This is a genomic window from Spongiibacter sp. UBA1325 (assembly GCF_002306875.1).
In the GTDB taxonomy this organism is placed as follows: Bacteria; Pseudomonadota; Gammaproteobacteria; order Pseudomonadales; family Spongiibacteraceae; genus Spongiibacter; species Spongiibacter marinus.
Genome location: NZ_DBTD01000004.1, coordinates 449,658 through 494,603, shown reverse-complemented (window position 1 = coordinate 494,603; position 44,946 = coordinate 449,658). Strand labels below are relative to the sequence as shown.

The window sequence follows — 44,946 nt, the reverse complement described above, 5'->3', positions numbered from 1 at the left end:
CTACTGCTGCCTCCCGTAGGAGTTTGGGCCGTGTCTCAGTCCCAATGTGGCTGATCATCCTCTCAGACCAGCTATAGATCGTCGCCTTGGTGAGCCATTACCTCACCAACAAGCTAATCTAACGCGGGCTCATCCAATAGCGCGAGGTCCGAAGATCCCCCGCTTTCCCCCGTAGGGCGTATGCAGTATTAGCTCGAGTTTCCCCGAGTTATCCTCCACTACTAGGTAGATTCCCACGCGTTACTCACCCGTCCGCCACTCTACTCACACCGAGGTGCTTTCGCGTTCGACTTGCATGTGTTAGGCCTGCCGCCAGCGTTCAATCTGAGCCATGATCAAACTCTTCAGTTCAATCTTTTACATCAGCCAGAGGCATGATGAGACGGTTACGCAAAACCTGCTTTACCATCTAAAATCTCGGCTCAGAGACGTGTTAATCGATTCTTCAAAATTTGAATTGTCGAGTTACTTATCTCTGAATATTTAATGTCGCAATATCCATCAACAAGCACCCACACGAATTACTTGATCTCATCTTTTTAAATAACTCAAAACCGCCAGGGCTTTGATATTCGCTTCAAGTTATCCCCGAAGCGAGGACGCGTATTATAAATACTTCGTCCTGTTTGGCAAGCGTTTTTTGAAAAGTTTTTAAAGCGTTTTCAAAAGCCGTTTTGCCGTCTCGCCTACCTCTTCAACCAGCACTTCCAACCTCAGCTGAAAGCCCGTCTCCGTAAGCGAGGGAGCGCATTATAGAGCCGCCCCTGGTAGAGTCAACCGCTTTTTGAAAAAGTTTTTAAACCGCTTCAAAAGCACCTTGAAACCACCCTCGCAAACCTCAGCAACACCACCTTCCAAACTTCCCGAAAGGCCCGTCTCCGTAAGCGAGGTGGCGCATTATAGAGACCCAAACCCCAGAGTCAACACACCGCAACAAACTAATTACAAAAAAATGACAATCGATCAAAACAGCAGCAATTAACGATCAAAACAACAGCAAGTTGATCAGCTCTTGAGCAGATTAGCGCGCGAGCTGGAAGCGCCGTAGACGCGGCAGGGCCAATACTACGATAAGCAGGCCATAAATCAGGGCCTCTAGATAGCTAGAGCGAACCTGCCAAACAACATGCAGCCACGCCAAGCCCATTACCGGATACATAAGCTGGTGAAGCTGACGCCAACGGCGCCCAAGGCGACGAACCGAATAGTTGTTAGAGGTGACTACCATTGGCAGCATTAGTAGCCAAGCTGCGAAGCCGGCGATGATGTAGGGGCGCTCGCTGAGCTCTTCCAAAACAATGGTCCAGTCCCATGCGAACAGGTAGGTGGCAACAACCAGTAAGTGAAGACTGGCATAAAAGCCGGCAAATAAGCCCAACATACGTCGAAACCGCAGCAACCGCGACCACCCCAACCAACTGCGTAGCGCGGAAACTGAAAAAACCACCAGCAGCGCACGAATCGCCCAGTCACCGGTCATCACTATTAACGCTTTAACCGGATCGGGCCCCAAGTCACCAAGGACGGCACCATAAACCACCGCAGCGAGCGGCAGCAGGCATAGCACGAACACCAGGGGCTTACCCCACCCCATCCCAAACGGTTGCCGGGCCTTTTCTGTCACATCAGCCATCAAGCCAACCTTCAGTAGTAGCGCCGCAGGTTCATACCTTTGTACAAACTGGCGACCTGCTCTTCGTAGCCATTGAACATCTGCGTGCGAATGCGGTTGGGAGACAACAAGCTGCTGGGCAGGCGTCGTTCATAGCGCTGACTCCAGCGCGGATGATCCACCTTGGGGTTCACATTGGCATAGAAGCCGTACTCGCGCGGCGCAATACCCTGCCAGCTGGTTTTGGGCTGACGCTCGGTAAAACGAATTTTTACGATCGACTTAATACTCTTAAACCCGTACTTCCACGGCACCACCAAGCGAATTGGCGCGCCGTTTTGATTTGGCAACTCTCTGCCATACATTCCCACACTCATTAATGTGAGGGGGTGCATGGCCTCATCCATCCGCAAGCCCTCAATATACGGCCAATCGATGGTTGAGAATGCAGAGCGCTGTCCGCGCATTTCAGATGGGCGATACAGGGTTTCAAACTGGATATATTTGGCTTTACTTGTTGGCTGCCACTGTTTGATTAAGTCACTGAGGGGAAAACCAAGCCAGGGAATGACCATTGACCATGCTTCTACACAGCGCAAGCGGTATACCCGTTCCTCTATGTCGACACTCTTTAAAATGTCTTCCAGTGCATACTTGCCCGGTTTATCAACCTCGCCCTCAACGTCGATTGACCACGGGTCGACTGTCAGTGCGCTGGCGTATTTCGCAGGGTCAGATTTATCGGTGCCGAACTCATAGAAATTGTTGTACCGGCTGGCATCTGAGAACGGCGTCTGTGCTTCACCTGTATAAAAAGGATTGTCCGCCCGCGCGTCCACCGGCGTGTGCGACAGCGGCGAAGGCGCAGAAAACGCCATCGGCGCCACGGCCATTGCCGCCATGGCTGCAGCCCCCTGCATAAACTCTCTGCGGCGGAGGTAGACCGCCTCCGGGGTAATTTCGCTGCTTGCAATATCATCGGACTTTTTTATCAGCATCGTCGCACTCCTCAACCATAACTAGTGATACGACGCAGCCACAGCGCCAGCGTTACACTTTTGGCGCTTTTACTCGTCGATAAATCGCTTGTACGGGCCCGGACAAGGCATAGAGCAAGACAATCCCCAGCAGTATCCGCGCGGGGTCGACCGAAACCAGGCCGAAGGCCAGCACAACCAATATCATCACTACAAAGGGAACGCGTCCGCGGAAATCGATGCCTTTGAAGCTGTTATAGCGGACGTTCATAATCATCAACATGCCAACGACGGCCATTAACACACCGACAACCGCCGCTAACTCAATGGGCAGCGCCACGCCGATCCAGCCCTCCTCGGCAGAAACCCAGACCACCCCCGCCATAACGGCCGCTGCAGCCGGACTTGCCAGGCCAGTGAAGTAGTTTTTGTCGGCGGTATCAATTTGGGTATTAAAACGCGCTAGCCGCAGCGCCGCACACGATACATAGACAAAGGCGACTGCCCAGCCGAACTTGCCGAGTTCCGATACGCCCCAGCTAAAAACAACCAGCGCCGGGGCAACACCGAAAGACACCATATCGGCAAGGCTGTCGTATTCCGCGCCAAACTTGCTCTGCGCATTCATCAAGCGCGCCACCCGGCCGTCGAGGCCATCGAAAACCATGGCCACGAATATTGCCATCGCAGCCGCTTCAAAGCGGCCATTCATTGCCGAAACAATGGCGAAGAAACCCGAAAACAGCGCCGCGGTTGTAAACAAATTCGGCAGCAAATAAATGCCACGCTTACGCACCGTTTTGCCGTCGACGGAGACTTCCTCTTCATGGTCGTCAATCAGCAGTAGCGCCTCTTTATCAAAGGCCGGCATCGACTTCTTTCCGGTTTGTTCGTCAGCCATAGTGTCCTTATCCGTTCAAACAGCAATTAAGCGTGCATGATAAATTAAATAGTGCTGCGGTACGATGACTGCGCACAGTCCCAAAATGCTTTTACCAGCGGGTCGGCCAGACGCTGTTGCCGCACCACCACGCCGATGTCCATACTCGGCAGCTCAGGCAATATTGTCACCACGCGCACCTTGTCGCGCAAAAAGGACGTATCGAGCACCAAGTCGGGCACGACACCAATTCCCAAACCCAAGCCCACCGTACTGACAATCGCCTCGTGACCACTCACTTGCGCGTAGACATTCGGCCGCAGGCGCTGGCGGCGAAACCACTGCTCGATCAGGCTTCGTGCGACGCCCCGCTCAGGAAGAATAAAAGGTAGTGTATTGAGCAGGGACGCGCTGAACTCCCCACCGTGGCCAGCAATTTGCTCACTGAGGGCGCAGGGAATATTCGGCACCAGCAACTGCAGTGAAGACCGGCTCAGCGGCAAGTAGTCGAGCCGACTGGGTAATTGCGGCGGGCGAACAGTAATTCCGAGGTCTTCGCCGCCATCAGCGATCCGGTCAACAGCATCAGCTTGGTCGCCGGTATGCAGTTTCAGGTCAATGCCGGGGTAGCGCTGACGAAACGTCTCCAAAATCGTACTGAGCACACTGTAGGCTGCGGTCACCGAACAGAACAGACTGATCTCCCCCTGCAGAGATTCTCCTTGTTGCCGCAGGCGCTGAGAAAGCGAGCGCCAACTCAACACCGCCTGCTCAGCGTAGCGCAAGAACTCTCTGCCGGCCGGTGTTAATCTGACACTGCGCCGATCCCGCTCAAACAAAGCCACGCCGGCTTCGTCCTCCAAGCGCTGTATCGCCCGGCTGACGGCTGAAACGCTGAGATGCATTGCCTCACTCGTTTTGCCAAAGTGCAGCGACTGGCTCAGGTGAATATAGATCTCCAGTTCTTTGGTTTTCACGGCGGCCTCAATCTCGAAAAATGCAACACAGTTTCCACTATATATCAATTTACGCAACAATAAAGACTTGCTAGAGTGCCTCCCACTAAAAACCCCCTTTACTACACGAGCACATAATCAGGAGCCTCACCATGGGTCAGAACTACTTCAACAGCTTGCCGCTGCGCCTGCAGCTCGAAGAGCTGGGTAAATGCCGTTTTATGGATCGCAGCGAGTTTGCAGATGGCTGCAACTACCTGAAAGGTAAGAAAATCGTGATTGTTGGCTGCGGCGCCCAGGGCTTGAACCAGGGCCTGAACCTGCGCGACTCTGGCCTGGACGTTGCTTACGCCCTGCGCGCAAGCGCGATCGAGGAAAAACGCCAAAGTTGGAAAAATGCAACCGAGAACGGTTTTACCGTCGGCACTTACGAAGAGTTGATCCCCACCGCTGACGTGGTGATGAACCTGACCCCAGATAAGCAGCACACCCCTGTGGTCAACGCGGTAATGCCGCTGATGAAAGAAGGCGCTTGCCTCGACTACGCGCACGGCTTCAACCTCGTTGAAGAAGGTATGCAGATCCGCAAAGACATCACCGTTGTTATGTGCTGCCCGAAATGCCCAGGCACCGAGGTTCGCGAAGAGTACAAGCGCGGCTTTGGTGTACCGACGCTCATCGCTGTTCACCGCGAAAACGACCCCAAAGGCGAAGGCATGGCCATTGCCAAAGCGCTGGCATCCGGTACTGGCGGCGACCGCGCTGGCGTATTGGAGTCCTCGCCAATTGCCGAAGTTAAGTCTGACCTGATGGGCGAGCAAACCATCTTGTGCGGCATGCTGCAAACCGGCGCGATCCTGTGCTTCGACAAAATGGTTGCAGAAGGCATTGAGCCCGGCTACGCCTCAAAGCTGATTCAGTACGGCTGGGAAACCGTTACCGAAGGCCTGAAACACGGCGGCATCACCAATATGATGGATCGCCTCAGCAACCCCGCCAAAATCAAAGCGTTCGATTTGGCCGATGAGCTGAAAGACATCATGCGTCCGCTTTACGAGAAGCACCAAGACGACATCATCAGCGGTCACTTCTCGAAAACCATGATGGAAGACTGGGCTAACGACGACAAAAACCTGCTGAACTGGCGCGCCGCTACCGCTGAAACCGCGTTTGAAAAGACGCCCTCTGGCGATATGGAAATCAGTGAGCAAGAGTTCTACGACAACGGCATTCTGCTTGTGGCAATGGTTAAAGCCGGTGTTGAGCTGGCCTTCGAGTGCATGGTTGCCGCCGGCATGAAGCCCGAGTCAGCCTACTACGAGTCGCTGCATGAAACACCGCTGATCGCTAACACTATCGCGCGTCGCAAACTGTATGAGATGAACGTGGTTATTTCTGATACCGCAGAATACGGCTGCTACCTGTTCGACCACGCTTGCCGCCCATTGCTGCAAGACTTTATGAGCAAGGTCTCTACCGATGTTATCGGCAAAGGCCTTAACGTCAAAGACGGCGGTGTTGATAACGCTGAGCTGATCGCGGTTAACGCAGAAATTCGCAACCACCCCGTTGAGGTCGTTGGTCAGAAATTGCGTAGCTACATGACGGCGATGAAGAAAATTGTCTAAACACTTTTAAGGCTTAGACAAAAGGGCGCCTACAGGCGCCCTTTTTTGTTGCATGCTTTGGTAATCGCGTTGATGTCAGCGCGGCGCATTCATCGCCGCTCTCTGATCGCTGGTGCCAACGGCGCTCCCCAAATCGAAATCGCCAACCATATTATTGAGCTCTTCCGCTTGAGCAGCCAGCTGCTCGGCAGCACTGGAAGATTCCTCAGAGTCCGCAGCGGCTGATTGCACAACCTTATCCATTGCCGCCATTGCCTTGGTGATTTCATCAATGCCCTTCGCCTGAATCTCACTGGAGCTGAATATTTCATTCACCAGCTCGGTCACCTGCCCAATGGCCGAAATAATGTCTGAAAAACCGCTATTGACCTCACTCGACAGCGCGCCGCCGTCCTCCGCAGATTCGGCGCTTTGCGCAATCAATGACTGCGTTTTATCTGCAGCGGTCTTCGCGCGAAGCGCCAGGTTCCTCACTTCTTCCGCAACCACTGCAAAACTGCGGCCTGCCTCTCCCGCCCGGGCAGCTTCAACCGCCGCATTTAGAGCCAGCAAGTTGGTTTGGAAAGCAATCTCGTTGATATCGCTGATAATATCCTGGGTATCTTGTGTCGCACTTTTAATTCGCGTCATCGCCGCCAGCATTTTCTCCATCGTCTCGCTGCCTCGCTCAGCAAGCCCCTGGGTCTGCGCCGCTCTGTCTTTGGCCAATCGCGTGCTATCCACATTCTTGCGCGTTTCCTCACTGAGGCTCTCCAAGGAGCGCCCGGTTTCCTCAAGGGAGGCCGCCTGCTGCGACGCGCCAATGGCCACCGAGTGACTACTCGACGCAATCAAACCTGCGGCAGACGACACCTGTTCCGACGCCACCGACACGTGGCTGAGCGAGCTTCGCAGCTGGGAAACCGCCGAATTCACATAGCCCTTCAGTTCACCAAAGCGCCCCTTAAAGTCGCTCTTCACCCTGCGCGTAAGCTGATTGCTCGCCACGGCTTGCATAACATCTGCCACCTCATTGATCGGCAGCGTAATGGCATCGAGCATAAAGTTAATACTCGACAACAACTCTAAGCTATCACCCTGAAAGCCATCTAACGTCGCTCGGTCATCAAGATAACCCTGACGGGCGGCCTCGATCAGCCGTGCAACCTCTGACATTGCCTGTTTGCGCTCGGTGATATCCGTGGCATATTTCACGACCTTGAAAACGCGCCCCCGCAGGTCTTTTATCGGCGTATAAGACGCTTGTATCCATATCTCACGGCCGCCCTTCGCCAAGCGCTTGAACTCACCAACACGAGCTTGACCCTGCGCCAGAGAACGCCAGAACTGCGCGTAATCTGCCGACTTGGCGTACTCGCCATCAACAAAAAGCCGATGATGCCGGCCTTTTATTTCCTCCAGCGAATACCCCATCGCCTGAAGAAAATTGTCATTTGCCGACAAGATCGTGCCATCGACTTCAAATTCAATAACTGCCTGACTCGCAGAAATACCCTCGATTTGCCCCTGATAATCGGCATTCACCCTCTTTTGTTGAGTGATGTCACTGGCATATTTCACTATTTTGAACACCTTGCCATCGACATCGCGAATTGGCGTATAGGACGCCTGAATCCAAACATCGTCACCGCGTTTATTGAGCCTGCAAAACTCGCCAAGTTTCGCCTGCCCCTCAGCCAAATCGAGCCAGAATTGCCTGTACTCCTGACCGGCTCGGAAAGCCGGGTCAACAAATATGCCGTGGTGCTTGCCAACCACCTCGTCAAGGCGATAGCCCATCACCGAAAGAAAGTTGTCATTGGCATCAATAATCGTTCCGTCGACATCAAAATGGATAACTGCCTGCACCGAATTAATTGCATCGATCTGACCTTTAAAATCCGCATGCAACATTTTCTGCTCAGTGATATCAGTGGCGTATTTCACCACCTTCACCACATCACCTTGAACATCTCTGATTGGCGTATAGGAGGCTTGAATCCACACGACTCGGCCACCCTTGGCAATGCGTCGATATTCACCTACCTGCGCGTCGCCGCGAGCCAAGGACTGCCAAAACAGTGCATAGTCGCTAGAATTCCGCGTTTCAGGCGAAACGAACATCGAGTGATGCTGGCCTTGTATCTCGTCAAGCTGGTAGCCCATCGTTTGCAGAAACAAGGAGTTGGCATCAAGGATAGTGCCACTGGGGTCAAACTGAATGACTGCCTGGCTGGCATTGATCGCCGTAATCTGCCCCAAATAGTCGAGGTCGAGCGCCTTCTGCCGGGTAATATCGCTCGCGACTTTAATAATGCGCGTAACGTGCCCCTCGTCATCAAGAACCGGGTTATACGAGGCCTGAATCCAGAATACTGAACCATGCTTGTCGTAGCGGCAAAACTCCCCGCTCTGCGACTGGCCGCCGCGAAGTGACTGCCAGAATGCACGGTATTCCTGCGAGGCAGCATAGTCGGCGCTGACAAATACCCGATGGTGCGAGCCCTTCAGCTCGTCGCTACTGTAACCGGATACGTCCAAGAAATTCTGGTTCGCTCTTAGAATATTGCCGTCGGGGTCAAACTCTATGACGGCCTGAGACTCTTCTATCGCCGCAAGGGTCTGAAGCAACTGATCTCGGCTGGGTGCTGAGGGGGCCATGACAATGCGTCCTGATTATTTATATTGGTGTTTCAGGGAAAGCAGTAGCAATACTTTCTTGACGAGTGTGGTTAAAAATCAAGCGACTGACTATACGTAAAGTCCGCTCGCAAGCCGCCAGCGGATAATTCGAAAATGGCCCCCAATCATCGCCGATATCTGCGATAATTCAGCGTTTTCAACGGCCTCTCAGCAATTATGCAAAACGCGCAAAATTACGATGTTATCGTCCTAGGCGGTGGCGCCTCGGGCCTGCTTTGCGCTTTCACAGCCGCCCAGCGCGGACGCCGTGTATTGGTGCTTGAACGCGCAAACAAGGTCGGCAAAAAAATCCTAATGTCCGGCGGCGGCCGCTGCAATTTCACCAATTACTTCGTCGATGCAAACAACTTCATTTCAGAGAATCGGCACTTCTGTAAGTCGGCCCTAAAACGCTACGGCGCCTGGGACTTTATCGGCATGGTCGAGCGTTATGGCATCGCCTATGAGGAGCGCAAACACAGCCAGCTTTTTTGCCTGAACTCTGCCAAAGATATCCTGAACATGCTTCTTGAGGAATGTTCGCAAGCGGGTGTTGAGATTCGCTGCAAGATCGAGCTGGAGGGCGTTCAAGCGCTAGAGGCGCGCGCGGGCTACCAATTGCACATCCGCCAGGATACCAGCGCTCTTTCTCTGCACTGCCAGTCACTTGTTGTGGCAACGGGCGGGCTTTCCATACCGACCCTAGGTGGCAGTGGCGTCGGTTATCAACTCGCCGAGCAATTTGGCCTTGGCGTGACGCCGCGCAGAGCGGGCCTGGTGCCCTTTATGTTTAGCGACCAGAGCAAAGCGCTGTGCGAACGCTTGGCAGGCTTGGCTGTTGATGTCTCAGCAACGTGTAATGGCCAGACCTTTCGCGAAAATTTACTGTTCACTCACCGCGGCCTAAGCGGACCGGTGATGCTACAAATCTCCAACTATTGGCACCCCGGTGACGCCCTTCACATCGACCTGCTGCCGGATATCAACGCCGAGCAATGGCTCATTGAAGCGAAGTCACAGCAGCCTAAATCGCTATTGCGCAGTGTCCTGGGGCAACGCTTGGCGAAAGGCTTGGTGCAGGAATTCCAGACCCTTTGGTGGCCAGAGAACGCCGATACCCCTATGGCCGGGCTCAGTGAGAAATTGCTACGCCGCATCGCCGCACAGCTGAATAACTGGGTCGTCAAACCCTCGGCAACCGAGGGCTACCGGACAGCAGAAGTCACCCTGGGTGGCGTGGATACCGATGGCATCAGTTCCAAAACCATGGAGGCGACGTCACAGCCTGGGTTGTACTTTGTCGGCGAAGTTCTCGATGTCACCGGCTGGCTGGGTGGTTTTAACTTTCAATGGGCCTGGTCTTCGGGTTATGTCGCAGGATTACACGTATAGGGTGTTCGAAGCACGGCGCAATACAGGATAGAATATCGCCCTCTTTACCCAACGCTTGAGGCCCAGCATGGCATCGCTGCAAGAACAGCTACTTAAGGCAGGCATCGCCGACGAAAAGAAAGCCAAAAAAATTAAGCAGGAGCAGCGCAAGGCCAAAAAAGCCAACAAGGGTAAGCCTCAGGTCGATGAGGGCAAGCTCGCCGCGCAACGTGCACTGGCAGAAAAGGCCGAGCGCGACCGCGAGATAAATCGCCAGCGCCAAGCCGAAGTGGAGAAAAAGGCGATTTATGCGCAGATTTTGCAGTTAGTCGACATCAATAAGGTCGATCGCAAACAGGGTGATATCGCCTACCAATTTACCGATGGTAAGAAGATCAAGCGTATTTACGTCACCAATGCTCTACAGGAGCAACTGGTAAAAGGCCTGCTTGCCATCGTCAAAGTCCGAGACAACTTTGAGCTCGTGCCTGCCGCCATCGCCGATAAAATCAAACAACGCGATGCCAGCGTGATCGTTCTGCACAATGACAAACCTGCGGACCAGCCCGAGGAAGACGATCCCTACGCCGATTACCAAATCCCTGACGACCTGATGTGGTAATGACAGACGCCACTCTAAGCACTCAGGACAATGCTCGACAGGTATTGCAATCGGTATTCGGCTATTCGGACTTTCGCAACCACCAAGCAGAGATTGTTGAGCAACTGATCGACGGCGGTGATGCGCTGGTGTTAATGCCCACAGGCGGCGGTAAGTCACTGTGTTTTCAAATCCCGGCATTGATCCGCAGCGGCACCGCTATCGTGATCTCGCCATTAATTGCGCTGATGCAGGACCAAGTTGATGCCCTGCAGCAAAATGGCATTCGCGCGGCCTGCCTGAACTCTGCACTAGACGGTATGGCCGTACGCGAAGTCGAGCAGCAGTTAACACGCGGCGAGCTCGACCTACTTTACATCGCCCCAGAGCGGTTGATGATGCCGCGAATGCAGCGTTTGCTTTCGCAAGTGCACATCGCCTTATTCGCCATCGATGAAGCCCACTGTGTATCCCAATGGGGGCACGACTTCCGCCCCGAGTACATCCAGCTTTCAATCCTTCATCAGCATTTCCCCGACGTGCCGCGCATCGCCTTAACTGCAACGGCCGACGAGCGCACCCAACAGGAAATTATTCAGCGTCTCGGCTTAGAGCAGGCACGCGTCTTCAACAATGGTTTTGACCGCCCGAATATCCGCTATCGCATCGCTGAAAATAACGGCAATGCCCGCGAACAATTGCTGCGCTTTATTCGCAATGAACACGACGGCGAAGCCGGCATTGTCTACTGTTTATCACGCAAGCGTGTCGACGACACCGCAAAGTGGCTCAGCGAGAAGGGGCTCAGGGCGCTGCCCTATCATGCGGGTCTCTCCAACGAGACTCGCCAACAAAACCAAAGCCGATTTTTACGCGAAGACGGCATAATTATCGTGGCCACCATCGCGTTTGGCATGGGTATCGACAAGCCCGATGTGAGGTTTGTTGCCCACCTTAACCTGCCAAAAAGCATCGAGGCCTATTACCAGGAAACCGGCCGCGCCGGGCGCGATGGCTTACCCTCTGACGCCTGGATGCTCTATGGCCTGCAGGATGTCATCACGCTGCGTCAAATGCAGGAAAGCTCCGACGCCGATGACAGCTACAAACGCATAGAGCGGCACAAATTAGATGCCATGCTTGGGCTTTGCGAACAGGAAAGCTGTCGGCGGCAGGCCCTGCTGCACTATTTTGGCGACAGGCTGGACAAGCCCTGCGGCAATTGCGACAACTGTCTATCGCCACCGGAAACATGGGATGCCACCGTCGCTGCGCAGAAGGCACTATCTTGCGCCTACCGAACCGGCCAGCGCTTTGGTGTCAATTATCTGGTAGACGTTTTGCAAGGTAAGGCCAATAGCCGCATTCAGCAATTCGGGCACGACAAACTCACGGTTTTCGGTATTGGCAAGGAACTGAATACCAGCCAATGGCGGGGCCTGTTTCGCCAGCTTATCGCCAGGCGCCTGCTGAGCGTAGACCTGGATGGCCATGGCAGCGTGCAGCTCAGCCAAAGTGCCAGACCGATTCTGCGCGGCGAGCAAACCTTAACCTTGCGCAAGTTGGCGAAGGTGAGCGCCGGTAAAACACGCTCGAGCAATTTCGCCAATACCGCCCACAGCCAACTGTGGGAGGCTCTGCGCGCTCACCGTAAACAACTGGCCGACGAGCAGGGCGTTCCCGCCTATGTGATCTTTCACGATGCGACACTGGCTGAAATGGCGGAGAGGCAGCCGCAAAACCGCGAGCAACTCGCACTTATCTCCGGGATTGGCGAGCGCAAGCTCGACGCCTACGGAGACAGTTTTCTCGAGGTTATTTACGAGAATATTGGCAGCCAACCTCAATCCGGTGACAGCAATGCAGAGACTGTGCTGCTGCTCTGCCAGGGTATGACCCCGCTGGAAATTGCCCACCGCAGAGAGCTCACCGTCGCGACCGTATACCGCCACCTGGCAAAGGCGATCCGCGAGGGCGAATTGGAGCTCGCTGACGTGGTCGCCCTCGACGAGGCCGAACTGCAGGAAATTCGCTTTGCCTTCGAACACAGCGAAGACAAGCGCCTTAAGCCGATCTACGAGGCTCTTGGCGGCGAATACGACTACGGTATTTTGGAGTGTGTACGCGCCGCCAGTTAAGCCAACTGCCAACAAGATCCAGCATTGCCTATACTGCGTACTACACAGTTTTGCAATTTGTATCACAGAGAGGATCTAACCTTGGTTTCCTGGCTTAGCCAACACACCCTTCCCCGCCGGCTCCTCTCCATTTTGCTTATTACGACTTTCGCCGCGCTGATGCTCGCCACCGCCGTTATTTGGGTGCCGCTCTTTTGGCTACTTGGATGGGGCTTTCCCGCAAGCCGGTCGGGCCTGCGTTGCCTTACATTTATCAGCCTGTTCCTCTTCTGCGAGGTCGCGGGCATTCTCGCCAGCACTTGGCTGTGGTTGCGCTACGCCATAACCGCTAACACCCAGTCCGAGGGCTACTTACGCGCCAACAGCGCGCTGCAATACTGGTGGGCAGACACCTTGCGACGCGGCGCAGAACGCCTGTTTCGCCTGCGTTTTGAAATCACCGGCCAAGAGGCCCTGGAAGGTAACGCCGCGATACTGCTGCCACGGCACACAAGTATTGGCGACACGGTATTGCCCATGTCTTTTTATGCCATACCGAAGGCTTTTCGCGTGCGCTATGTTTTAAAACGCGAGCTGCTCATGGACCCCTGCCTGGATATCGTGGGTAACCGCCTACCCAACGTGTTCCTAAACCGCGTAGCCGAGGACATGGGGCCAGAACTCAGCGCTCTGAGCACCCTGGCCGCCACCGCCTCCGAGCAAGAGACGCTGATTATTTATATGGAAGGAACGCGGTTTTCGACAGCCAAGCGTCAGCGGCTGCTTGAGTCTTTTCAAAAAAAGAACGACCAGAAAGCCCTGCGAAATGCCGAGCGGTGGACCCATCTCTTGCCTATTCGGCCTGCCGGCGCACTGGCACTGATGGCCGGCGCCCCGGACAAAGACCTCGTGTTTTTTGCGCATAGTGGCTTCGAGAAGTCATCCAGCTTCGCCAGTTTGTTCAACGGCGGCTGGATGGATACCACCGTTAAACTCAAGTTTTGGCGCATACCCGCAAGTAGCATTCCTGCCGACGACGCCGGCCGACGCGAGCTACTGATAAACCAATGGCATAGAATGCAAGATGAAGTCGATGCTATGCACCGCGGTGTGGGCTAGCCTGCTCGGCAGCAATATTTTCGATAAGCCCCATCACTAAACGCACCGCGGCGCGCACCACGGTCCCTTTTGCAATGGCATAGTCGCTGCGCAGCCAGTGGGTTGCCGCCTGCCGCATGGCGCCAACCAGCGACATACCCAGCATCAGTGCCTCCTCATCGTCGAGCTGCCACTGAGGGTAGACGTAACGTGCCAGCTCCAGAATCAAGTCTGAAAAAGACATTATGTAACCGTGGTACAACTGCTCAACTTCTGGACTGATTCCCTCTAACTCCACCATACATACGCGCGCGACGCGGGGATCTTCCAGCGCGGTGAAGTAGGCGTCCAGCATTCGCTCAACAAGCTGCCTTACCGACATGCCAGGCGGCGCATCCATCACACTGTCGTAAATGCGCTGGCGTATCTGCCCCATATGAAGCTCGTACACTTCGGTTAATAGCGCCTGTAAATTGTCAAAACTTTCGTAAAAGTAGCGATCGGTTAATTTTGCCTGGCGGCACAATTTACGCACCGTCGCAGCACGAAAACCCTCTGTGCCAAAGATTTCTAATCCTGCCTCAAGGAATTGCTGCCGCCGAGCAGCCCGCCTCTCCTCCGCCTTTACACCGCCGTATACCCGGCCACTGGTCGCATTTTCAGCGACGGTTTTCACACTGTCATTTGCCATGACAGTAATTTGACATCACGCGTCGTCAAAAGTAAAGTGAAGACACTTGTCATCAGATATAGCCAAATGGGCTGCTCACAGATAGGAAAAACAACGATGAGTGAACAACAGCAGGCAAGCCGCCATCAGGTTGTGATTATTGGCAGTGGCTTCGGGGGGCAGTGCGCGGCAATAAACCTGAAGAAAAATGGTATCGATGACTACGTCATCCTCGAACGACGCGACTTTATGGGCGGCACCTGGTGCCAGAATACCTACCCCGGCGCCGCGGTAGATGTGCAATCAGCGCTCTACTCCATCGCATCAGAGCCCTATGACTGGTCACAAATGTTTGCCGACGGTGACGAGCTACAACGCTATACCAATCACGTCATCGATAAACACCGTCTCAGAGAGAAAACACGCACTGGCTGCAATGTCAGCAGTATTCGCTGGCAGGAAGCGTCGCAACAGTGGCAGGTGAGTTGTGAGGACGGCCGCCGCTTTCTCGCGCAATTTATCATTAATGCCTCTGGCCCGCTAAGCACCCCGGTTATTCCGGCTTTCAAAGGTCGCGAGCGCTTCCAGGGGCACAGCTTCCACACTAATAATTGGGATCACAATTACGACTACCGCGGTAAAAAGGTGGCGATTATTGGCAGTGGCGCCAGTGCAGCACAAGTGATTCCCACTATCGCAGAAGACGTTGCGCAATTGCATGTCTTTCAACGCAGTCCCCACTGGGTGATTCCACGCCCAGACTATCGATTCAAACCTTGGCAACGCGCGATTCTGCGGCGCCGCTGGGCGTACAAGCTACTTCGCCAAGCCGTTTATTGGGCACTGGAGAGCCGCGTTATTGGCTTTAAATACTCCGAAGCCATGCTGAATATTCTCGCCAAACGCCGCGCCCTCAAGCACATTAACAAACAGATTGCCGACCCTGAGCTGCGCGCTAAAGTAACGCCGGACTACACCATCGGCTGCAAACGTATCATCTTGTCAGATACCCTCTACCCCGCCTACTGCCGCGATAACGTCACGCTTCACAGCAGCGAAGACGGCATTGCCGAGATCACCGAGCGCGGCATTCGCACGCAGCAGGGCCAAGACCTGGATCTGGACTTGATCGTCTATTCCACCGGCTACGATGCCACTGACGGTGTTATCTCATACTCCGTTGAAGGCCGCGGCGGCCAAACCTTGCAATCGGCATGGGCGGAGTTCCCACGGGCGTACCTGGGCACCAGTATGCCCGGCTTCCCGAATTTATTTGTGGTGACAGGGCCGAATACCGGCATCGGCCACACCTCGGCCATCGTGATCATCGAGGCGCAGATGGACTACATCATGAACAGCATTCGCGCGGTTCAACGCAGCAATAGTAAGACTATTGAGGTCAATCGCGACGCAGAGAAACGCTACACCGAGCACATCCACAGCGAAATGGAGCGCACCGTGTGGAAGTCCGGCGGCTGCAACAGCTGGTATCAGAGCAAAAGTGGCCATGTCATCGCCATGTTCCCGGGCTTCAGTTTCACCTATCGACGCTGGACACGGAATTTCCGCCCCAACGACCACCAACTTTCCTAGGCAAAATAATGAAAAACCTGATTAACAAAGTTGTTGTAATCACGGGGGCCGGCTCGGGTATGGGCCGCGCCTACGCCCATGCTTTCTCCGCTCAAGGTTGCAAACTCGCGCTGTGCGACCTCGACAGCGACGGCCTGACGGAGACCGTGGCGCAGCTAGACACCAACTCGGCAGATGTCTTTCATCAGAGCGTAGACGTCAGCGACCATGCCGCCATGACGGATTTTGCCGACGCGGTGAAACGTCAATTGGGGCCGGCACATATTGTTATCAATAACGCCGGCATCGAAGGTAGCGCCAAACCAACTTGGGCAACAGACCTTAGTGACTATCGCCGCGTAATGGATGTGAACTACTTCGGCGTTATCCACGGCTGCCAGGCCTTTCTCCCCCACCTACAGGCCAATAATGAAGGTGCCATTGTCAATATTTCCAGCATCTTCGGTTTGGTGGGCACACCGAATCACAGTGACTACTGCGGCAGTAAATTTGCGGTGCGCGGCTATACCGAAGCACTGATGGCCGAACTGCATACCAGCCCCATTCAAGTCCACCTCGTGCACCCGGGCGGCATCGACACAAATATTGCGCGCCAGGATCGCAGCCGCGCTTTCTCCGACCACTTCCTCAGTACCAAACCGGAGGCAATTGCCGCCAAACTCATCACCTGTATTCGCCGCAACCAGCCGCGCCTGGTGTACGGCAACGGGTCGGGCAAAACCTGGTTGGGCGCGCGCTTCGTCCCACTTAAGTGGCTAAGCAGTATCATATGGCGCGAAATGCGCCCGGTCATCGACCTAAGCGAATACCCCAAACAACCTTAACCCGCCATAATAATTCCAACACAATAAAGGAACGCGCTCGTGAAAAAGTTTCTGCTGATTGCATTTGTCACCCTGATTGCCGGTGGACTGTGGAGTTATCACAGCTACCCCGCTTTAGGGCACCTCCTGTACACCGCCAGCATGGCAGGCGAGGCATCGATCTATGGCTTCAAAGAGCGCCGTGTCGATATCGGCGAATTGGAGATGAGCTTGTATCAAGGCGGCAACCCAGAGCAGCCCACATTGCTGATGCTGCATGGCTACAGCGCCGACAAAAATGTCTGGCTACGCTTTGCCAAACACTTCGTCGACGACTACCACATTATTATCCCGGATATGGCCGGTCACGGTGACACCGCATTTGTCAGTGGCGGCGACTACAGTATCACCGCGCAATCCCGGCGCCTCCAAGGCCTGTTGGATGCGCTGAACATCGACCAGGTGCATATCATCGGCAACTCCATGGGTGGTTTCATCAGCGCCGACTTTTCACTCAGCTACCCAGAGCGGGTATTAACGACCGGGCTCGTAGACCCGGCGGGAGTGAATTCGCCTGAGCCCAGCACAATGCAAAAATTACTCGCCGAAGGGCGCAACCCCTTCCTCGTTGAAAAACGCGATCAGTTCCGTGAGTTCTACGCGATGACGATGACCAAGCCGCCGTGGATGCCCGGCGTCGTGCTGGATGCAATGGCTGAAGACTACCAACAGCGTCGCACTGAACTCGCTGAAATCTTCAATGACTTTCACAGTACCGCCTTGCTAGAACCACGATTGGCAAGTCTGCGCTCGCCTGCTTTATTACTGTGGGGCAGTGAAGACCAACTTATCCATGTGAGTAGTGTCGACACCTGGCGCACGGCGATTCCTACGCTGGAAATCACCGTGTGGGAAGGCATCGGCCATATGCCCATGCTGGAAATTCCCGCAGAGAGTGCCGCGCGCTACCAACAGTTTTTGAGCAAATACTCGGAGTCAGCCCAATGAAAAACCTAGCCGGTAAGGTCGTCGCGCTTACAGGTGCTGGCTCGGGAATAGGCCGGGCCCTCGCCCTGCAACTGGCGGGAAAGAAATGCCACTTGGCGCTGGCCGATATCGATGAAAGCGGGCTCGAGGAAACGGTCCGCCTTATTCCCGCCAGCGACCTAAAAGTCACTCAGCAAGTGCTGGATGTCAGCGATAAAGCAGCGGTATTCAACTGGGCCGACACGGTGCAGCGCGATCACGGTCAAGTGAATATCGTCATCAACAATGCGGGCGTAGCATTGTCAGGCACCGTAGCGGGCTTAAGCCTGGAAGAATACGAGTGGATTATGGACATTAATTTCTGGGGAACGGTCTACGGCAGCAAGGCCTTCCTCCCCCTGCTGGAGCAGTCCGGAAGCGGGCATATCGTCAATATATCAAGCGTGTTTGGCTTAACCGCACAACCACTAATGAGCGGCTACAACGCCAGTAAGTACGCGGTGCGGGGCTTTACCGAGTCACTGCGGCAGGACCTGGAGCTGACGGATTCCAGCGTTAGCGCCACCTGCGTTCACCCCGGTGGGATTAAAACCAACATCGCAAAGCGCTCAAAGGTGAACGCCAGCGTGGCCGCGGCCACCGGCAACAGCGCCAATGACGCCGTAAATCAGTTTGAAAAGCTATTCTTCAATACGCCAGAGAGTGCCGCAAAAGTGATTATCAAAGGCGTGGAGAAAAATCGCCGCCGCGTACTGATCGGCCCGGACGCCCGGGTTTTTGACTTTTTAGCGCGCGCCTTCCCGGCGGGCTATCAACGCCTGTTCACCTTTGCGGTGAAATCACGCCGCCAAGCTCATTGATGACGGCGCGGAGGTTGGCAGTGCCCCTGCCAGCCTCCAAACAGCGCGCTGCCTCAGTTACCGAAGAGTTTATTAAAAGCCTTATCTAACGCCTTATCGACAACGTTATCAGTTTGTTTGTCGACTTCCTCTTCCGTTCTATCCTTTGCTCGTTCTTGCTGGCGTTCAGCCTTTTGTTGAAAGATGCTGCCAAAACTAAAGCCGGCACTGCCCTGCGCGTTCTGCTCATCACTTTCCACTTCAGCACCTGCTGAAATCGCAGCACCAAAGTTGCCCAAGTTAGGCATCTGCATCGGCTCCGCAGGCAACGCAAAACGCCCCTTATCGATTTTCTTGCCCGATAACGCGACAACTTTCATGTCATTGCCGACACGAAGATACCCGTAGCCGCGCTTTCGCAACTGCTCGAACATCTCATCGGCTTGATCAGAATTTGATCCACTGGCTTTAATCATGCTGCGCATGAAGCCCATCATGGCATCGCGCATTTCCCTGGCGGCGGCATCCTTTGATAGCACCATTTCCACCTGATGCCGGCCCTCTTCATCAGTGTAATCGGCGATCCACACCTCACCTTTCACACCTGCCACCGTTTCTTTTCGGCCGGTATTTCGCAAGCTGTGAACGCCCGTCGCGCTCGGGCCTACATCGGGCATCATTCCCCCGAACATTTTCATCGCCGCGGAGGCGTCAATAACGGTCTCCTCGCCCTCGGCACCACTGACAACATAGAGCGTGCCGTTTCTGTGTAACATGTAGCCATCGCGGTCTGTCTGCATACGCAGGTACTCTTCACCGCGAAACTCCAGAGTATTTCGCTCCCCATCTGATTCGATAGTTGCCGTACCGGCGGTCACATTCGCGCCCACCACAACGAATGACATAGCGAGACAATAGCGGAGGGTTTTATTGATTGGTGTGTTCATTGTTATCGTCCTTGAGAGTGCGTTCCATATCCTTTGGCAGCGCAGGGAGACAGCGCTGGCTCACGATGTAGAATGTATCAGGAGAAGGAGCGATTCACTAGCGCCAACCTCCCCCTGCTGTGAACCTTAGTCAGACAGGTAGTATTCTACCGTCGACACAACCCGCAAACGCTTTATATGCGGATTGTTGCGATCGCGGTCGCTGATCGAGAACTGGCCTTGGCTCGCGAGTTTGATTTTGCCCAGAACGCTCTGTGAGTCTGCAGCAAACTTTAGCGCAACTTCTCTGGCTTTCGTCGTGGCTTCCTCGATCATCACCGGTTTGACTTCATTCAAGCGCGTAAACAGATACTCGGTCTGCGACTGGTAATCACCGCCCGTTAACACAATCCCCTGCTTACCTAGCTGCGAAACCTGGCCCATCAGCTCACGGACGGCGTCCACCTTCGTGGAATATACCGTTACCGACTGGCTCGCGGTGTAGCGAAACTCCGCGCGTCCGCCGCCACCGTATTGTTGTGCCGATTTATCGATAATGACGGGTGCCGCCCGCGTGATCTCCTGCGCGTTAATGCCATTTTCAAGCAGAAAGCGGCTAACCGCTGCCGCATTCGCTTCAAGCTGATCATAGAGCGCGCCGAGCTGATTGCTGGCCAAGGTATATTGAATGGGCCAGATGACAATATCAGCTTTATACTCACGTTCAGACAAGCCTTTCACACGCACGCTGCGCTCATACTGTTTAAAGTCATGAACGGCACCGGCAAGCAACACCCCCAACGAGGCCAGACCGATTATCAGGCTGACGCCCAGCATGGCGGCACTACTTCGGGAAAAGAGATTCATCGTATTGTCCTCGTTAGGGGCGGCATAGTGATAGCTAACAGACCCTCATCGCTGAAATAAATTCCAGTCGTACTAGCGATGAAGCTCGCCCGCCCGCTCGGGCTGATAAATCACTTCTTCTATTCGCACCTGCAATACACCACCAGAGGGCTTTGGCCACTCGATAGTATCGCCCTGAGAAAGCCCCAGCAAAGCGCTTCCTACCGGCGCCAAAATCGAGATTTTATCACCCTGACCATCAGCATCCCGCGGGTATACTAAGGTCATACAAAACTCGCGGTCAGTCGAAACTTCTTTAAAGCGCACCGTCGAGTTCATACTCACTACTGAGGGCGGCATGTCGCTTGGCGAAACAATTTCTGCGCGCCCCAGCTCGACCTCCAACTCCTCACAGCCCGGCGCATTGGCCGCCGCCGGCGAGTCCAGCAAAGCCTCAAGACGCTCCGCGTCCAAGGATGAAATAGTAATATTTGGCCTGATATCCATGATGTCTCTCTTTGTTACGTCCAGCCTTTCCACCTATGCGACATAGCGAACACCCTCGCGCGGCGAGCGTGTCTGTGGAGGAAATTGAAATGAGGTTAAAACAGCCAGCCGAGGGGATCCGGGTATGGCTCGCGTGCGTCCAGAGCTTTGAGCCCTTTGATACAGCGCACTACCAGCCATATTAGACAAAAAAATAAAATAAGCCAGCCCACCAGCACCAAGGACAATACCGTGCCCAGCGTGACGTAAAGCGCGCCAATCCAAAATGTGCGTATTTGAAATTGATAGTGACTTCGCAACCAGGGGGCGCTGTCATCTCGATTGATGTAAGCAATTACAACCGCAACGATGGCGGTGATACCAAATACCAGACTGACCAGATACAGCACATAGACGACCTTGGCCATATTTTCCGCCGACGATGAAGGCATCGCAGCTTGCGTCATCTCATCCTCTCCTTGTTGATCGATGCGCTTAACACAATCGCTATCTGCTGACCTTAGATCACGATTAAGGGCGTATCAACGCCCCAGTGTCAAAACCCGCTTGCTCAGCCTTGAGCAAAAAGGACTGCCAAACGTCCTCACTAACCACAGGCTCCCTCGCCAGCAACCACAAATAGTTGTGGTCTGGCCCAGAAACGAAGGCGTGCTGGTAATTCTCGTCCAAGCCAAACACGACATAAGACGCATAAAAAGGGCCAAAAAATGACACTTTCAAATGTGCAACCGACGCATCCCCAACGAAATAGGCGCGACCTTCTGCCTCTTTCCACTCGCCAGCCTCCGCGTCAAAGCCTCGGTTAATCACGCGTACCCCGCCATCGTCTCGGCGTTCGTACTGCGCGGTAACCTTGCTTAAACCGCGCTCAAAGCGATGATCCAGCCGAGCGATTTCATGCCACTGCCCGAGATAGCGATCGAGTACAAAGTTAGTCACCGGCGGCGCCCCGGCAGGATATGAGGTACAGCCGCACAGAAAACAGATCAGTAGACACAATGACACGCTACGCATGGCTGGTACTCCTCAATTATCCAGTGATCACCCAAACAAAAAACGGGAGCCAAAGCTCCCGTCACAACGCCTAATCTGGGAACAGCTTACCAGTAAAAGCTAAAGAATAAATACAGCGCCAAGAATACCGACAGCCAACTTACCATGGTGCCCGTAGACAAGTTGCGCGACATCACTCCGCCCGGTCCGTGGCTCTGAGCCACTTTTTCAATAACGGCATGAACGGCCTTCATAGCCACAGCTCGCACTGCCGAATCGAGTCGCCACATCCACGCCAACAGCTTCTTCACGACGGCCGGCAACAGACGTCTGTATACCCAGTCGAAATCCAAGTTCGTTGAGCGAATCTCTTCCGGGTACCAGCCTTTGCGAATTAACACGCAAAACGCCAGCGCGGCAAACATCAGTAGCTGCAACTGCGTGATGATGTGATAGCTGGTATAGGGCTTGTAATCCACCGGGAAAGGCAGAATTGCATATAAGGGTTCGGGCCAAACACCAATAGCAATACACAGGAAGGCCGTTACCCCCATTGCCAGCAGCATGTTCCAGGGTGCTTCTTTCACCCGGTGCCCGGCGTCGTGATAAAAGAAGGAGAAGAACGGAACCTTTATACCCGAGTGATCCAATACCCCGGCTGAGGCAAACAGCAGCACCGTCCAGACCAACCACTGGTGCTCGGCAGCTGCCGCGGTAAGAATCATTGACTTGGTAACAAAGCCAGAGAAGAGCGGGAACGCTGAAATTGACATACCACCAATAATACAAAACAGCGTGGTCCACGGCATGGATTTATACAAGCCGCCCAGCTCACTGGCCTTAACCGTACCAACTCTCAACAGCACAGCCCCCATCGACATAAACAACAATGCCTTGTAAAGGATGTGCGCAAAGGCGTGGGCCGCGGCGCCATTCAACGCCAGCTCGGTGCCCAAACCAACGCCAACAACCATAAAGCCAAGCTGGTTATTCAGGCTGTAGGAGAGTACCCGCCGCAGATCGTTTTCAATTACTGCGAAGAAGATCGGGAACGCCGTCATCACCGCGCCAATGGTGATTAATATATCCTCGCCGGCAAAGCCCCGCGCCAGAGCGTAAACCGCCAACTTGGTGGTGAACGCCGACAGGACCACGGTCCCCGTTGCGGTAGCCTCTGGATAGGCGTCTTGCAACCAATTGTGCAAAAGTGGAAACGCACATTTGATGCCGAAGGCCAGGAAAATAATCCAGCCACCGGGGCTGTCTAAGCCGAGGTGATCAAAGGTCAACGAGCCTGTCGCTTGATAGTGAACAATCGCGCCGGCCATTAATAACAAGCCGGAAATCACCTGAATAACCAAGTAGCGCAGGCCCACGGTATACGCGCGTGCCGTGCGGTTTGCCCAGATCAACAGCACAGAGGAAATGGCTGTTAACTCCCAGTACAAGAACAAGGTCAGCAAGTCGCCCGCCAACACGGCGCCAATCGCAGCACCGGCATATACCAGCGCTGCAGATTGCTGCATGCGATCTTTCACATGCCAGGCATACAGCCCCGCCAGTATCGCAGCAATATGAAAGATCACCGCCCATACGAAACTGAGGCCGTCCACGCGCAGCGTTGTCAGTGTTAGACCGTATAAGGAAACAATCCCCTGCTCACCATTGGGCAACTGGCAAAGCATTAGCAAGCCCAATGCCGGGGTTACCACCGCTATGGGGCCCAGCAATTTCTTGGGAAGGCGAATCGCCAGCAGCCCTGCCAACATCATCAACAGGGCGGGATTCATCAGCCAATCATTCGCCATAATAATCCTCGCTACGTTTCAACACACGACGCAGCGCCTTTGCAGAGAAAACGATCGTGCAATACGCCAAAAATCCGAAGCCCGCGTAAAAGCCGAAAGATCCATCAAAGCCAAAATAAGGGTGCTTTTCGTAAAAAAATTCAGCGACGAGTAAGACGCCACAAATCAGATAGACCAGGTAGACCAACTTGTCGACATTGGCTGGCTGCTCCAGCCATGCCTTTTTTTCCGATGTCTTCATGTCAGGCTAATTCCTTGCAGAAACTGCATAATGGGCCCTGCGGTAAAAAACAGCACAATACAACTGAGCGCCGTTACGCACAGCGCCAATAGTGATGGCCACGGCGCTTCCCCACCATGGTGATCGCTTTCACGAGCAGGAGCAGCGCGCAGAAAGGCCCGCGCCGGTAATTCCAAAAGGTAAACAATATTCAACAGCGAACTCAGCGCTAACACTGCCAATACAAATAGCTGATCGCTATCAACAGCCCCCAGCATCAGCGTCCATTTGCTCCATGTGCCACCCGTGGGTGGCAAGCCAATAATCGACAAGGCCGCAATGGTGAAGGCCGCAAAGGTATAAGGCATTTTTTTACCTAAGCCGTCCAGCTCACTCACCAGCGTTTTATGCGCGGCAACATAAATTGCCCCTGCACAGAAAAACAGGGTGATTTTGCCCGCCGCATGCATGGCAATGTGCAAGGCACTTCCCAACACGCCATTGGCGCTGGCAAGGAAGGCGCCCAAGGTAATATAGCCAAGCTGACTGATGGTGGAATATGCTAATCGCGCCTTAATATTGTCCTGGCGCATGGCCACTAGCGACGCCAGCAGAATAGACGCACATGCCAGATAGATCAGCCACTGCGTGACCGGTAGCGACTGCACCGCATCAATACCAAAGATAAATACCACGACCTTCAACACGGTGAAGACCCCGGCCTTCACCACCGCCACGGCGTGAAGCAACGCTGAAACTGGCGTCGGCGCCACCATCGCACTCGGCAACCATCGGTGGAACGGCATCAATGCGGCCTTGCCGACACCAAAGGCAAATAGCAACAACAACACCGACAGCAAAACAACGGACGTCCCTTCCTCGAAAACGCCTCCCGCTGTGAAGCTCAGTGTGCCGCTTTGCATCCAGGTAATAATCATCGCCGGCAGGAAAAACGCGATGGACGTACTCAACAAAATGCCCAGATAGACACGGCCACCGTGCTTAGCTTTATCCGTGCCCGCATGGGTAACAAGTGGGTAGGTGCAAAGCGACAGTACTTCGTAGAATACAAATAACGTAAACAGGTTCTCGGCAAGGGCAACACCCATCACCGCGGCGATCGCCACAGCAAAGCAGGCATAGAATCGTGTTTGATTCTGTTCGTTATGGCCGCGCATATAACCGATGGCGTACACCACTGTCACAAACCACAGCGAGCTCGCTATTAGCGCAAACATCATCCCGAGGGGCTCGACATGGAAGGCGATCGTCAAGCCTGGCAATAGCTCCCACCACTGCGCGGCCAGCACGGTGCCCGCCTGCAACTGCTGAAAGAGGTTCACTGACAGCCAGGTCAACGCCGCGGCGGCAATGAGTGACACCGCTTCACGCAGGTTTTGCTTGTTGCCAAACAATAAAATACCCGGCACGGCCAATACAGGCGTAAGAATCGTTAGACTGATCAACAGTTCTGTGGTCATTGTCATTTGCCCCACCCCAACAGCGCTTGGGCCGCATCAGCCGTCACGGATACGGGTAGCGCCGTATCGATACCGAAATAAATATTGGCGACCACCAGTAACCAGAGCGGCAGCAATACACTGACGGGAGCTTCTGAAACCTGACTCGATGCCGGCGGGTCGCGGAAGTACATCACCTCCACAACGCGCCAAATGTACATAACGGCAAGTAAAGAGCCGACCAGTATCAGTACCGCAACCGGCCACATGCCCATTTCCAGTGTCGCGATAACCAAATACCACTTGCTAATAAACCCGACGGTCAGCGGCACGCCGATGAGGCTCAAACCACCGAGGACAAAAGCCATTGCAGTCAGCGGCATACGCTGAGACAAGCCAGCCAAGTCATCCAGGCGTGTGCTGCCCATACGCAGCGCCACGGCTGCCAGGCTCATAAACAACGCACCTTTCATCAGCGCGTGGTTAAATAAATGCAACAGGGTTGCCTGCAAGCCCGCCGCACTGCCGAGTCCCAAACCGATAATCATGTAACCGATCTGAGCGACACTTGAATAGGCGATCGCGCGCTTAATGTCGATCTGCAGGATTGCCACCAGCGACGCGCTGAACACCGCAATCAAGCCCAGGGCAATAAATAGTTGATGAAGGGGTATATCCATGGCGCCGAAGTCGGCACCAAATACCGTAAAGCTGAAGCGAATTAGCAAGTACACCGCAACTTTCGTCGCTGTCGCCGCGAGAAATGCGGTAACGGCCGACGGGGCATAGGCATACGCATTGGGCAACCACAGGTGCAGCGGAAACAGCGCCAACTTCAAACACACGCCAACAATCACAAAGGCATAGGCAGCGAAAACCGTGCGAGTGTCTGCAACAACAGGCAGGCGCTGGGCGAGGTCCTGCATATTGAGGGTGCCGGTCATCATGTACATGAGGCCAATACCAATCAGGATAAAGGTGGCGCCGATGGTGCCAACAATCAGGTATTGGTAACTGGCCCACAGCGCTTTGCGGTCGCGGCCTAGGGAGATTAACGTGTAGGTCGACAGCGACGACACTTCCAGGAAGACGAAAACATTGAATGCATCGCCTGTTGCGAGAATGCCGAGTAAGCCGGCGAGGCATAACAACCACGACACGTAGAAAAGTGTCTGTTTATTCGGCTCGACCTCTGCCGCCACGCTCTGACGGGTTCCCGCCAACACTACCGTGCTTAACGACGAGACGATCAGCAGTAAAAAGGCATTGAGCAGGTCTATGCAGTATTCGATCCCCCAGGGCGCTTCCCAGCCGCCGAGAAAATAGCTAATAGGCCCCTCTAACCAAACCTGTTGCAGCAACAGCATGCTAATGAGCATGGCGGCAGCACTGGTAGCAAAGCTAAACCCCCACGCCAGCGCCGGGCGACCAAGAATTAAGCACGACGGCGCCGCAAGAAGCGGTAAAATAACCTGCAGTATGGGAAGGTGACTCAACACTGATTCTGTTCCTGAATATCTTTTTCTTCCGCACTGCCGTATGCCTCGCGCAGGCGAATAATCAGCGCCAGCCCTAGTGCAGTGGTCGCAATGCCCACAACAATCGCAGTCAGAATTAATACGTGGGGCAGCGGGTTGGAGTAGACCGAAATCGCGTCATCCAAAATGGGAGCACTGCCGCCCGATACCTTGCCCGCGCTGATATACAAAATGAACACCGAGGTCTGGAAGATGTTCAAACCCACCAGCTTTTTGACCAGATTGCCCTGGGCGATCACGATATAAAAACCAATCATCATCAACACCATCACAACCCAGTAGTTGTAATGGGTAAGCAGCATGTCAGTCATCTTGATGCCCCCTGTCGACCAAGCGCCCGGCAAAGGAGAAGTAAATCAGCACCATTACCGCCGCAACGGTAATGCCAACGCCCAGTTCGATAACGATGATGCCGTAGTGTTGGCCGTGGAGTGGATCCTTGGCCAGCACATCGTAGTCAAGAAAGTTGCCACCGTTAACCATGGAGACCACACCGACGGCGCCATACAACAGCACACCGACCGCCGCCATCACCCTTACCCAGGCTTGATCAATCACCTGGCGAGCGGAATCCAGCCCGAACAACATGGTGTAAACAATTATCGCCGCGGCAAAGATCACCCCTGCCTGGAAGCCGCCACCGGGGCCATAGTCGCCGTGGAACTGAACGTACAGAGCGAAAAGCAGAATAGGCGCGATCAGCACCTTGCTGACGATACGCAGAATTTTATGTTGACTGGCCTTCAGTAAGTGACTGGAAAGCGGTTTGGTCGCCCTGTCGCCAACCATCAGCAATGACAGCACACCGACGCCGGCGGTAAAAATCACCGTGACCTCACCAAACGTATCGAAGCCGCGATAGGTCGCCAGCACCGACGTCACAATGTTGGGAATACCCACTTCTTGTCCCGATTGCTCGATGTAGCGCGGCGCAACATGCTGCTGTGCCGGCGCATCCGGCGCACCAAACGCGGGCATATCCATGGTAGCCACTAACAACAATGCACCAGTGATGCTCACCAACACCAGGGCAGACAGCGACCAGCGATGGGGAAGCTTTTCGTAACGTCCGACAATCGCCATGGTTGTAAACATAAGCAGCGGCGAAATTCCGGCACCCACGGCCGCCTCAGTAAACGCCACATCCACGGCATCCATTGTCACAAAGAAATTGGCGGACAGCAGTCCGTAGATCGACGACAACATCACCACAGACAGCAGGTCGCGATTCACCGCTATACCAATCGCGGTGGCAATCAGCATACTCAGCAAACTGATATCGATAAAAAGTTCTATGGCGAAATCCTCCGGGCCTCTATCACATTTACCGCTGCAGCGACTTTCCGGTTAACGGCTTTACGCCTGCCTTCCACGCCGCCTTGCCCAAAGCATGGCTGGATGTTGGGCCGGTAATCAGCAAAAACGCCAGTATCATCATCAATTTGAGAAGTACCAGGCTAAAGCCAGCGAGCAACATCAGCGCCAGCAGTATCAGGCATGCACCGAGGGTGTCAGTAATCCCGGCTGCATGCATACGGCTGTACACATCGGGAAAACGTAACACGCCAATACCGCCAGACAATAATAAGAAGCTGCCAGCGGCGAGCAGGACGGCGCTCAATAACTCATAGGTCTCCATCACGCGTCCTCCTCTTGGCTACTGCTATTTTCATCTTCCAGGTACTCAATAAGCCTGAGCATACCGATCACGCCAATAAAGTTAATCAGCGCGTATACCATCGCAATATCTAAAAATTCTGGCCGACCAAATAGAAAGCCAATCACCGCTATCAATAGGACGGTTTTGGTTCCGAACATATTCGCTGCAAGAATGCGATCAAATACGGTGGGGCCTACAAACGCTCGGGACAGCGCCAAGGCCATAACCAGTAGCAACGTCACTGTGGTAACTGTCAGCATCACTCTTCCAACCCGCAAACTCGTCGGCTCATCTCACCGCTTTTCAGCTCAGCCATGCCGTCACTACTGAGGGAGTGCACCAAAATATAATCGTCTTCAACCACCACAGAGAGCGTACCCGGCGTCAGGTTGATGGAGTTCGCGTAAATCACCCGGCCGATATCCGTCTTCTGAGGGGCCGGTACTCGCTCGAATTGCGGGCTGATTGACGACGGTCCCCGCCAGGCACGTATCACCACGTCGATATTGCTGGCGACGATTTTTTTGAACAACCAGAAGTAGTAAGCAGGAAGTTTTGTGGTGAGATGCAGCGGCTGTGACTCGTGATCGACAACATCCATACGATGAGTGATCCACAGCACGAGGGCGATGGACACAACCCCAAAGCTCAGTAACAGCGCATCATAATGGCCGGAATTCCCCAGCCAAATAGCGGCCAACACCAGAGTTACACTGGCAGTATGTCGCATAAGTCTCCTAACAGCACAGCGAGTCGTTGCCTTGCGAAAACCTGAGGTGCATCGCCCCACGAACTCCGACAACGGATTGTTATTTTATTGACCTAGATCATACCAAAAGCGCGAAAAATCGTCGTTTTTGGTCGCCAAGGCCCTTGGATTGTAAAAAAGGTTCTCTCACAGAGTCCAGAAAAATCGGTTCTAATTGCCCACCGTCCACTCAAGCCTCGGTCGCCGTCAGGTTTTTCGACGCCGTTTTCACTTCCTCGCGCCGCTGCTGTGACCTCACTGAAGGCTGCCCCTGCAGCGCATAGTGATTTAATCCCGGCATATGAACCTGGCGAATATAGTGCTGCCAATCAATCACTCCGGCATCCACGGGAAACAACTCCTGATCGACAGCGCCCATCGACTTCGATAATGAGAGCAACTTGTCGCCGTGAAAGCAGTAATTGGGCTGAGCATAGAAAGAGAATATTTTGGAGAGCTCGACGGCGGTGTCGATATTTCGCCGCGCCCTGAGCTTGCCGCGCCGCCCGAGTCGACGCAGTATCGCGCCAACGATCGTCAGCGCCACCTGAACGCACATTGCGACGCTACTGAACACGCGCTTATCCACCGCCGTAAATCGCCGGCGGGGCGGCGCGTTAAACAGCTTGTCGTAGTCACCGTGATGACTGCTGGCCTCTGCCACCAAGTGGTCAATAAAGTCTCCCAGCATTAGTGGGTTACGGCCACCGCTACAACATTGATAGATGCGATGCTGGCCCGGCTCGAGCAGCTGCTCGGCTGTCGAGAGCAATACCGCATTGGCCACGAGATCGGCCGGAATAATATCGATCACCCCGGCCCGCTTACCGGGAAAGAACGCAACCTTGCCGCGCGCATATGCCATCAACACCGCGTCGGCGACCTTGACCCCCTCAATCCACCCGGGGTTTGGCTCGCGCAGTGTACTCTCGATGATCGACGGACGAACCACCGTCAGCGAATAGCCTCGCATCACCTTGTACAAATATTGCTCACCCAGCCACTTGGTGAAGGTATAGGTATCGTTCCAGCCCGCAGCTTGCGCTTCCTTCGCGCCATGCTCTATGAGCTTGGCCTTTAGCGCCCGCCCCTCGTATTGCCCGCGCAACGCCTCAACCAGGCGTTGCAGGCGCTCAATCAAGGCCGAGGTTTCGTAGAATCTACCCGGCCCCTCAGGTAACGCCAGCCCAACAGGCCGCTCGGACGTCTCGTGGATATCACCCGCTCGGTAGCCGTTTACATAGCAAGTGGACACGTGAACAAGAGGTATATTCCCCCCCAACTCACAGAGTTTGGCGACGTTTTCCAGGGAGAACGTATTAATTTCCAGCGCTCGATCCAACTCTTCACGAAAATTTACACTCGCTGCGGAATTGATCACCACATCGAGCTTGTCAGCCAGCGCCGTAAAGTCTGCACGCGTCAGACCAAACCGCGGTGCAGTAATTTCCCCCGTCACACAGTGAACGCGACTTGCAATCAGCGCCTCAAAGCCTTCTTGCCCCAGTTCATGTCGCAAGGTGTCAAAAATGGAGGAGCGGATCACTTCTTCCCGAAAGCGATCAGTGGCATCACGAAAATGGCGATTGCCCCGCATCAGCAAGTAAATACCGCCCACACCGGGCGTGGTGCGCAGAATCTTCTCCAACAACACCTTGCCCAGGAACCCGGTCGTACCGGTAATCAGCACCTGCTTACCCGTCAGGGCCGCTATCGTCGACGACTTATCTCGATTCAGATCCCGCATCCTCATTGCCCCCTATCGCGAATTTCATCGCCACATTGATCGGCCTCTAACGCTAGCAAGCGCAGTTGACGACCACATGACACCTCGCCGGCATCCCCTCTGCCGCTTTGTAGGCAATTCACTTGCAGGAAACACGCCAGTTATCGTGTCACTCAACGAACCCTGTAGAAGAGGCATCGGTTTTTTCGATCGGATTCAACAACAAACACGACCCATACTGAATCGCTCCGGCCATACACTATCCCTGAACACTGAGATACGGAGAGAACGATGGGTTTACTCATAGACGGAAAGTGGCACGACCGCTGGTACGATACAGAGAACAATCAAGGGGAATTCAAGCGCGAACAATCACAGTTTCGCGGCCAAATTGGTAGCGATGAATTTCCGGCAGAAGCCGACCGCTATCACCTGTATGTATCGCTAGCCTGCCCATGGGCACACCGAGCGCTGATTTTTCGCCGCTTAAAAAAGCTTGAGTCACTGATCTCTGTTTCCGTGGTAAGCCCAATCATGCTTGAACACGGCTGGACCTTTGATATTGACCAGGGCAGCAGCGGCGATCCGCTGCACAACGCAAAGTACTTGCACGAACTGTATACCCGAAACCAGCACGACTACAGCGGGCGCGTTACCGTGCCGGTGTTATGGGATAAAAAACAACAGCGTATCGTAAATAACGAGTCCGCCGATATTATTCGGCAATTCAATGGCGCCTTTGCAGACCTCGCTGAAAAAACGCTGGACTACTACCCTGAATCGCTGCAAGCGGATATAGATGCCATCAACGACGAGATCTACAACAAGGTAAATAATGGCGTGTATCGCTGCGGCTTTGCGACAACGCAACAGGCCTATGAAGACGCCTACGACGCGCTTTTTTCAGCCTTGGACACGATTGAAAACCAGCTCGGTACACAGCGCTTTCTGTGCGGCGACACGATAAGCGAAGCCGACTGGCGGCTTTTCACCACCCTTATTCGCTTTGATGCCGTTTATCATGGGCATTTCAAGTGCAACCGTCAGCGCCTCGAGGACTACCCTCACCTGTCAAACTACCTTCGCCACCTATACCAATGGCCTGGCGTGGCCGATACGGTGGATTTTTCTCATATCAAACGGCACTATTACGTCAGCCACCCGATGATCAATCCCACGCAGGTCGTACCTGTCGGCCCAGACATCGACTACAGTCGCCCACACAATCGCAACGAATAGCGCTTTACCGAAAATGCTGGAAATTTCTAACGCCGTCCGCTTACCTGATAACGAAATTGAACTGAGTGCGATTCGCGCTCAGGGTGCGGGCGGCCAAAATGTCAACAAGGTGTCTTCGGCCATACACCTCCGCTTTGATATTCGCGCGTCGTCACTGCCTGAGTTTTATAAAACAGAACTTCTGGCCCTGAAAGATCAGCGCATCAGCAAAGACGGTATTGTGGTGATTAAAGCTCAGCAATTTCGCACTCAGGAGCAAAATCGAGAAGATGCCCTGCAACGCCTTCAGGCACTGATCCGCAGCGTCGCCGTCACCCGCAAAGCACGTCGCCCCACCAAGCCCAGCAAAAGCGCCAAAGCAAAAAGGATGGACAGCAAAACCAAACGGGGAAACATCAAAGCCCTTCGCAAGAAAGTGTTTGATTAGTCCCTCTCCCACGCGCCCCTCGGATATACCGTATACCGCCCTCGACCGAAGCACCTGACACTATCATTAATAGCGTCAGTACGGCCCAAGGCGATAGCGAAATCCAAGGAGAGCACGATGCGTTTGGCAGAAGATATTAAAAATTACATGGAAACGCTGGTGGAAGAAGAGATTGCCCTGCGTGGACTGGCCGAAAAACATGACAACGACTATCTGCAAGACCTTTTTTGTCTGACGCTAAACGCACTGCCGCCAAAGTATGTTCGCTATGCTATCGATATACTTATGTACATGAGCAACGAAGAGCGTGCAGCCCTGCAAAAACAGGTTACCCGAGCATTGAATGATGCAACGATTGTGATGGGAAGCAACCGTCGAAAAGAGTCCCGGTCGGAATAATATCAGGCAACACTAATGCCCCTTCACCACCGCCAGCTCCTTGCTGGCTTTAGAGGCGTGGTAAAGCTCAGAGAGCCTAGGCGCAATTTTCTTCAGCGGTAGCAATTCCTGTACAGCGCCCAATTGATATGCCGCGCCCGGCATCCCCCATACCACCGAACTGGCTTCGTCCTGAGCAAGCGTCAGGGCGCCCGCCTCACGCATCGCCAGCATGCCAGCGGCGCCATCTTTTCCCATGCCGGTGAGCAATACACACATTGCATTTTTGCCCATCTCACGGGCCACTGACTCAAACAACACATCGGCAGAGGGCCGATGACGATTGACCGGCTCAGTCTCATCAACCACGCAATAATAGCGCGCACCGTCGCGTCGCAACCGTAAGTGCTTGCCCCCTGGCGCAATATATACGTGACCATGCAGCACCCGCATACCGTCTTCCGCTTCACATACCGTCATCTCGCTGCAGCCATCCATACGTTTGGCGAAAGCCGAGCTAAACATACCCGGTATATGCTGAACGATGACCGTGCCAGGTGTGTCGGCAGGTAGCCCTTGCAGGACCTCGCGAATCGCCTCGGTTCCACCCGTGGAAGCGCCAATCGCCAAAATCTTATCGGTAGTACCAAAGTTCAAGGCCGTTTTCTTCGCCTTTTTACTCGCTAACTTTTTGTGCTCCACCTCGCTCGCTAAGCGGCTTACATTGGCGACACTCGCCGCCTTAACCTTCTCAATTAAGTCGTCGGCATAGGCCTTGATCCCCTCTGCAACATCGACCTCGGGCTTCGCGACAAAATCCACCGCGCCAAGCTCCAAGGCCTCAAGAGTAACTGCCGCACCTGCCTGAGTTAAAGATGACACCATCACCACAGGCATCGGCCGCAGGCGCATAATATTGCGCAAAAACTGTAAGCCATCCATGCGCGGCATTTCTACATCGAGGGTGATCACATCTGGGGATAGCCGCTTAATTTTTTCTCTGGCGATAAACGGGTCTGAGGCTACGCCGACCACCTCAATACCCGGGTCTGCAGACAGAATTTCCGTCAGTAAATGCCGAATCAACGCTGAATCATCAACCACCAATACCTTAATACGCTGCTCCGGCATAAACACCTCTAACCAATGAACGCCTTATCCCCTTCCCTGAGTGACTTTCAATGCACTCAGAATTCCTCCCACTCGTCGCCGCCGGATACGCGCTTACCACTTACGCCGTGATAGTTTGCATTGCTTCCCGCTGCCTCGGGCTTCGCTCTGGAGGGGCTACGCAGCGGTGCCACCGTCTTGCTTGCAGGCGCTACGCCATGGCCCATGGGCGCCTCGACCTGGTCACCAATTTTGAAGTAGTTCATACGATCACTGAGGCCAGAAGAGAGGGTATCCATTGACTGACTCGCCGCCGCAGCCTGCTCTACCAGTGCCGCATTCTCCTGGGTCACTTTATCCATCTCTGATACCGCTTTATTCACTTGCTCAATGCCAGCTGCCTGCTCCTGACTGGCCAGCGCGATTTCAGAGATAATGTCCGATACTTTTTTCACGCTTTGAACAATTTCTTCAAGCGTTGAGCCAGACTCGTCGATCAATCTTGAGCCTTCCTCGACCTTCTCGACGCTGTCTTTAATCAGGGTTTTAATCTCTTTGGCGGCCTCCGCACTGCGTTGCGCCAAATTACGTACCTCTGATGCCACCACAGCGAAACCACGCCCCTGCTCTCCGGCACGTGCGGCCTCAACGGCAGCATTAAGCGCAAGCAGGTTGGTCTGGAAAGCTATCTCATCGATCACCCCGATGATGTCAGAAATACGTTTCGAAGAAGAATTAATCTCGCGCATTGCATCGACCGCGCGGCCAACCACATCGCCACCTTTCTCGGCTTGGCCCCGTGCGCCGGAAGCCAGGTTATTTGCCTGTGAGGCATTCTCAGCGTTCTGCTTAACCGTCGCAGTAAATTGCTCAACGCTGGATGCCGTTTCTTCCAGGGACGCGGCCTGAGCCTCCGTGCGGTTCGATAAGTCAAGGTTCCCTTGCGCGATCTCAGACGCGGAGCTGCGAATACCCATCGCGGCCTCTCGAATCTGTACCACCATGTCCTTTAGGTTACCCACAGAGGTGTTGACCGCATCCTGCATCGACGCGAACTGGCCTTGATACTGGCCGGCCATCACTTCCATCAAATCACCTTCGGCAAGCGCCTCCATAACCCGTGAGCTTTCTCTAAGCGGCTCAGCAATGGTGTCCATAAGGCTGTTCAAACCCGCACCGAGACGCTGCAGGAATCCGGTCGTCCCCTCCAGATCGATCCGTGCTTCAAGCTGGCCAGCAATGGCGCTATCTACCAGCTCTTTAATTTGCTGTTCGGCATTATTCTGATCATCGACAATGGCATCCATTAGCCCGTTAACAGACTTCCCGAGCCGCTGCATAAAGCCAGAATAATTCTCCGCGTCCAAGCGTTGATCAAGTTGCCCCTCCGCCGCCGCGGAAATCAGGCTGGCAATCTGCCGCTCGGCGTCCTTCTGCTCCGTAATATCCTTCCACTCGACCATATTCCCCATATAGTCGCCGTTTGCATCCAAAATTGCCGTGGCGTTCACTTCAAACTCCAGGTCAGCAATTTTAATTTCTGCCTTCGCCGGCAGCGCGGCCACATTGGCAAGCAAGCCACGCTGATGCGCGGGGTTTTTGTGAAATTGGTCAATGGACTGGCCGACAAGATTATCTGCAGAGAAGCCCGGGAAATGCTCGCGCAATATTGCTTCGCGGTTTTTCAGCATTTCAACAACCGCCGGATTCGCATAGGTAATATTCAGATCAGCGTCGCACATCATAAAGTTAGCATCAGCGCCGTTCACCGCAGACTGTAACGCCGCCACCTGCGTTTCGCGTGCGCGCTGCTCGGTAACATCGAGCCACTCCAAGGTGTTGCCAATGTAGTTACCCTTGGCGTCAATTTGGGCCGTCACATTAATATTGAAAGTCAGGTGCCCTACGTGAATATCGGCCGAATGCGGCAGGTTGGCTGGGTCGGAGAGCATTTTACGCTGATGAGCGGGATTCTTGTGGAAGATATCAATGCAAGTGCCAACGATATTGTCGACATCAAAGCCTGGGTATATCGCCGCCAAAGCCTCTCGGTGACTACCCAATAGGGTCTGCGTAGATTCGTTGACATAGGTGACGTTAAAATCACGGTCAATCATCATAATCGCTGTCATCGCCGAGCCAACAGCTGTCTGCAGACGTGCAACCTCCGTCTCCTTAGCTCGAACGTCTGTCACGTCGAGCCACTCTAAGGTATTACCAATGTAATTACCTTTGCCATCTATCTGCGCCGTTACGTTGATATTGAAGGTGAGGTCGCCCACATGGATATCGGCCGAGTGCGGCAGGTTGGCGGGGTCTGCCAGTAAGCGCCGCTGGTGTTGGGGGTCCTTGTGAAAAATATCGATGCAAGTGCCGACGATATTTTGCACGTCAAAGCCCGGATATACCGATGCCAACGCAGTGCCGTGCTTCTGCAGTAATGCCTCAGTTGCCGTATTCACATAGGTTACCGTCAAATCACGATCGACCATCATGATAGCGGTCATGGCACTATCTACCGCCGTTTGTAGCCGCGCAACCTTATCCTCATGAGCGCGTTGAGCAGTGACATCTAACCACTCAAGCGTATTACCAATATAATTACCGCTATCGTCAATTTGAGCAGTCACGTTGATATTGAAAATAAGTTCGCCAACATGAATATCGGCCGAATGTGGCAGGTTGGCTGGGTTGGCGAGCAAGCCGCGCTGATGGGCGGGATCCTTGTGAAAAATATCGATGCAGGTACCCACAATATTATTCGCATCAAAACCTGGGTAGGTGGCCGCCAACGCATCTGCGTGCTTAGCAAGTAACTTTTGCGTGGATTCATTCACATAGGTAACCACGAGGTCGCGGTCGACCATCATGATGGCGGTCATGGCCCCACCGACGGCCGTTCGCCAACGCGCCAGCTCCTGAACTTGTTGTTGGTCGGCTTTGCTGCGACGGGGGGGTTTCGCAGTGCCGGTAGTACGGCGGGCTGTTGCGGATTTTGTATTCTGCGCTGCCATGTGACTTCTCCTGAACTTATCTATGCTGCCCTATCTCAACCCTTTGGTCATGAGAGACGGCTAATTATCTAATCGTTGGTATATTGTTCTTCCGATCAGTGCGTACTTGTCGGTCACTCCCGCAAGATTTTCAGAGTGGCCAATGATCAACACGTCACCAGGTTGTTGTAGTTTTGCAATTTTGCTGAATATTTTTCTTTGCGTGTCTTTATCAAAATAAATAATGACATTACGAAAAAAAATCAGATCGAAACCCTTCTTAAACGGGAACTCATCTAAAAGATTCAGTTGGCGAAACACCATATTGGTGCGCACGTCATCGCGAATCTTCACTAATCCTTCACGCGCGCCTTTTCCGCGCAGAAAAAAACGTGACCGCAGACGCTCATCAACACCGTCTACGCGCGCTGCGTCATAGACGCCCTGTTCTGCTTTGCGCAATACCGACGTATCGATATCGGTGCACAAAATCTTTATATCCCAGGTATCCCGGTTAGCAATGCTGTCCAACACCGTCATCGCGATACTGTATGGCTCTTCACCGCTACTGCATCCCGCGGACCAAATACGGCAATACCTCGACGCCATCTCGCGTTTGGCAATAAAGTTTTTAAGAAACTCGAAATGATGTGGCTCTCGGAAAAAACTGGTGAAGTTCGTCGTGATGGCGTTGATAAAATCGGTGACTTCCGATTCCTCATTTTTCTCAAAGTACTCGATGTATTGCGAAAAATTTTGAAGATTCAATTTGCGGATACGCTTGGCAAAGCGACTGTATACGAGCTGGCGCTTTTCTTCCCCTAAGGTAATCCCTGTACGCGCGTACACGATCTCTTTCAGCTTATTGAAGTCGCGATCTTTGAATTGATATTCAAATTTCACGTCAGACAGATCTTCCGCAGCACTCACAGCAACGCCCCTTGATTAGGCACTGAAACTTCAATTTGAGTACATCACAGCGATTGCCTCACAGACCATAAGTAATGGCACCTACCGCGATTACGATAAACGTCAGTGGAGAATACAAGTCTTCAGAGAAATCACCACCGCGCCACCAACAGCCATTAAGGCAGCACAGGCGATTTGTCCGGCGAGTGTTGGCACCGCAAAGACAACCGAGCATCCCCCAACCGCAAGCATTGACAAAACGGCGATCCATTTTGTTCGACAGTTTACGCAGCGCTGACGCTCCCAGCGTTTTATCGTCGGACCGAAAAGACGACTTGCCAACAAGCGTTGATGACAGCGCTCAGAACTCTTTGAAAAACATGCTGCGGTAAGCAACAAGAAGGGAGTGGTCGGGAGCAATGGCAGAAACACGCCAGCCAATGCCAGCAACAGGAATAATAGTCCTGCAGACAAATAGAACATCCGTGCGACGCCAGTCGCTTCTACCGCTCTCATCACTACGAGACGACGAAATACAACTTGCCATTACCATAGCGTGGAATCGGCACAGTAAAACCGATCACCGCTGAGCCCTCTAGGGTGCCAACGGCATCTGCCAATGCAGCGCCTTCGACTAGCTCTGCCAGCTTTATATGGGTGGATTGATCATTCATTAGCAATCGCGAACAAATGTTTGCCACTTCGTAGAAGTTAGCCCGTACACCTTCGGATAGATCCTCGTCCTTAGCCATGTCCTCAGCGCCACCTTTGGGAATCATAGAAAGTGCGGCCCCCGAAAATGCGGCAAATGGATAATCGGCAACAAGCATAGCAACCAGTGTACCCTCATCATCGACATAGCTCGCGCCTATCGCAGATGATGGCAAAGACGCATCACCGTCGCCCACCTCTAAGTCATCGACACCGAAAAGCATGGCGAGCATACTCGCTACCGAACCGGCTTTGGGTTTTAACAGTGATGCCATGGGATTTACCTTCTACATGATTGCACTTAGTACTTTTTGAAAGGAGTCCACAGAGAACGGTTTTGAGATCAAAAACTTCGCGCCACCGGCTGTGGCCTTGGCACGCATTTCCGATGTGGCTTCGGTTGTTATAAACCCAAACTTGGTTTTCAGCCCTTCCTCGTTCATGGCTTCTAAAAGCTCTATGCCGGTCATATTTGGCATGTTCCAATCTGCGAGGACTAAATCAGGCAACTGGCCTTTCACCATTTCCAAGGCGATGGCGCCATCTTCAGCCTGAGAAACGTCATTACCGTCGAAGCCTGCTTGACGCAATGTTCTGATAATCATATTTCTCATCGCCGCACTGTCGTCGACCACAAGTATGTTCATGCTTAGCCACCTTTTTTCATCGAAATTGCGCAATACTTCTATGCTGATAATTTGAGCACACACATTGCGAAACTCCCAATTAGTGAACATACCTATTGTTGCAAAGGCGCTGCAAATGAGACTGTTTGTAAAATAACTTGTCCGGGATTACGCCAATGGAAAGTGCAAAATCACTGGTAACAAATGCGAGCTCTCTGGTGTCTTTTCCCAGCATCGCCATTGAAGTTGGAAAAGTGATTAATAGCGAAGATGGATCCGTTCGAGACGTCGCAAAACTCATTGAATCAGACCCTGCTTTAACCGCGAAGTTACTTCGAGTGGCAAACAGTGCTGCCTTCCCCAGTGTCTCAGAGGTCAACACCGTCCCTAAAGCCATTACCCGCATTGGTTCGCGCACGATCAATCAAGTACTCACAGGAATCGAGGTGGCACGCTGCTTCGAAGGCGTCGAAAACGCCGCCTTTTCGATTGACGAATTTTGGCGCCACAGTATTTATACCGCACTTATCGCTCAGAATATCGCCAACATCTGCCGGAAGGTTGAGCCCGGCGTGGCGTTTACCGCAGGCCTGCTACACGATATTGGCGATCTCATTTTATATAACGCGACAAAAGAGCGTGGCGAACAATGCTTCTCACAATCGCTGCTCGACAACGACGGCCTGGAAACTTATAAAACCGAGCAAGATTTTTTTGGCTTTGACCACAGCGACGTCGGCTACGAATTGGCCAGTCAGTGGTCACTGCCGACGTCGATCCAAGAGAGTATTCTTGCTCACCATACACCGAATAAACTGGAGGATATTCCAGACCTGGTATATGTGGTGCATATCGCAAATAGCCTCGCTGTATTATGTGAGCTAGACAGCGACGATTTTTCTGAGGCGGCGCCGATTCTGGACACGGCGTGGCAGACTTTAGGTCTGGACCCAAGTCAGGCGACAGAGATTATCGGCGACATCAAAGCCAGCGCTGAAGACATTCTCCAGGCATTTTCCGCTTAAATATTCAGGTCCACCAAACGTCTCTTCTCCGCCCAGCGATAGGCGAAACATCCTTCAGCAGGTGAAATTCAAACGGTATTAACCGGCCCTAGTCAAAGAGTTCAATATCACCGTACTCCGGCTGCTCAACCAATGTTTTACCGTAATCGGTTTCTTCTCTGGCAATTTGCTGTGCATGTAGAGAGCGCAATCTCTTCACTAGCACCTGACCCGTAGTGGGGAAATAATTCACCTTCCTGGAAAAGCTCTCACCCAAGTCAGCGGCAGCTATCGGATAGCCTTCCACACTGAGGAACTCTCGAACAAATTTGATATTTTTTGCACCAATATCAGTGAGTCCTCGCATTATTTTGCCGCCGCCGAACAGCTTGATCTCCAAGCGCCTTTTATCGCCGCCACGACGGATAATGTCGTTGATTAAATGCTCCATTGCGTAAATACCGTAGCGCGCCGCCACGCCATCTGCAGCGACGTCACCACCAGGCAGCATAAAGTGATTTAAACCACCCACCCCAATCTCCGGATCGCGAATGCACGCTGCGATACACGACCCCAGCACGGTTGAAATCATTTGATCACTGCGGTCTGTCACGTAGTATTGGCCAGGCAGAACGCGAACCGCATACACGTTGTGTACGCTGTCCCAGTGACAGGATACGCCTGGATAGTGTTCGGAGATTTCACTTCGATTGCGATTTGGCATATTCAAGCAAACGCGCTCCGCCCGTTGTCATGGCTCTACTATTTGTCCGCTGCGCCGCCAGCCTCATTACATATCTGGCCATGCACCTCATGTTCTACCGGACAGCTGTAGCTGCTGGCTAATGTTGCAAGCTCAGAATGGTCGCTATCCAATGTCTTCATTCGCTCAGCGCTGTCTGCAATATGCCCAAGACGCTGAGCACTGCCATCAAACATCTGTAAGCGCTCTGTAATGGTATTTAATGCGCTGCGAACCGCCTCAACGGCCTCGGGCTCACTACCGCCATCGCGCTCCATCCGATCCAATGCTGAAGTAATCTCCATGAACAGAAGAATAATGTCACAGGCTTCCTCTTCCAGCTCCGATGCGACCGCGCGTAATTGAGCAGCATATACAGACAGTACTCGCCGGTCCTCTTCCGACCTCGGTAACATACCGTGATTTACCTTTCGACTGAGTACCACCATTAAAGCCTCTTTCGCGGGTTCCCACTTGCGGGGTCATGCGGCCAACAACGAGGCGAACCCTGCACGACGTATCACGGTATCGATGTCGTCAGGAAAGCCTTGATAGCTAACCTCCCGACCGGTTTTCTGTTGACTCTGGCGAAACAGCGCCAATAACTGCAGACCGGCACTATCGACCTGCTCAACGGCCGACGCATCAATGCTGATATCGCCGTCTGCCGCGGCAGCAAATTCTGCCAAAACCTGATAGAGAGAACCGGCACTGGCAATAACAAGTTCACTGGGAAGTGACTTACCACCGGGCTCACCGTCTTCGCTGCCAAGCAGGACAACAAAACCGTCGTCTTCGGTGTTCGGAGTGGCCGCTCCTTGTTCTGGTTCTGGGCTGTTTATATCGCTGCCCGAGCCCTGTTCAGGCTCATCACCCAATAGAATAATAAATTCTTCATCTGCCATCGCGTTTTCTCACGCTGTTTTCGCCATAGGCGTCGGCGCGTCGTGGTTGAGTTCATTGCCGGAGAAAAGCTTGTCGATATTTAGAAGAATGAGCATCTTTTCATCGACGGTAGACAAGCCTTTTACATAGTCACTACTCACGCCGCTCGCCCCGACTTCAGGCAAGGCCTGTATATTGGCATCATCCAAGCGATACACTTCCGATACCCCGTCCACCACCATGCCAATGGTTCTCGGCTTGTCAGCGCTCTCGACTTTGACAACAATAATCACCGTAGTCGGACCGTGGGGTATGGTCTCCATATTAAAACGCTTTCGCAGGTCGATAATTGGAACGATAGCGCCCCGCAAATTCATGACACCAAGCACAAAGTCAGGCGAATTCGGAATTGGCGTCACGGTGTCCCAGCCCTGAATACCTTGCACACGCAATATTTCGACGCCGTATTCTTCACCATTCAGAACAAAGGTCAGATACTGATTGGCATCGCCGGCGCTCAACTGATCGTCAGGGCTGTTGCTATATTCACTTGTCATTCGATTTCCCCTACTTTTTAAGCGGCGTTAGAGTCATTGGCTTTGGCATCGCCTGCGTCGCGTACCAGGCCCGGTACGTCGATAATCATGGCAACGTTGCCGTCCCCCAAAATTGTTGCGCCCGCTAGGCCGGTGACCGGCATGTAGTTTTCCTCAAGACTTTTAATGACGACCTGCTGCTGATCTAACAGCTCGTCGACAAATAGCCCCAAGCGCTTTCCATCACTTTCCACGACGACCATCAACTCGCCATCGCTCTCGAGGTACGTTTTTCTTGGTGCAGAGCAATTTAAATTAAAGCGCTCACGCAATCTCACCACGGGGATGTAATCCTCCCGCAGCCGATAGACAACAGAGCCCCCAGCCAAACGCTTTATCTGGTTTGGCGGCACAAGCACCGTTTCGACAATGGACCTTAGTGAGAAGATGTAGACATCATCGCCCACACGCACGAGCTGACCATCGAGAATAGCCAGTGTGAGGGGCAGGCGAATTTTCAGACAGGAGCCTTTTCCTTGCTCGGAGTGAATATCAATCCGGCCACCCAGGTCGGCGATGTTTCTTCGCACGACATCCATACCCACACCGCGGCCAGATAAATCGCTCACGGCCTCGGCTGTCGAAAAGCCTGGCTGGAAGATTAGGTGATGAATTTGCTCTTCACTGAGTTGCTCGGTTTCGCTCACCACACCACGCTCTATGGCGATTTGGTGAATTCTTTTGGCATTCAGGCCCGCGCCGTCATCTTCAACTTCAATAACGATACTGCCGCCTTCGTGGTACGCGCTCAGTTTAAGCGTGCCCACTTCCGGCTTACCGGCCGCGAGGCGCTGCTCAGGCATCTCTATGCCGTGGTCTAAGGAATTTCGCACCAGGTGTACTAACGGGTCGCTCATCTTTTCGAGAACGGTTTTATCCAGTTCAGTGTCTTCTCCGGATAATACGAGCTCTACTTTCTTGCCCAGCTTACTACTGATATCCCGAACCAAGCGCTTAAAGCGACTAAAGCTGCTGCTAATCGGCAGCATGCGTATTTGCATAGCACTCTCTTGCAGCTCCCGAGTGTGACGTTCCAGCACCATAAGCCCATCGCGCAGACCGGAGTTCGCACCTCTCTCACCACCATCCTCGCCAAACCGCGCCAGCATGGATTGGGTGATAACCAGCTCACCAACGAGATTCAACAGAGCATCAATTTTATCGATATTAACGCGAATCGACCCCGAGTCCCGGCTAGCGGCGGCGGGCGCGGCTGCCGGCTTCGCGGCGTTAGATTCACTTTTTGGCGGCTCAAGTTGGGCGACGGTATTGGCGCTTTCAACAGCACCCGTATCGGCTGTTGCATCAGCTTGCGGGTTCCGACAGTGTATTTTTAAATCACACTGCTCTTTCACCCATTCAAACGCTGCCTCAATCGCCTCTGCGTCTACGTCGGCTTCCAATTCCAGAACCCAGCCGCAGTAACAATTTTCCGGGTCGACGGAATCAAACTCGACATCCTCAGCCAATTCAGCGACGACATTTAGCTTCCCCAGTGACTCCAGCTCTCTAAAAATGCGAATAGGCTCATTGCCGGTTTTGAATATATTCGCATCCGGTCTGAACTCGATGTCCCAGATTTTGACGGCCGGCTTTTGCGCCATTACCTCATCGGTGTCAGCAACAGGCTCCGCCGCTGAAGTGACCGGTGCACTGCCCAGCAGGGCATTTATTTTCTCCTGGCACTCCATCACGGAATTCAGGTCGAGCTCAGCATCGTCCTTAAGCGCAGCGAGCATACCGCGCACGCAATCAACGGCGCCGAGTAACACTTCGATAAGGTCTTCACTCACCGCTCGCTGATTACTGCGCAGCTGGTCTAAAAGTGTTTCAACACCGTGAGTGAATTCTGAAATTGCTGTGAAGCCAAACGTTGCGGCACCACCTTTTATCGAATGTGCCGCTCGGAAAATCGTATTGATAAGCTCTGGGTCAGCATTCCCAGGCTCCAGCCCCAGAAGCCCGGACTCCATTACATCGATACCTTCCTCGCTTTCTTCGAAGAAGATGTCGTGGATTTCCTTCATATCCATATCAATGGACATATCTCAACTCCTAGCCGAGCACGCGATCAATAACCTTTATCAGCGACTCAGGGTTA

Annotated in this window: 46 protein-coding genes and 1 rRNA gene (1 of these 47 cut by a window edge); 13 read left to right on the top strand and 34 right to left on the bottom strand. The window is 53.5% G+C overall.

Translation table 11 applies throughout. The annotated features are described in order from the left end of the window. The 5 genes from B3K78_RS05080 to ilvY all read right to left on the bottom strand — a co-directional run. Nucleotides 1–351, bottom strand: a 16S ribosomal RNA gene (locus B3K78_RS05080); the annotation flags it as partial. Between the two features lie 670 nt (nt 352–1,021). Then, a complete protein-coding gene (gene msrQ, locus B3K78_RS05075; protein WP_286694555.1) occupies nt 1,022–1,633 on the bottom strand; it encodes a protein-methionine-sulfoxide reductase heme-binding subunit MsrQ in 612 nt (203 codons plus the stop codon). Between the two features lie 11 nt (nt 1,634–1,644). Beyond that, nucleotides 1,645–2,610, bottom strand: coding sequence for a protein-methionine-sulfoxide reductase catalytic subunit MsrP (gene msrP, locus B3K78_RS05070; protein WP_286694554.1), 966 nt, complete (start codon nt 2,608–2,610; stop codon nt 1,645–1,647). A 52-nt stretch (nt 2,611–2,662) separates the two neighbouring features. Then, on the bottom strand, nt 2,663–3,490 hold the full coding sequence (gene pssA / locus B3K78_RS05065) for a CDP-diacylglycerol--serine O-phosphatidyltransferase (RefSeq protein ID WP_286694553.1): 828 nt from the start codon (nt 3,488–3,490) through the stop codon (nt 2,663–2,665). Between the two features lie 44 nt (nt 3,491–3,534). Further along, nucleotides 3,535–4,446: an HTH-type transcriptional activator IlvY gene (gene ilvY, locus B3K78_RS05060; protein ID WP_204995346.1), complete on the bottom strand. Its 912-nt coding sequence runs from the start codon at nt 4,444–4,446 to the stop codon at nt 3,535–3,537. A gap of 131 nt (nt 4,447–4,577) precedes the next feature. Between ilvY and ilvC the strand changes: the two genes are divergently transcribed. Further along, complete coding sequence (gene ilvC / locus B3K78_RS05055) at nt 4,578–6,053, top strand: ketol-acid reductoisomerase (protein WP_286694552.1); 1,476 nt, start codon at nt 4,578–4,580, stop codon at nt 6,051–6,053. Nucleotides 6,054–6,128: 75 nt separating this feature from the next. On the opposite strand, the gene B3K78_RS05050 is transcribed toward ilvC, so the two are convergent. Continuing rightward, a complete protein-coding gene (locus B3K78_RS05050) occupies nt 6,129–8,693 on the bottom strand; it encodes a methyl-accepting chemotaxis protein (RefSeq protein WP_286694551.1) in 2,565 nt (854 codons plus the stop codon). A 198-nt stretch (nt 8,694–8,891) separates the two neighbouring features. Here B3K78_RS05050 and B3K78_RS05045 point away from each other — a divergent pair, with 198 nt between their 5' ends. The 4 genes from B3K78_RS05045 (at nt 8,892) to B3K78_RS05025 (ending at nt 13,922) form a co-directional block, all read left to right on the top strand. Next, nucleotides 8,892–10,106 carry a BaiN/RdsA family NAD(P)/FAD-dependent oxidoreductase gene (locus tag B3K78_RS05045; RefSeq protein ID WP_286694550.1) on the top strand — a complete coding sequence of 405 codons (1,215 nt, stop codon included), beginning with the start codon at nt 8,892–8,894 and terminating at the stop codon, nt 10,104–10,106. A gap of 67 nt (nt 10,107–10,173) precedes the next feature. After that, entirely contained in the window at nt 10,174–10,707 is a 534-nt protein-coding gene (locus B3K78_RS05040) for a DUF2058 domain-containing protein (RefSeq protein WP_286694549.1), read from the top strand. Then, a complete protein-coding gene (gene recQ, locus B3K78_RS05035) occupies nt 10,707–12,824 on the top strand; it encodes a DNA helicase RecQ (protein ID WP_349676113.1) in 2,118 nt (705 codons plus the stop codon). The genes B3K78_RS05040 and recQ overlap by 1 nt, the downstream gene beginning before the upstream one ends. Before the next feature lie 81 nt (nt 12,825–12,905). Continuing rightward, complete coding sequence (locus B3K78_RS05025) at nt 12,906–13,922, top strand: 1-acyl-sn-glycerol-3-phosphate acyltransferase (RefSeq protein ID WP_286694548.1); 1,017 nt, start codon at nt 12,906–12,908, stop codon at nt 13,920–13,922. Here B3K78_RS05025 and B3K78_RS05020 read toward each other — a convergent pair. Then, nucleotides 13,900–14,592 carry a TetR/AcrR family transcriptional regulator gene (locus B3K78_RS05020; RefSeq protein WP_286694547.1) on the bottom strand — a complete coding sequence of 231 codons (693 nt, stop codon included), beginning with the start codon at nt 14,590–14,592 and terminating at the stop codon, nt 13,900–13,902. The two genes, B3K78_RS05025 and B3K78_RS05020, sit on opposite strands and share 23 nt — an antisense overlap. 96 nt (nt 14,593–14,688) lie before the next feature. On the opposite strand from B3K78_RS05020, the gene B3K78_RS05015 reads away from it, so the two are divergent. From B3K78_RS05015 to B3K78_RS05000, 4 genes are read left to right on the top strand one after another with little or no spacing between them, the layout of a single operon-like run. After that, the gene (locus tag B3K78_RS05015; RefSeq protein ID WP_286694546.1) at nt 14,689–16,164 is read left to right on the top strand and encodes a flavin-containing monooxygenase; all 1,476 of its coding nucleotides are present in this window, start codon (nt 14,689–14,691) and stop codon (nt 16,162–16,164) included. Nucleotides 16,165–16,172: 8 nt separating this feature from the next. Then, nucleotides 16,173–16,988, top strand: a complete 816-nt coding sequence (locus tag B3K78_RS05010; protein ID WP_286694545.1) for an SDR family NAD(P)-dependent oxidoreductase — start codon at nt 16,173–16,175, stop codon at nt 16,986–16,988. A 39-nt stretch (nt 16,989–17,027) separates the two neighbouring features. Beyond that, entirely contained in the window at nt 17,028–17,975 is a 948-nt protein-coding gene (locus tag B3K78_RS05005; protein WP_286694544.1) for an alpha/beta fold hydrolase, read from the top strand. After that, the gene (locus B3K78_RS05000) at nt 17,972–18,814 is read left to right on the top strand and encodes an SDR family NAD(P)-dependent oxidoreductase (protein ID WP_286694543.1); all 843 of its coding nucleotides are present in this window, start codon (nt 17,972–17,974) and stop codon (nt 18,812–18,814) included. Before B3K78_RS05005 ends, B3K78_RS05000 begins: the two co-directional genes overlap by 4 nt. Before the next feature lie 53 nt (nt 18,815–18,867). Here the strand turns inward: B3K78_RS05000 and B3K78_RS04995 are convergent, their stop codons facing one another. The 15 genes from B3K78_RS04995 to B3K78_RS04925 form a co-directional block, all read right to left on the bottom strand. Further along, on the bottom strand, nt 18,868–19,740 hold the full coding sequence (locus B3K78_RS04995; RefSeq protein ID WP_204995334.1) for a hypothetical protein: 873 nt from the start codon (nt 19,738–19,740) through the stop codon (nt 18,868–18,870). A 126-nt stretch (nt 19,741–19,866) separates the two neighbouring features. Beyond that, a complete protein-coding gene (locus B3K78_RS04990; RefSeq protein ID WP_286694542.1) occupies nt 19,867–20,586 on the bottom strand; it encodes an SIMPL domain-containing protein in 720 nt (239 codons plus the stop codon). 72 nt (nt 20,587–20,658) lie between these two features. Continuing rightward, on the bottom strand, nt 20,659–21,072 hold the full coding sequence (gene rnk / locus B3K78_RS04985; RefSeq protein WP_027874731.1) for a nucleoside diphosphate kinase regulator: 414 nt from the start codon (nt 21,070–21,072) through the stop codon (nt 20,659–20,661). Nucleotides 21,073–21,167: 95 nt separating this feature from the next. Next, on the bottom strand, nt 21,168–21,518 hold the full coding sequence (locus B3K78_RS04980; protein ID WP_286694541.1) for a DUF4870 family protein: 351 nt from the start codon (nt 21,516–21,518) through the stop codon (nt 21,168–21,170). 64 nt (nt 21,519–21,582) lie between these two features. Further along, nucleotides 21,583–22,086 carry a lipocalin family protein gene (locus B3K78_RS04975; protein WP_286694540.1) on the bottom strand — a complete coding sequence of 168 codons (504 nt, stop codon included), beginning with the start codon at nt 22,084–22,086 and terminating at the stop codon, nt 21,583–21,585. Between the two features lie 86 nt (nt 22,087–22,172). Further along, complete coding sequence (locus tag B3K78_RS04970) at nt 22,173–23,873, bottom strand: Na(+)/H(+) antiporter subunit D (protein ID WP_286694539.1); 1,701 nt, start codon at nt 23,871–23,873, stop codon at nt 22,173–22,175. Next, entirely contained in the window at nt 23,863–24,114 is a 252-nt protein-coding gene (locus B3K78_RS04965; RefSeq protein WP_286694538.1) for a hypothetical protein, read from the bottom strand. The genes B3K78_RS04970 and B3K78_RS04965 overlap by 11 nt, the downstream gene beginning before the upstream one ends. Beyond that, complete coding sequence (locus B3K78_RS04960) at nt 24,111–25,580, bottom strand: proton-conducting transporter transmembrane domain-containing protein (RefSeq protein WP_286694537.1); 1,470 nt, start codon at nt 25,578–25,580, stop codon at nt 24,111–24,113. Before B3K78_RS04960 ends, B3K78_RS04965 begins: the two co-directional genes overlap by 4 nt. Then, nucleotides 25,577–27,052, bottom strand: coding sequence for a monovalent cation/H+ antiporter subunit D family protein (locus B3K78_RS04955; RefSeq protein WP_204995330.1), 1,476 nt, complete (start codon nt 27,050–27,052; stop codon nt 25,577–25,579). Before B3K78_RS04955 ends, B3K78_RS04960 begins: the two co-directional genes overlap by 4 nt. After that, a complete protein-coding gene (locus tag B3K78_RS04950) occupies nt 27,046–27,402 on the bottom strand; it encodes a cation:proton antiporter subunit C (protein WP_036256799.1) in 357 nt (118 codons plus the stop codon). The genes B3K78_RS04955 and B3K78_RS04950 overlap by 7 nt, the downstream gene beginning before the upstream one ends. Continuing rightward, nucleotides 27,395–28,369, bottom strand: coding sequence for a Na(+)/H(+) antiporter subunit B (locus B3K78_RS04945; RefSeq protein ID WP_286694558.1), 975 nt, complete (start codon nt 28,367–28,369; stop codon nt 27,395–27,397). The genes B3K78_RS04950 and B3K78_RS04945 overlap by 8 nt, the downstream gene beginning before the upstream one ends. 46 nt (nt 28,370–28,415) lie before the next feature. Beyond that, nucleotides 28,416–28,730 (bottom strand): monovalent cation/H(+) antiporter subunit G, encoded by a 315-nt coding sequence (gene mnhG, locus B3K78_RS04940; RefSeq protein ID WP_204995365.1) that lies wholly within the window; start codon nt 28,728–28,730, stop codon nt 28,416–28,418. Next, the gene (locus B3K78_RS04935) at nt 28,730–29,011 is read right to left on the bottom strand and encodes an MrpF/PhaF family protein (RefSeq protein WP_204995329.1); all 282 of its coding nucleotides are present in this window, start codon (nt 29,009–29,011) and stop codon (nt 28,730–28,732) included. The genes mnhG and B3K78_RS04935 overlap by 1 nt, the downstream gene beginning before the upstream one ends. Further along, nucleotides 29,011–29,481, bottom strand: coding sequence for a Na+/H+ antiporter subunit E (locus B3K78_RS04930; RefSeq protein ID WP_204995328.1), 471 nt, complete (start codon nt 29,479–29,481; stop codon nt 29,011–29,013). Before B3K78_RS04930 ends, B3K78_RS04935 begins: the two co-directional genes overlap by 1 nt. Nucleotides 29,482–29,689: 208 nt before the next feature. Beyond that, nucleotides 29,690–31,246 (bottom strand): fatty acyl-CoA reductase, encoded by a 1,557-nt coding sequence (locus B3K78_RS04925; RefSeq protein WP_286694536.1) that lies wholly within the window; start codon nt 31,244–31,246, stop codon nt 29,690–29,692. 270 nt (nt 31,247–31,516) lie between these two features. Here B3K78_RS04925 and B3K78_RS04920 point away from each other — a divergent pair, with 270 nt between their 5' ends. From B3K78_RS04920 to B3K78_RS04910, 3 genes are all read left to right on the top strand, one after another. Further along, nucleotides 31,517–32,464, top strand: a complete 948-nt coding sequence (locus tag B3K78_RS04920; protein WP_286694535.1) for a glutathione S-transferase family protein — start codon at nt 31,517–31,519, stop codon at nt 32,462–32,464. A 13-nt stretch (nt 32,465–32,477) separates the two neighbouring features. Next, nucleotides 32,478–32,891, top strand: coding sequence for an alternative ribosome rescue aminoacyl-tRNA hydrolase ArfB (gene arfB / locus B3K78_RS04915; protein WP_027874717.1), 414 nt, complete (start codon nt 32,478–32,480; stop codon nt 32,889–32,891). 117 nt (nt 32,892–33,008) lie between these two features. Next, nucleotides 33,009–33,290, top strand: coding sequence for a late competence development ComFB family protein (locus B3K78_RS04910; protein WP_204995324.1), 282 nt, complete (start codon nt 33,009–33,011; stop codon nt 33,288–33,290). Between the two features lie 12 nt (nt 33,291–33,302). Here the strand turns inward: B3K78_RS04910 and cheB are convergent, their stop codons facing one another. The 6 genes from cheB to B3K78_RS04885 all read right to left on the bottom strand — a co-directional run bounded on the left by cheB (nt 33,303) and on the right by B3K78_RS04885 (nt 39,639). Next, the gene (gene cheB, locus B3K78_RS04905; protein ID WP_286694534.1) at nt 33,303–34,400 is read right to left on the bottom strand and encodes a protein-glutamate methylesterase/protein-glutamine glutaminase; all 1,098 of its coding nucleotides are present in this window, start codon (nt 34,398–34,400) and stop codon (nt 33,303–33,305) included. Nucleotides 34,401–34,456: 56 nt separating this feature from the next. Then, nucleotides 34,457–37,393 carry a methyl-accepting chemotaxis protein gene (locus B3K78_RS04900; protein ID WP_286694533.1) on the bottom strand — a complete coding sequence of 979 codons (2,937 nt, stop codon included), beginning with the start codon at nt 37,391–37,393 and terminating at the stop codon, nt 34,457–34,459. A gap of 60 nt (nt 37,394–37,453) precedes the next feature. Further along, the gene (locus tag B3K78_RS04895) at nt 37,454–38,302 is read right to left on the bottom strand and encodes a CheR family methyltransferase (protein ID WP_286694532.1); all 849 of its coding nucleotides are present in this window, start codon (nt 38,300–38,302) and stop codon (nt 37,454–37,456) included. Nucleotides 38,303–38,404: 102 nt separating this feature from the next. Further along, complete coding sequence (locus B3K78_RS16860) at nt 38,405–38,764, bottom strand: DUF454 family protein (RefSeq protein WP_414711281.1); 360 nt, start codon at nt 38,762–38,764, stop codon at nt 38,405–38,407. Nucleotides 38,765–38,799: 35 nt separating this feature from the next. Further along, complete coding sequence (locus B3K78_RS04890; RefSeq protein ID WP_286694531.1) at nt 38,800–39,267, bottom strand: hypothetical protein; 468 nt, start codon at nt 39,265–39,267, stop codon at nt 38,800–38,802. A 12-nt stretch (nt 39,268–39,279) separates the two neighbouring features. After that, on the bottom strand, nt 39,280–39,639 hold the full coding sequence (locus tag B3K78_RS04885; protein WP_204995318.1) for a response regulator: 360 nt from the start codon (nt 39,637–39,639) through the stop codon (nt 39,280–39,282). A 155-nt stretch (nt 39,640–39,794) separates the two neighbouring features. On the opposite strand from B3K78_RS04885, the gene B3K78_RS04880 reads away from it, so the two are divergent. Further along, nucleotides 39,795–40,643, top strand: a complete 849-nt coding sequence (locus B3K78_RS04880) for an HDOD domain-containing protein (protein ID WP_286694530.1) — start codon at nt 39,795–39,797, stop codon at nt 40,641–40,643. An 88-nt stretch (nt 40,644–40,731) separates the two neighbouring features. Here B3K78_RS04880 and cheD read toward each other — a convergent pair whose 3' ends face one another. The 6 genes in view from cheD to B3K78_RS04850 are tightly spaced (at most 38 nt apart) and all read right to left on the bottom strand, a layout consistent with a single transcriptional unit that may run on beyond the window. Then, nucleotides 40,732–41,346: a chemoreceptor glutamine deamidase CheD gene (cheD, locus tag B3K78_RS04875; RefSeq protein WP_239547620.1), complete on the bottom strand. Its 615-nt coding sequence runs from the start codon at nt 41,344–41,346 to the stop codon at nt 40,732–40,734. 38 nt (nt 41,347–41,384) lie between these two features. Continuing rightward, nucleotides 41,385–41,813 (bottom strand): hypothetical protein, encoded by a 429-nt coding sequence (locus B3K78_RS04870; RefSeq protein ID WP_286694529.1) that lies wholly within the window; start codon nt 41,811–41,813, stop codon nt 41,385–41,387. 33 nt (nt 41,814–41,846) lie between these two features. Next, nucleotides 41,847–42,269 (bottom strand): STAS domain-containing protein, encoded by a 423-nt coding sequence (locus tag B3K78_RS04865; protein WP_204995314.1) that lies wholly within the window; start codon nt 42,267–42,269, stop codon nt 41,847–41,849. A 9-nt stretch (nt 42,270–42,278) separates the two neighbouring features. Next, nucleotides 42,279–42,806 carry a chemotaxis protein CheW gene (locus B3K78_RS04860; protein ID WP_204995313.1) on the bottom strand — a complete coding sequence of 176 codons (528 nt, stop codon included), beginning with the start codon at nt 42,804–42,806 and terminating at the stop codon, nt 42,279–42,281. Nucleotides 42,807–42,823: 17 nt separating this feature from the next. After that, entirely contained in the window at nt 42,824–44,890 is a 2,067-nt protein-coding gene (locus B3K78_RS04855; protein ID WP_286694528.1) for a chemotaxis protein CheA, read from the bottom strand. 10 nt (nt 44,891–44,900) lie between these two features. Beyond that, nucleotides 44,901–44,946 carry the 3' end of a response regulator gene (locus tag B3K78_RS04850; protein ID WP_204995311.1) on the bottom strand. 317 nt of this gene lie beyond the right edge of the window, so only the last 46 of its 363 coding nucleotides appear in the window; the start codon falls outside the window, past its right edge — the gene reads right to left on this strand; it ends in the stop codon at nt 44,901–44,903.

Coding starts and splice junctions, on each gene's coding strand:
- msrQ (WP_286694555.1), bottom strand. CDS start 1,633: ATGGCTGATGTGACAGAAAAGGCCCGGCAACCGTTTGGGATGGGGTGG.
- msrP (WP_286694554.1), bottom strand. CDS start 2,610: ATGCTGATAAAAAAGTCCGATGATATTGCAAGCAGCGAAATTACCCCG.
- pssA (WP_286694553.1), bottom strand. CDS start 3,490: ATGGCTGACGAACAAACCGGAAAGAAGTCGATGCCGGCCTTTGATAAA.
- ilvC (WP_286694552.1), top strand. CDS start 4,578: ATGGGTCAGAACTACTTCAACAGCTTGCCGCTGCGCCTGCAGCTCGAA.
- B3K78_RS05050 (WP_286694551.1), bottom strand. CDS start 8,693: ATGGCCCCCTCAGCACCCAGCCGAGATCAGTTGCTTCAGACCCTTGCG.
- B3K78_RS05045 (WP_286694550.1), top strand. CDS start 8,892: ATGCAAAACGCGCAAAATTACGATGTTATCGTCCTAGGCGGTGGCGCC.
- B3K78_RS05040 (WP_286694549.1), top strand. CDS start 10,174: ATGGCATCGCTGCAAGAACAGCTACTTAAGGCAGGCATCGCCGACGAA.
- recQ (WP_349676113.1), top strand. CDS start 10,707: ATGACAGACGCCACTCTAAGCACTCAGGACAATGCTCGACAGGTATTG.
- B3K78_RS05020 (WP_286694547.1), bottom strand. CDS start 14,592: ATGGCAAATGACAGTGTGAAAACCGTCGCTGAAAATGCGACCAGTGGC.
- B3K78_RS05015 (WP_286694546.1), top strand. CDS start 14,689: ATGAGTGAACAACAGCAGGCAAGCCGCCATCAGGTTGTGATTATTGGC.
- B3K78_RS05010 (WP_286694545.1), top strand. CDS start 16,173: ATGAAAAACCTGATTAACAAAGTTGTTGTAATCACGGGGGCCGGCTCG.
- B3K78_RS05000 (WP_286694543.1), top strand. CDS start 17,972: ATGAAAAACCTAGCCGGTAAGGTCGTCGCGCTTACAGGTGCTGGCTCG.
- B3K78_RS04995 (WP_204995334.1), bottom strand. CDS start 19,740: ATGAACACACCAATCAATAAAACCCTCCGCTATTGTCTCGCTATGTCA.
- B3K78_RS04990 (WP_286694542.1), bottom strand. CDS start 20,586: ATGAATCTCTTTTCCCGAAGTAGTGCCGCCATGCTGGGCGTCAGCCTG.
- rnk (WP_027874731.1), bottom strand. CDS start 21,072: ATGGATATCAGGCCAAATATTACTATTTCATCCTTGGACGCGGAGCGT.
- B3K78_RS04980 (WP_286694541.1), bottom strand. CDS start 21,518: ATGACGCAAGCTGCGATGCCTTCATCGTCGGCGGAAAATATGGCCAAG.
- B3K78_RS04975 (WP_286694540.1), bottom strand. CDS start 22,086: ATGCGTAGCGTGTCATTGTGTCTACTGATCTGTTTTCTGTGCGGCTGT.
- B3K78_RS04970 (WP_286694539.1), bottom strand. CDS start 23,873: ATGGCGAATGATTGGCTGATGAATCCCGCCCTGTTGATGATGTTGGCA.
- B3K78_RS04965 (WP_286694538.1), bottom strand. CDS start 24,114: ATGAAGACATCGGAAAAAAAGGCATGGCTGGAGCAGCCAGCCAATGTC.
- B3K78_RS04960 (WP_286694537.1), bottom strand. CDS start 25,580: ATGACAATGACCACAGAACTGTTGATCAGTCTAACGATTCTTACGCCT.
- B3K78_RS04950 (WP_036256799.1), bottom strand. CDS start 27,402: ATGACTGACATGCTGCTTACCCATTACAACTACTGGGTTGTGATGGTG.
- mnhG (WP_204995365.1), bottom strand. CDS start 28,730: ATGGAGACCTATGAGTTATTGAGCGCCGTCCTGCTCGCCGCTGGCAGC.
- B3K78_RS04935 (WP_204995329.1), bottom strand. CDS start 29,011: ATGCTGACAGTTACCACAGTGACGTTGCTACTGGTTATGGCCTTGGCG.
- B3K78_RS04930 (WP_204995328.1), bottom strand. CDS start 29,481: ATGCGACATACTGCCAGTGTAACTCTGGTGTTGGCCGCTATTTGGCTG.
- B3K78_RS04925 (WP_286694536.1), bottom strand. CDS start 31,246: ATGCGGGATCTGAATCGAGATAAGTCGTCGACGATAGCGGCCCTGACG.
- B3K78_RS04920 (WP_286694535.1), top strand. CDS start 31,517: ATGGGTTTACTCATAGACGGAAAGTGGCACGACCGCTGGTACGATACA.
- arfB (WP_027874717.1), top strand. CDS start 32,478: ATGCTGGAAATTTCTAACGCCGTCCGCTTACCTGATAACGAAATTGAA.
- B3K78_RS04910 (WP_204995324.1), top strand. CDS start 33,009: ATGCGTTTGGCAGAAGATATTAAAAATTACATGGAAACGCTGGTGGAA.
- cheB (WP_286694534.1), bottom strand. CDS start 34,400: ATGCCGGAGCAGCGTATTAAGGTATTGGTGGTTGATGATTCAGCGTTG.
- B3K78_RS04900 (WP_286694533.1), bottom strand. CDS start 37,393: ATGGCAGCGCAGAATACAAAATCCGCAACAGCCCGCCGTACTACCGGC.
- B3K78_RS16860 (WP_414711281.1), bottom strand. CDS start 38,764: ATGTTCTATTTGTCTGCAGGACTATTATTCCTGTTGCTGGCATTGGCT.
- B3K78_RS04890 (WP_286694531.1), bottom strand. CDS start 39,267: ATGGCATCACTGTTAAAACCCAAAGCCGGTTCGGTAGCGAGTATGCTC.
- B3K78_RS04885 (WP_204995318.1), bottom strand. CDS start 39,639: ATGAACATACTTGTGGTCGACGACAGTGCGGCGATGAGAAATATGATT.
- B3K78_RS04880 (WP_286694530.1), top strand. CDS start 39,795: ATGGAAAGTGCAAAATCACTGGTAACAAATGCGAGCTCTCTGGTGTCT.
- cheD (WP_239547620.1), bottom strand. CDS start 41,346: ATGCCAAATCGCAATCGAAGTGAAATCTCCGAACACTATCCAGGCGTA.
- B3K78_RS04870 (WP_286694529.1), bottom strand. CDS start 41,813: ATGGTGGTACTCAGTCGAAAGGTAAATCACGGTATGTTACCGAGGTCG.
- B3K78_RS04865 (WP_204995314.1), bottom strand. CDS start 42,269: ATGGCAGATGAAGAATTTATTATTCTATTGGGTGATGAGCCTGAACAG.
- B3K78_RS04860 (WP_204995313.1), bottom strand. CDS start 42,806: ATGACAAGTGAATATAGCAACAGCCCTGACGATCAGTTGAGCGCCGGC.
- B3K78_RS04855 (WP_286694528.1), bottom strand. CDS start 44,890: ATGTCCATTGATATGGATATGAAGGAAATCCACGACATCTTCTTCGAA.